Annotated in this window: 47 protein-coding genes and 2 tRNA genes (1 of these 49 only partly in view); 19 read left to right on the plus strand and 30 right to left on the minus strand. The window is 42.1% G+C overall.

Features of this window, described 5'->3' with window-relative positions:
• Nucleotides 1-26: 26 nt before the first annotated feature.
• Nucleotides 27-356, plus strand: a complete 330-nt coding sequence (locus FQ083_RS05865) for a hypothetical protein (RefSeq protein WP_011514160.1) — start codon at nt 27-29, stop codon at nt 354-356.
• 203 nt (nt 357-559) lie between these two features.
• Nucleotides 560-1,291 carry a hypothetical protein gene (locus FQ083_RS05870; protein WP_149409195.1) on the plus strand — a complete coding sequence of 244 codons (732 nt, stop codon included), beginning with the start codon at nt 560-562 and terminating at the stop codon, nt 1,289-1,291.
• 82 nt (nt 1,292-1,373) lie between these two features.
• On the opposite strand, the gene FQ083_RS05875 is transcribed toward FQ083_RS05870, so the two are convergent.
• From FQ083_RS05875 to FQ083_RS05885, 3 genes are all read right to left on the minus strand, one after another.
• Nucleotides 1,374-1,464 (minus strand) — tRNA-Ser (locus tag FQ083_RS05875).
• Between the two features lie 92 nt (nt 1,465-1,556).
• On the minus strand, nt 1,557-2,732 hold the full coding sequence (locus tag FQ083_RS05880) for a type I glyceraldehyde-3-phosphate dehydrogenase (RefSeq protein ID WP_149409196.1): 1,176 nt from the start codon (nt 2,730-2,732) through the stop codon (nt 1,557-1,559).
• A 299-nt stretch (nt 2,733-3,031) separates the two neighbouring features.
• Nucleotides 3,032-4,972 carry an AAA family ATPase gene (locus tag FQ083_RS05885; RefSeq protein ID WP_149409197.1) on the minus strand — a complete coding sequence of 647 codons (1,941 nt, stop codon included), beginning with the start codon at nt 4,970-4,972 and terminating at the stop codon, nt 3,032-3,034.
• A 279-nt stretch (nt 4,973-5,251) separates the two neighbouring features.
• Here FQ083_RS05885 and FQ083_RS05890 point away from each other — a divergent pair, with 279 nt between their 5' ends.
• From FQ083_RS05890 to FQ083_RS05900, 3 genes are all read left to right on the plus strand, one after another.
• Nucleotides 5,252-6,778 carry an aldehyde dehydrogenase family protein gene (locus FQ083_RS05890; protein WP_020444031.1) on the plus strand — a complete coding sequence of 509 codons (1,527 nt, stop codon included), beginning with the start codon at nt 5,252-5,254 and terminating at the stop codon, nt 6,776-6,778.
• A 109-nt stretch (nt 6,779-6,887) separates the two neighbouring features.
• Nucleotides 6,888-7,214 (plus strand): DUF779 domain-containing protein, encoded by a 327-nt coding sequence (locus tag FQ083_RS05895; RefSeq protein WP_020444032.1) that lies wholly within the window; start codon nt 6,888-6,890, stop codon nt 7,212-7,214.
• Nucleotides 7,215-7,418: 204 nt separating this feature from the next.
• Nucleotides 7,419-9,062, plus strand: a complete 1,644-nt coding sequence (locus tag FQ083_RS05900) for a GMC family oxidoreductase (protein WP_149409198.1) — start codon at nt 7,419-7,421, stop codon at nt 9,060-9,062.
• A 48-nt stretch (nt 9,063-9,110) separates the two neighbouring features.
• On the opposite strand, the gene FQ083_RS05905 is transcribed toward FQ083_RS05900, so the two are convergent.
• Entirely contained in the window at nt 9,111-10,127 is a 1,017-nt protein-coding gene (locus tag FQ083_RS05905) for an NERD domain-containing protein (RefSeq protein WP_149409199.1), read from the minus strand.
• A gap of 257 nt (nt 10,128-10,384) precedes the next feature.
• Here FQ083_RS05905 and FQ083_RS05910 point away from each other — a divergent pair, with 257 nt between their 5' ends.
• Nucleotides 10,385-10,987 (plus strand): YceI family protein, encoded by a 603-nt coding sequence (locus FQ083_RS05910; RefSeq protein WP_149409200.1) that lies wholly within the window; start codon nt 10,385-10,387, stop codon nt 10,985-10,987.
• 81 nt (nt 10,988-11,068) lie between these two features.
• On the opposite strand, the gene tkt is transcribed toward FQ083_RS05910, so the two are convergent.
• Both tkt and serS read right to left on the minus strand, forming a co-directional pair.
• Nucleotides 11,069-13,066 carry a transketolase gene (tkt, locus tag FQ083_RS05915; RefSeq protein ID WP_149409201.1) on the minus strand — a complete coding sequence of 666 codons (1,998 nt, stop codon included), beginning with the start codon at nt 13,064-13,066 and terminating at the stop codon, nt 11,069-11,071.
• Between the two features lie 311 nt (nt 13,067-13,377).
• Complete coding sequence (gene serS, locus FQ083_RS05920; RefSeq protein WP_149409202.1) at nt 13,378-14,664, minus strand: serine--tRNA ligase; 1,287 nt, start codon at nt 14,662-14,664, stop codon at nt 13,378-13,380.
• A gap of 450 nt (nt 14,665-15,114) precedes the next feature.
• Here serS and FQ083_RS05925 point away from each other — a divergent pair, with 450 nt between their 5' ends.
• Both FQ083_RS05925 and FQ083_RS05930 read left to right on the plus strand, forming a co-directional pair.
• Nucleotides 15,115-15,777, plus strand: a complete 663-nt coding sequence (locus tag FQ083_RS05925) for a YcxB family protein (RefSeq protein WP_149409203.1) — start codon at nt 15,115-15,117, stop codon at nt 15,775-15,777.
• Nucleotides 15,778-16,018: 241 nt separating this feature from the next.
• The gene (locus tag FQ083_RS05930) at nt 16,019-16,504 is read left to right on the plus strand and encodes a Dps family protein (protein WP_020444039.1); all 486 of its coding nucleotides are present in this window, start codon (nt 16,019-16,021) and stop codon (nt 16,502-16,504) included.
• Between the two features lie 93 nt (nt 16,505-16,597).
• Here the strand turns inward: FQ083_RS05930 and FQ083_RS05935 are convergent, their stop codons facing one another.
• From FQ083_RS05935 to FQ083_RS05945, 3 genes are all read right to left on the minus strand, one after another.
• A complete protein-coding gene (locus tag FQ083_RS05935) occupies nt 16,598-17,299 on the minus strand; it encodes a DUF2057 family protein (protein ID WP_020444040.1) in 702 nt (233 codons plus the stop codon).
• 55 nt (nt 17,300-17,354) lie between these two features.
• Complete coding sequence (hda, locus tag FQ083_RS05940) at nt 17,355-18,167, minus strand: DnaA regulatory inactivator Hda (protein WP_011514174.1); 813 nt, start codon at nt 18,165-18,167, stop codon at nt 17,355-17,357.
• 272 nt (nt 18,168-18,439) lie between these two features.
• Complete coding sequence (locus FQ083_RS05945; RefSeq protein WP_020444042.1) at nt 18,440-19,546, minus strand: AI-2E family transporter; 1,107 nt, start codon at nt 19,544-19,546, stop codon at nt 18,440-18,442.
• Nucleotides 19,547-19,909: 363 nt separating this feature from the next.
• Here FQ083_RS05945 and purM point away from each other — a divergent pair, with 363 nt between their 5' ends.
• Together purM and purN are read left to right on the plus strand one after the other, a co-directional pair.
• Entirely contained in the window at nt 19,910-20,959 is a 1,050-nt protein-coding gene (gene purM, locus FQ083_RS05950; protein ID WP_149409204.1) for a phosphoribosylformylglycinamidine cyclo-ligase, read from the plus strand.
• The gene (gene purN, locus FQ083_RS05955) at nt 20,959-21,651 is read left to right on the plus strand and encodes a phosphoribosylglycinamide formyltransferase (protein WP_149409205.1); all 693 of its coding nucleotides are present in this window, start codon (nt 20,959-20,961) and stop codon (nt 21,649-21,651) included. Before purM ends, purN begins: the two co-directional genes overlap by 1 nt.
• Nucleotides 21,652-21,789: 138 nt before the next feature.
• Here the strand turns inward: purN and FQ083_RS05960 are convergent, their stop codons facing one another.
• Together FQ083_RS05960 and FQ083_RS05965 are read right to left on the minus strand one after the other, a co-directional pair.
• A complete protein-coding gene (locus FQ083_RS05960; protein WP_149409206.1) occupies nt 21,790-23,169 on the minus strand; it encodes an NAD-dependent succinate-semialdehyde dehydrogenase in 1,380 nt (459 codons plus the stop codon).
• A 340-nt stretch (nt 23,170-23,509) separates the two neighbouring features.
• Complete coding sequence (locus FQ083_RS05965; RefSeq protein WP_011514179.1) at nt 23,510-24,499, minus strand: LysR family transcriptional regulator; 990 nt, start codon at nt 24,497-24,499, stop codon at nt 23,510-23,512.
• A 694-nt stretch (nt 24,500-25,193) separates the two neighbouring features.
• Here FQ083_RS05965 and FQ083_RS05970 point away from each other — a divergent pair.
• Complete coding sequence (locus FQ083_RS05970) at nt 25,194-26,780, plus strand: isocitrate lyase (protein WP_011514180.1); 1,587 nt, start codon at nt 25,194-25,196, stop codon at nt 26,778-26,780.
• Between the two features lie 269 nt (nt 26,781-27,049).
• Complete coding sequence (locus tag FQ083_RS05975) at nt 27,050-28,606, plus strand: CYTH and CHAD domain-containing protein (protein ID WP_149409207.1); 1,557 nt, start codon at nt 27,050-27,052, stop codon at nt 28,604-28,606.
• A 132-nt stretch (nt 28,607-28,738) separates the two neighbouring features.
• On the opposite strand, the gene FQ083_RS05980 is transcribed toward FQ083_RS05975, so the two are convergent.
• Entirely contained in the window at nt 28,739-29,254 is a 516-nt protein-coding gene (locus FQ083_RS05980) for a L,D-transpeptidase (protein WP_149409208.1), read from the minus strand.
• Between the two features lie 279 nt (nt 29,255-29,533).
• Between FQ083_RS05980 and FQ083_RS05985 the strand changes: the two genes are divergently transcribed.
• Nucleotides 29,534-30,793 (plus strand): hypothetical protein, encoded by a 1,260-nt coding sequence (locus FQ083_RS05985; protein WP_149409209.1) that lies wholly within the window; start codon nt 29,534-29,536, stop codon nt 30,791-30,793.
• Nucleotides 30,794-30,922: 129 nt separating this feature from the next.
• Here FQ083_RS05985 and FQ083_RS05990 read toward each other — a convergent pair whose 3' ends face one another.
• The gene (locus tag FQ083_RS05990; RefSeq protein WP_011514184.1) at nt 30,923-32,161 is read right to left on the minus strand and encodes an argininosuccinate synthase; all 1,239 of its coding nucleotides are present in this window, start codon (nt 32,159-32,161) and stop codon (nt 30,923-30,925) included.
• A 353-nt stretch (nt 32,162-32,514) separates the two neighbouring features.
• Between FQ083_RS05990 and pyrC the strand changes: the two genes are divergently transcribed.
• The 3 genes from pyrC to FQ083_RS06005 all read left to right on the plus strand — a co-directional run bounded on the left by pyrC (nt 32,515) and on the right by FQ083_RS06005 (nt 35,026).
• Nucleotides 32,515-33,585, plus strand: coding sequence for a dihydroorotase (gene pyrC / locus FQ083_RS05995; protein ID WP_149409210.1), 1,071 nt, complete (start codon nt 32,515-32,517; stop codon nt 33,583-33,585).
• A gap of 166 nt (nt 33,586-33,751) precedes the next feature.
• Nucleotides 33,752-34,492, plus strand: a complete 741-nt coding sequence (gene rnt / locus FQ083_RS06000; protein ID WP_149409211.1) for a ribonuclease T — start codon at nt 33,752-33,754, stop codon at nt 34,490-34,492.
• 458 nt (nt 34,493-34,950) lie between these two features.
• Nucleotides 34,951-35,026 (plus strand) — tRNA-Glu (locus tag FQ083_RS06005).
• Between the two features lie 247 nt (nt 35,027-35,273).
• Here FQ083_RS06005 and FQ083_RS06010 read toward each other — a convergent pair.
• The 12 genes from FQ083_RS06010 to FQ083_RS06065 form a co-directional block, all read right to left on the minus strand.
• Nucleotides 35,274-35,888, minus strand: a complete 615-nt coding sequence (locus FQ083_RS06010; protein ID WP_262880982.1) for a BLUF domain-containing protein — start codon at nt 35,886-35,888, stop codon at nt 35,274-35,276.
• Nucleotides 35,889-36,379: 491 nt separating this feature from the next.
• Nucleotides 36,380-37,222: a 2-C-methyl-D-erythritol 4-phosphate cytidylyltransferase gene (locus tag FQ083_RS06015; RefSeq protein WP_149409212.1), complete on the minus strand. Its 843-nt coding sequence runs from the start codon at nt 37,220-37,222 to the stop codon at nt 36,380-36,382.
• Nucleotides 37,223-37,335: 113 nt separating this feature from the next.
• The gene (locus FQ083_RS06020) at nt 37,336-37,644 is read right to left on the minus strand and encodes an FtsB family cell division protein (protein WP_020444053.1); all 309 of its coding nucleotides are present in this window, start codon (nt 37,642-37,644) and stop codon (nt 37,336-37,338) included.
• A gap of 91 nt (nt 37,645-37,735) precedes the next feature.
• On the minus strand, nt 37,736-39,052 hold the full coding sequence (gene eno, locus FQ083_RS06025) for a phosphopyruvate hydratase (RefSeq protein WP_011514190.1): 1,317 nt from the start codon (nt 39,050-39,052) through the stop codon (nt 37,736-37,738).
• A 319-nt stretch (nt 39,053-39,371) separates the two neighbouring features.
• Nucleotides 39,372-41,732, minus strand: coding sequence for a heavy metal translocating P-type ATPase (locus tag FQ083_RS06030; protein ID WP_149409213.1), 2,361 nt, complete (start codon nt 41,730-41,732; stop codon nt 39,372-39,374).
• Nucleotides 41,733-42,066: 334 nt separating this feature from the next.
• On the minus strand, nt 42,067-42,291 hold the full coding sequence (locus FQ083_RS06035; protein WP_020444055.1) for a heavy-metal-associated domain-containing protein: 225 nt from the start codon (nt 42,289-42,291) through the stop codon (nt 42,067-42,069).
• 135 nt (nt 42,292-42,426) lie between these two features.
• Nucleotides 42,427-42,681, minus strand: coding sequence for a hypothetical protein (locus FQ083_RS06040; protein ID WP_149409214.1), 255 nt, complete (start codon nt 42,679-42,681; stop codon nt 42,427-42,429).
• Between the two features lie 27 nt (nt 42,682-42,708).
• Nucleotides 42,709-43,584 (minus strand): 3-deoxy-8-phosphooctulonate synthase, encoded by an 876-nt coding sequence (kdsA, locus tag FQ083_RS06045; protein ID WP_149409215.1) that lies wholly within the window; start codon nt 43,582-43,584, stop codon nt 42,709-42,711.
• A gap of 188 nt (nt 43,585-43,772) precedes the next feature.
• Complete coding sequence (locus tag FQ083_RS06050) at nt 43,773-45,407, minus strand: CTP synthase (RefSeq protein WP_020444056.1); 1,635 nt, start codon at nt 45,405-45,407, stop codon at nt 43,773-43,775.
• Nucleotides 45,408-45,570: 163 nt separating this feature from the next.
• Nucleotides 45,571-46,353 (minus strand): hypothetical protein, encoded by a 783-nt coding sequence (locus FQ083_RS06055; protein ID WP_149409216.1) that lies wholly within the window; start codon nt 46,351-46,353, stop codon nt 45,571-45,573.
• 198 nt (nt 46,354-46,551) lie between these two features.
• Nucleotides 46,552-47,631, minus strand: a complete 1,080-nt coding sequence (locus tag FQ083_RS06060; RefSeq protein WP_149409217.1) for a porin — start codon at nt 47,629-47,631, stop codon at nt 46,552-46,554.
• Between the two features lie 548 nt (nt 47,632-48,179).
• On the minus strand, nt 48,180-50,384 hold the full coding sequence (locus FQ083_RS06065) for a malate synthase G (protein ID WP_149409218.1): 2,205 nt from the start codon (nt 50,382-50,384) through the stop codon (nt 48,180-48,182).
• 620 nt (nt 50,385-51,004) lie between these two features.
• Here FQ083_RS06065 and FQ083_RS06070 point away from each other — a divergent pair.
• Nucleotides 51,005-51,778, plus strand: a complete 774-nt coding sequence (locus FQ083_RS06070; RefSeq protein WP_262880872.1) for a tRNA-(ms[2]io[6]A)-hydroxylase — start codon at nt 51,005-51,007, stop codon at nt 51,776-51,778.
• A 252-nt stretch (nt 51,779-52,030) separates the two neighbouring features.
• Here the strand turns inward: FQ083_RS06070 and FQ083_RS06075 are convergent, their stop codons facing one another.
• The 5 genes from FQ083_RS06075 to mtgA form a co-directional block, all read right to left on the minus strand.
• A complete protein-coding gene (locus FQ083_RS06075) occupies nt 52,031-52,537 on the minus strand; it encodes a hypothetical protein (RefSeq protein WP_149409219.1) in 507 nt (168 codons plus the stop codon).
• Between the two features lie 98 nt (nt 52,538-52,635).
• Nucleotides 52,636-52,917 (minus strand): hypothetical protein, encoded by a 282-nt coding sequence (locus FQ083_RS06080; protein ID WP_011514201.1) that lies wholly within the window; start codon nt 52,915-52,917, stop codon nt 52,636-52,638.
• A 48-nt stretch (nt 52,918-52,965) separates the two neighbouring features.
• The gene (locus FQ083_RS12650; protein WP_188004078.1) at nt 52,966-53,136 is read right to left on the minus strand and encodes a hypothetical protein; all 171 of its coding nucleotides are present in this window, start codon (nt 53,134-53,136) and stop codon (nt 52,966-52,968) included.
• Nucleotides 53,137-53,442: 306 nt separating this feature from the next.
• Complete coding sequence (gene ppk1, locus FQ083_RS06085) at nt 53,443-55,731, minus strand: polyphosphate kinase 1 (RefSeq protein WP_262880984.1); 2,289 nt, start codon at nt 55,729-55,731, stop codon at nt 53,443-53,445.
• 129 nt (nt 55,732-55,860) lie between these two features.
• The gene (gene mtgA / locus FQ083_RS06090) at nt 55,861-56,547 is read right to left on the minus strand and encodes a monofunctional biosynthetic peptidoglycan transglycosylase (protein WP_011514203.1); all 687 of its coding nucleotides are present in this window, start codon (nt 56,545-56,547) and stop codon (nt 55,861-55,863) included.
• Between the two features lie 227 nt (nt 56,548-56,774).
• Between mtgA and FQ083_RS06095 the strand changes: the two genes are divergently transcribed.
• Together FQ083_RS06095 and FQ083_RS06100 are read left to right on the plus strand one after the other, a co-directional pair.
• Complete coding sequence (locus FQ083_RS06095; RefSeq protein ID WP_149409220.1) at nt 56,775-57,089, plus strand: glutaredoxin family protein; 315 nt, start codon at nt 56,775-56,777, stop codon at nt 57,087-57,089.
• Between the two features lie 192 nt (nt 57,090-57,281).
• A protein-coding gene (locus FQ083_RS06100) for an FAD-linked oxidase C-terminal domain-containing protein (protein WP_149409221.1) crosses the window boundary here: on the plus strand, nt 57,282-57,671 show its 5' portion. Its footprint extends 1,089 nt past the window's final position; only the first 390 of its 1,479 coding nucleotides appear in the window; its start codon is at nt 57,282-57,284; its stop codon lies off the right edge, out of view.

Raw genomic sequence — 57,671 nt, forward strand, 5'->3', positions numbered from 1 at the left:
CTACTCACTAATAGTAATGGTTTATTATGATACCTGCACGTATAAAAAATAAGTTTTCTGATCATCCGCAAAAAATCATGCGCCCTATCAGTATTCGCCTCTCTGAAGAAATGATTGAGCTTTTAACGGCGACCGCATCAGAGCTTGGATTTAAGCGTATTCAAGGCTTGATTCGCCTATATATCCGTCAAGGTCTTGATCGTGACCATCAAGACTATACGCTTGCCCATGATGAAGTTTTTATTGAGACATTACGCAAAAAAGGCGTGAGCCAGCGTATTATTGATGAGGCGATTGTGGTGACTCACAATAACAATATCACCCATTCATTGTCTGATCTGCAAGAAAATAAATAGCAGTAGCATTTGAGTATTTAACCGCTTGAGTAGCTAATATTCGAAGCCTTAATAAAGACTAAGTTAACCTAACGGTGCTTGGTCTTTTTTTGCGATTGATAATACTGTACTCACCTTTATTTAGCGATAAATAAACATACACAACTGTGAGATACAATACATTAAGATAACAACTATCACGGCTCATATGGAGGTATCAGATAATGGGTTTATACAAACGTTTAAACAAAGTTGTGTTATTGACTGTGAGCTTGGGACTGCTTCCTGCCCTGTACGGTTGCTCGCAGCCGCAAGTAGATCCTAGCCAGCAAACCATACCGACCAACTCTGATCAGTGGCAAAAGACACTGGGCGATACCTTTGAGCGTCTACCTGAAGCAGATAGAAAGCTGCTAAGTCGTTATATGCTACGTATGAAGCTTAGTAGCGCCTATGAATCAGGCGCGATGCCGCGTATTACTATTAAACAAGCTTTGATCCAGCAGCGCGAATATGAGCGCCTACATCCAAACAACCCAACGGGTAAGAAAAGTCCCATTGTAACCAGTCAAAAGCTCGAAACTGCCAATCACCTCAACTATCCTGTTGCCCTATTGCCAGTCAAAACCAGCGATAGTGATAGCTTAAACCAAGTCAAGCTACAGTTTATGCTGTCAAATCATGGCAAGATTGCCATCGAGAGCTTTAAAGGCACACTGACCATGAAGGAAAAACGTTTGACCAAAAATAAACGTTTCAATGTACCACTGACCCAGTTTGAGCCGCCTATCGCTCCAGAACAATCTGGCAAGATAATCATTGAGAGCAGTATCGAAGACATCAATGTTATGCGTGCTATTAAAAATAACACAGGAGTGAGCATTGAGATCACTGAGGGTAAAATGATATTAGCAGATGGGCAGGAAATCGAGTTTGACGAATTACTAGCCAAATAAAACAAAGGTTTTAAACTCGATAGCAATATAAAACAGCAATATAAAAAAACCCCAATCATTGCTGATTGGGGATTTTCGAATTTGGCGGAGACGGAGAGATTCGAACTCTCGAAGGGCTATTAACCCTTGTCGGTTTTCAAGACCGGTGCATTCAACCGCTCTGCCACGTCTCCATTTGTGCATCATTATAGCGATCTGAAATGAGAATGCAAGCAGTTATCTAAAAAAAGTTAAATTATTTTTTAAACGGCTTATAATCATGAGTCTAAAGCTTGTTTGAAGCAAGATGCAAGCACATATCAAGCATTCGATTGGCATAGCCCCATTCATTGTCGTACCAAGCAAAAACCTTGTATTGATTGCCGACCTGCATCAGTTGTTGCCCATCGACAATCAATGATTCAGTCTGATGGATAAAGTCACTTGAGACCAGTGGCTCCTCCGTATAGTCCATGATCGTCGCTAAATGCGCCTGACTCGCTGATTTTAAAACGTCACGTATCACTTCAATACTGACATTAGGCGTCTCAAATACAAACGTCACATCAATAGCGGCGACATCAATAGTTGGCACCCTTATTGAATGACCATTTATCTTGCCCACCATATTCGGTAGCACGCGTTCCGTAGCAGCGATACTGCTTGAAGTCGTCGGAATAATGTTATAACCAGAGGCACGTGCACGCCTTAGGTCACGGTGCGCTTGGTCAAGGACGGTTTGATCAGCCGTCACTGCATGAATCTCAGTCATCATCGCCGACTCAACACCAAATGCCTTATCAAGGGTATCAATAAGCGGTACGAGCGCCTGAGTGGTACAAGAGACGCTAGAGATAATAGGCAGATCACGCGTCAAAGCATCGCTATTGACGCCCATCACGATACAAGCATCGACATGGTCAAAGGGTGCGGCACCGATAATCACTTGTTTGGCACCCGCCTCTATGTGCAAGCTTGCCTGCTCATATGAGCGATAGTGTCCGGTGCACTCAAGCACCACATCGACCTGCAACTCTTTCCATGGCAGTGTTTCTGGGTTTTCTCTTGATAATAAACGAATGCAGTAAGTAAGATTATTTTTGGTCAAGCACAGCTGAATATCATTTTTTGCTGTCGCACAGGGCTTTTGCTGATGATCGGTGAAGCCATCTTGTACGATATCCGCTGTCACGCCAAGCTGGCTCAAACGCCCATGTGTGCTATCGAACCTAAGTAAATGTAATAAGGTTTCGGCAGGCGCTAAATCATTAATCGCGACCACATGAATAGCACGTCCTAGCACCTCAAAGCGCTCTAATAACGCACGCAATACATTACGCCCAATACGACCAAAACCATTGATAGCCACTCGCAAAGGCTGAGTCTGGTCACTGGTCGTATGAAACCCTGCTGTAGCAGGATTAGACGTCAAACGGTAGGTAGCACTAGAAAAATCAGGCATAACAAGTTATCGCTGTAATAGAAATAAAAAATGAAGGCTAAAATTGAATGCCATCGGCTGATCAAAAAAGCGCCACGCAAAATATAGTCGTTCGCGAATAAAAGAAATACAAATGTTATAAGGTACTACTGGGGTTAATTTTTCTTGCTTGCTGTGCCTACGCAGACATAGGCTGCGAATAATTAACCCCAGTAGCTCTGCACCCTTTTAAAAGTGAATTAACTATATAGGCAGTCGCGAATAAAACAGTTGCAGACAAAAGAGTCATCTTTTAAAAATTATTTATGACTTAAGAATGACTACGGAGTAATAAATATCAATGCCAAACGAATGGTATTGTAATCAGCGCTTTGTTTTAAATGCTCAAATATCGGACGCAGCTTAATACTACCATCATCATTAAAATCATTTGGGTTATTAGCAACTTTAATCGCCACATAGGCATTACCCACTGCCGTCATAACCTCATCTTCTGGACGCAAATGATCACAAGCGAGGCTAAGGTCTTGAGATTTCAGTTCAGCAATATGGCGCATAATGGTAGACTGTGACAGCTGACGTGCTTGCGATATTTCCGCGATAGATAAACTTTCTTCAAGAAGTATTCGTGTGGCAAGTAAAGTACTGTCTGACTTATCAGACACTTGATTGCCAAGTTTCTGTTTTTTTCCTATTTGCGCTTGCTGCTGTTCACGGCGCTTTGTCTGTAGGTTTGCGTAGGCGTCAATCACTGACTTGCTTAATGTACCGCCTGATTTAAGAATAAACTTCTCATGCGCCTGTGTCATGCTTTCTTCATCAAGCATTGCATAATTGGTATCCGCTTCGTTAGATAACACTAAAAAGCGCTTATCTGCACCGCGTGCCAAGGGATCAAGCTGCAAGCTCATTTCATTCATACCGAGCAACTGCAGACCTGCCAGCGACTTTAGCCGTGATAACGCCACATATCCTTGACCAAGCTCAAAGGTACGTGACAGGTCAATCTCAGCAGCTTCAAGCGTCATACCTTGCGACTTATGAATGGTAATCGCCCAAGCTAGACATAATGGCACTTGCTCATAGCTTGCGAGCACATCGCCCGTCTCGTCCTCGATAATCCATTCTTCCGGTTCAGCGATAACCTCACGCCCAGTATTTAACCTAACCACTGGCATTTTTAGTGTGGTCGGCTTTTTAATTTTTGCTTTATCTTTTTTGGCTTTTTCTTTTGCGCTTTTGGCAGCCTGCTTATCGTTACCAATATCACTGTCTTTATCGCTACCAATATCATCGTCTTCAATTAAATCGTCACTACTGTCTTTGCTATCATCAATTTTGACAGCAGCAAAGCCAATCAGCTCACCCATCGTACCGTTAGAGACGCCAAGCTCGGTATTGTTTTTGATAAACATCACCTTTGAGCCAACTTTTAATACCAAGTCATCTTGAGTACGAACCGTCTTCTTTAGCGTCTCAACCAGTTTACTATCGCCAACAGACGTGGCTTCAAAGCGCATCATCTCACCAGATAAATCAGCCAACTCTTTGTCATTGATTTTATTGACGTTGAGATTGTGCGTATAAAGACGCGTACGCTTAATATCGACATTTTGATCAAAGGTAGCTTCTAAGGCAGCAATCGCCTCAAAAGTCACTTCTTGACGACGGATTTGATTGAGAATATCGTCCAAATCAAGCCCACCATTCGCCGCTTCACTGACCTGTCGATGTTGCTCAGATAAGTAGCAGATGTGAAACTTGGCATCGAGCCAAGCTTCCGACATAAAGGCAAATTTTTCACGATTACTCTCACCCTTACTGCCAATCGGTGGTAACTGAAAAAAGTCGCCGGCAACAACGACTTGGATACCACCGAAAGCTTTGTCATTTTTGCGTACATGCTTAAGCACTTGGCTGACCAAATTAATCTGCTTGGCATGCAGCATGGATATCTCATCGATGATAAGTACCGCGGTGTCCTTTAATCTATCTGCCAAAAACTGCTTACGTGATAAATTGGTTAAATCGCGATCCGTTAGCTCATCCTTAATACCAATGCCCGACCAACTATGAATGGTCGTGCCATTCATATGAGTGGCGGCAATGCCTGTACTTGCGGTCACAGCAACCGGTACACGGCGCGCGCGTAGATAATCGATATATTGATTGAGCGTATAAGTCTTACCTGAACCTGCTGAGCCCGTTAAAAAGACGTTTTGACCTGTTTTTAAAATATCAAGAGCAGAAGATTGACGCATATATCCAAACCAACCAAGAGTATAAGAAAGAAAGCTGACAGGATTAAATTAATAACCATGACGAGCTAAAAGTATTTGACCTCAATTATAACAGCTACATCCATTTTGCGAACCACTTTAACCGTCCTACCTCGCATAACTTTAAGTTATGTGATACAAAGTATATCATTATAAAAAATCATTATCGCTTGGAGCCAAAGCTCAGTACGATAGAGTCATAGCTTGGTCAGGATGGTCAAGTAAGGCTATATAACTATATTACACAACAAGGAATCGTTTATGTTATACGCTTATCCCAATACTGAAAACAGTCCCGTCCAATTCCGCGAAAAATATGATAACTTTATCAATGGTGAGTGGGTCGCGCCAATCGATGGCGAATACTTTGACAACTCAAGTCCAATCGACGGTAAAATCTTCTGCCAGATCGCACGCTCAAAAGAAGCAGATGTCGAAGCAGCGCTAGATGCGGCTCATGCTGCCAAAGATGCTTGGGGCAAAACCAGTGTCACTGAACGCTCTAATATGTTGCTTAAACTTGCCGACGGTATCGAAGCCAATTTAGAGGCTATCGCTATCGCCGAGAGCTATGAAAACGGTAAACCGGTACGTGAAACTCTAGCCGCAGATATTCCAATCGCCATTGACCATTTGCGTTACTTCGCTGGTGTGATTCGCGCACAAGAAGGCGGCATTAGCCAAATTGATGAAGATACGGTCGCCTATCATTTTCATGAGCCACTTGGCGTCGTCGGTCAAATCATTCCTTGGAACTTCCCTATTCTAATGGCGATCTGGAAAATTGCTCCTGCTCTTGCAGCGGGTAACTGTGTCGTTCTTAAGCCTGCCGAGCAAACTCCTGCTTCTGTTTTGTATATGCTGGATTTAATAGGCGCAGCGGACATTCTTCCTAAAGGTGTTCTTAACGTCATTAACGGCTTCGGTGTTGAAGCTGGTAAACCAATTGCTTCTAATCCCCGTATCGATAAAGTGTCCTTTACCGGTGAGACCACCACTGGTCGCTTAATTATGCAATATGCCAGTGAAAATATCATTCCGGTGACTCTAGAGCTGGGTGGAAAAAGTCCGAATATCTTCTTTGCCGATATCATGGATGAAGACGATGATTTCTTAGACAAAGCCGTCGAAGGTTTGGTAATGTTTGCGCTAAACCAAGGCGAAGTTTGTACTTGCCCATCACGCGCGCTCGTACACGAAAGCATCTATGATGAATTTATGAAACGCTGTATCGCTCGCGTAAAAGCCATCAAAATGGGCAACCCGCTTGATACCGACACCATGATTGGCGCGCAAGCCAGCTCAGATCAGCTAGAAAAAATTCTCTCTTATCTCGATATCGGTAAAAAAGAAGGCGCAAAAGTCCTTGTTGGCGGTGAACTTGCCAAACATGATGGCGACATGGCAAACGGTTATTATGTACAACCAACCATCTTTGAAGGCACCAATGATATGCGCGTGTTCCAAGAAGAAATCTTTGGTCCTGTGCTAGCCGTTACCACTTTTAAAGACGATGAAGAAGCGATGGCGCTAGCCAATGACACTTTATATGGTCTTGGTGCTGGTGTCTGGACGCGTAATGGTACTCGTGCATATCGCTTCGGTCGTGGCATCAAAGCCGGTCGCGTTTGGACGAATTGCTATCACCTCTATCCTGCGCATTCAGCGTTTGGCGGCTACAAACAGTCAGGTATTGGCCGCGAAAACCATCTGATGATGCTAGATCATTATCAGCAGACCAAAAATATGCTGGTATCATACAGTCCTAAAGCGATGGGCTTCTTTTAATCTAAAACTCTGTACCTATTTTAGATAAATAAATGCAATCTATCGTAAGGTAGGTTGCATTTTTGCTTTAGCAAAGCACAAGCTATCCATGAATGATAAGGAAATTACTATGAACGTCACGGCGACAGAATCCTGTAAAGAGCTAATCGAACTATTAAAATCCAAGCATGGCGAATTGATGTTTCATCTATCAGGAGGCTGCTGCGATGGCAGCTCACCGATGTGTTATCCATTGGGCGAATTTAAGGTCGGCGGGCAAGATGTGCTGGTCGGTGAGCTCAGCGGCTGTCCGTTTTACATGGGCAAACCTCAATACAAATTGTGGCAACATACCGATCTGACTATTGATGTTGTCAATGGACGTGGTGCCAGTTTTTCACTTGAGATACCCGAAGGCAAGCGATTCATTGTGCGGTCAGAAGTCTGTGCGGTCTAACATTTAATAACAGATAATAAGATATCAGGCTGACTATGCTAGCTTTTTACCACTTAAACAATTGATATATATGAAAATTTACAACAACCTTATACTTTGTAGTCATTTTTACTTCATTATTGCAGCAAAATAATAGATACTCTAAAGCGTAACCTATTTCAATAAATACGTTTTAATGAGCATGGATGCTACAGGGAATATAAAATGGAACTTGATGGAAACTTTGATTACGTCATCGTTGGTGGCGGTTCAGCTGGTTGTGTGCTTGCCAGCCGATTAACAGAAAACCCAGACATCAGTGTCTGCTTGTTAGAATATGGTGGTGAGGGCAAAAACTTGGCAGTTCGCGTACCTGCTGGACTGATTTTGATGGTGCCGGGCAAGCCACTAAAATTAAACAATTGGTGCTTTCACACTACTCCGCAAACGCATCTTAATAACCGACGCGGCTTTCAACCACGCGGCCAATGTTTGGGCGGCTCCTCCGCTATCAATGCCATGATTTATACGCGTGGCAGTGCGCTTGATTATGAACGCTGGGTTGAGCAAGGTTGCATAGGCTGGGGTTTTGATGATGTACTACCCTACTTTATCAAATCAGAAAACAATATCCACGGCGCGGACGAGCTGCATGGTGATAGTGGACCACTGCATGTCAGTGATTTACTAAGTCCACGTGATATCTCAAAAGCCTTTGTAGAAGCTGCCATTGCCAATGGTTTAGATCAAAATGATGACTTTAACGGCAAAAAACAAGACGGTGCAGGATTATATCAAGTCACCCATTTTCATGGGGAAAAACAAGGTCAACGCTGCTCTGCGGCGGCGGCTTATTTACATCCAGTACAAAGCCGACCTAATTTAACCGTTATCACCCACGCACAAGCCAATCGCGTCATCTTTGATGGCAAGCAAGCGACTGGTGTGGCCTATGAAAAGGATGGTGTCGACCATACCGTGATGGCACGTCACGAAGTCATCTTATCAGGTGGTGCTTTTGGCTCACCCAAAGTTCTGATGCTATCAGGCATTGGTCCTGCTGAACATTTGCAGTCTCATGGCATCGATGTATTGGTAGATGCACCCGACGTTGGCGGTAACTTACAAGATCATTTAGATGTCGTCTTTGATTACGAGGTCAATACTACCGATGTCATCGGTCTTGGTATAGCAACTATTTCAACCTTGACCAAAAGTATTCGGCAATGGCGAAAAGATGGCACAGGTCTGTTATCTACCAATTATGCAGAAGCAGGCGCGTTCTTTAGCGTCGGTGACGACCCACAAGAATGGCCAAATACCCAGCTGCATTTTGTGATATCTCGCGTGATTGAACACGGACGTGATCTTAGACGGGGTTTTGCCGTTTCTTGTCATACCTGCTATTTACGCCCTGAAAGCCGTGGTACGGTCAGACTCGATTCTGCCAATCCCTCTGACGCCGTATTAATTGATCCAAACTATCTCTCGCATCCGAAAGATGTAGAGTATATGGTCGCTGGTGCAGAGCGTACGCGCGCCATTATGCAAGAGTCGCCAATGGCTGAATACATCACTGAGGACTACCCTGTGCCCTATATCGAAAAAGACGGTATGCTTGGCTATATTCGCAACAAGTCGGACACTATCTACCACCCTGTAGGCACTTGCCGTATGGGCTCAGACAGCGATTCAGTCGTTGATTTAGAATTAAAAGTACGCGGCGTAAATGGACTAAGGGTCATCGATGCTTCAGTGATGCCAACCTTAATCAGTGCCAATACCAATGCACCGACGATTATGATTGCTGAAAAAATAGCAGACCTTATCAAGGCGAATCACGTGCATGCTGAGTCAGTCCCTGCCTAACATAATTTAAGATGATTAATTGAGCCCAAAATCAAGTTTCATTTGGGCTCAATTTGTATTGACTACTCCGCGACATTTTGGAAATTGGCTACAACCAAAAAAGGTCTGCCCAAGATGTGCGCCTTTTTTTGCAACGCGTTTGACCATCTCACTATTACATCTCGGGCAAGTTGGTGCTTGGATGAAATTAGCTATATTTTCTATCGCCACAAGTGTCGCAGGGTAATGCACTTGTGGCTCAGTCTCTATAACCTCAAAGGGTGTGAGAAAAACCTTATCAGTAATATCATGCGGCGAACTTATCTGCTGAGTACTCAAACTATCAATTGGTAAATTGCTAGATTCAATCTCAGTTTGACCAGACCATCGATGCACTTCTCTGCTTTTCAGCCTGGCTCGTTTAGCCGTTTCTTTTACTATCGGTTCAGATGTAGACTTATCAATAGTTGTAGCAACTGACTTACCATTAGAGTTATTGCTAGACGACTTACTTGGATTGCTATGCTTATCCTTTAGATAGGCTTTGTGCTCTCTATTAGTGCGCCACGACTTACTAAATCTATTGCTTTCAATCTGAGCAACGATGGATGTGACCTCGTCTTCAGTAAGTATCTTATCCTGCTTTCTTTTAATATAAGACACCATCCCACTCGTCAATACGTGCTCCGGTAACTCATCGCGAGTTTTTAGCTCACATTCACCGATGAACGCAATCATCGAATGAAAGTAGCTCATATCTAATGCTAATAAATCCGCGAGCGTTTTAATATGCAAATAATTCTGACGTAATGGGTTTTGGAATTTATACTTGCGACCCATAATGACTTGCGTCCACTGTCTTTGCGCCTCATTACCAAATATCCAGCCTTTATAGTTTTTGGTTTCGATGACAAAGATGCCGTATTTAGAGACAATGACATGGTCGATTTGGGTACTACCACCATTGGCTAATGGCAAAGTGATATTATTTAAACGATGATAAAGGTCTTTTTCTAGCTTTAACCACATGGCAACATTAATGACTGTTTCGCCTAAGACACCTTTGAAGCTGGACATGAGGGACATAATCGTCTTCCAATAAAAAAGATAAAAACACTTATAATTAAAATAGTATGCTGTCTGTCTTAAACCATTTATCTAACACGCCTCAAGAGCTTATAACTTTAATAGTACATTGAAATCGCTTAATTGTAGTAGGATATCGCCTTACTATAGTCGATTGATTTTAAAAAGAATAGAGCACTGATTAATTACTATAGAACTACTTGAATTAAATTATTTTAACTACTGATATACCTCCTATCTCTCTTTGGATCAGACATATGACCACACCTGTCACCTCTTTGCTGAAAATCACACTCAGCAGCTGCCTACTATTATCATTACCAGTCATGGGATTGGCGGCGACCGTTCCGCAAAAATGGAAACTGGACGTCCCAAAGACCAATGTCGAGTTCGAGGTCAATTATTTGGGTAAAGCCACGACTGACGGCAGGTTCAATAAGGTCAATGGCGCCATCAATTATGATGTCAATAAACCTGCAAGCACGACCATTAATTTTACTGTTTTTACCAATAGTATCGATACTGATCGCAGTTTGAGAGATTCATTTTTGCGCCGAAAAGAATTGCTGAATACGAAACAATATCCGACGATGACTTTTGTTTCTAAAAAAGTCAGCATGATAAATGCTAAGGAAGCTAATGTGACCGGTGATTTTACGGTATTAGGTCAAACCAAACCTTTGACGGTGAGAGTAACGTTATCAGATGTAGAGAATGATCCTGTCACCTCTAGACCTACCTTAAAATTTCGCGCGACGGGCTTGGTAGATCGTTACAACTACGGGGTTACTGCTTTTCCAAAAGTGATTAGCAATATCATCCCACTTGAGATATCAGGGAAACTGATTGCTGCTAATTAAGCTCTGAAAGACTTAAAAGAACATAAAAAAAAGAGTTGCTAGAAATCATAGCAACTCTTTTTTTTGGGCAGTCTTAAATACTTACACCAAACTATTCACCGCCTCAACTACCGCGTCAGTCGTGATACCAAACTCTTTATATAGCTCATCAGCAGGTGCTGATTCACCATAAGTCGTCATACCGATGACTTTGCCATCTAGACCAACGAACTTATACCAGTAATCGACATGTGCCGCTTCGACTGCAACGCGTGCACGGATATTGGCTGGCAATACCGCTTCACGGTAGCTAGTATCTTGCTCAACGAAGATTTCTGCACACGGCATAGAGACCACACGTACACCGACGCCATTTTCGCTCAACGTCGCGTAAGCTTGCATAGCAAGACCGACTTCTGAGCCAGTTGCGATGATAATTGCTTGTAGCTCGCCTTGCTCTTTTGCAAGTACATAACCACCTTTGGTGATGTTTGCTACTTGCTCGCTGTCACGCGCTTGGTGTGGCAAGCTTTGACGGCTGAAAATCAAGGCAGATGGATTATTTTCTGATTTAATTGCCTCAACCCAAGCGCTTGCTGATTCGGTCGCATCACAAGGACGCCATGTACGTAGATTTGGCGTGGTACGCAAGCTGGTCAATTGCTCAACTGGCTGATGCGTTGGACCATCTTCACCCAGACCGATTGAGTCATGGGTATAGACATGAATCACACGCTGCTTCATGAGCGCGCCCATACGTACCGCATTACGTGCGTATTCCATAAACATAAGGAAGGTCGCAACATAAGGAACAAAGCCGCCATGCAGTGCGATGCCGTTAGCAATCGCCGTCATACCGAATTCGCGCACGCCATAATAGATATAGTTGCCAGCGTCATCGTCTTGGATGCCTTTGGCGTCTTTAAATAGCGTGAGGTTTGAGCCTGCTAAATCCGCCGAGCCACCAAGTAATTCTGGTAGTAATGGCTGTAAGGTATTGATCGCATTTTGGCTGGCTTTACGACTGGCAACATCACCGCCCTGCTCTTGAGTTTGCTGGATATACTCTTGCGCTTTTTGCTCAAAATCAGCTGGTAAGTCACCCTCTAAACGACGAAGTAACTCAGTTGCTAACTCTGGGTAAGCCTTCTTATAAGCGTCAAAGTTCGCGTTCCAGTTTTTCTGTAAGACGTCGCCTTTCGCTTTACCATCCCACGCTTGATAGATTTCATCATCTAGCTCAAACGGCGCATGCGTCCAAGATAATGCATCACGGGTTAAAACGATTTCATCATCGCCAAGTGGCGCGCCATGACTGGCTGCTAAGCCTTGTTTATTTGGGCTACCAGCGCCAATAGTCGTTTTGCAAATGATTAAGCTTGGCTTAGTCGTTTCTTTAATCGCTTGCTCAGTTGCTTGCGTAATCTCATCAGTATCATGACCATCGACCTTGATAACTTGCCAGCCATAAGACTCAAAGCGCGCTTGCGTATCATCAGTGAACCAACCTTCGACATTACCATCGATAGAGATGCCATTGTCATCATAGAAAAATACCAATTTGCCAAGCTCTAACGTGCCAGCCAATGAGCAGACTTCATGGCTAATACCTTCCATCAAGCAGCCATCGCCTAAAAACGCATAAGTATGATGATCGACAATATTATGACCATCACGATTAAATTGCGCTGCCAACGTTTTTTCTGCAATTGCAAAACCAACCGCATTGGCAATACCCTGCCCTAATGGACCAGTGGTGGTTTCAACACCTGGCGTATAGCCAAGCTCTGGATGACCTGGCGTTTTCGAATGTAATTGACGGAAACCTTTTAGGTCATCAACGCTCACGTCATAGCCTGATAAATGTAGCAATGAGTAGATCAGCATCGAGCCATGACCGTTTGATAAGACAAAACGGTCACGGTTGTGCCAGCTTGGGTCAGCAGGATTATGCTTCAAAAACTTGCGCCACAAAACTTCGGCAATATCAGCCATGCCCATTGGTGCACCCGGGTGTCCAGAATTGGCTTTTTGAACCGCGTCAAACGACAGTACGCGGATGGCATTGGCTAATTTACGTTCGCTAATTGGAGCTGGCATAGAGTGTCCTAATATTCGGGTAGAAGTATGGAGGATAAGAGGAGAGTTTACTCAGAGGGTCATAAAATAAGGACGCAATAGGCGCCCTTAACGAATAATCTGTAAATACAGGGGTAATATTAACATATTTGCACTCTATCTAGCCAAAAATGCGCTGACAGAACCGTTCGTATTTAATAATAATTTGTATCAGTTTTATCAATTTGACCGATACTTACTGTAATAAAACACAATCGGCGAGCCTGAATACCAACTCACTAATTGCATCACTCATCAAATAACTATATGTCAAAAACCCACATATCAAAAAACTATAATAAAATGGTGTCAGCACCGCCCATAAACGGACGCAATACTTCTGGAATCGTAATACTACCATCAGCATTTTGATAATTTTCCATCACTGCCAATAATGTACGACCTACTGCTAAACCCGAACCGTTTAAGGTATGTGCAAGACTGGTTTGTTTACCATCTTTAACACGTGTACCCATACGGCGTGCTTGGAAATCGCCGCAGTTTGAGCAGCTTGAGATTTCACGATAGGTATCTTGGCTTGGCAACCAGACTTCGATATCATAAGTTTTTTGGGCGGCAAAACCCATATCACCTGTGCACAGTTTAACGGTGCGGTATGGCAAATTAAGCTGCTGTAAGATAAATTCTGCTTGTTCAGTCATCGCTTCAAGCAGCTCATCTGATTGTTCAGCTGTGGCAATATTAACCATCTCAACTTTTTCAAACTGATGCTGACGAATCAGACCACGGGTATCACGACCATGCGAGCCAGCTTCACTACGGAAACACGGCGTATGCGCGGTAAACTTTAATGGCAGCTCTTTGATGTCCAAGCGCTCACCACGTACCAAGTTGGTCATCGGTACTTCTGCAGTTGGAATCAGATAAAAATCCATGTCATCATTATTCGTATGATTGCTTAGCTTAAACAAATCATCTTCAAACTTTGGCAGCTGACCTGTACCTTTTAAACTTTCAGAATTAACAATATACGGTACATAGGTTTCAGTATAGCCATACTTCATCGTATGGGTATTGAGCATAAACTGAATCAAGGCGCGATGCATCTGCGCCAATTGTCCTTTTAAGACATTAAAGCGACTTCCTGTAAGCTTGGTTGCTGCTTCAAAATCGAGCATACCAAGTGTCTCACCAATATGCGTATGATCTTTAATCTCAAAATCAAACTCACGCGGTATGCCCCATTTGCGTACTTCGACGTTATCGTCTTCTGATGTACCAACTGGCACATCTGCTGCTGGGATATTTGGAATTTGCATTGCCGCTTGGCTAATGCGCTCTTGTAAGGTACGTAGCTCGTCTTCGGCTGTCTTAATCTCACCACTGACACTTTGCATCTCAGCAAGCAACTCACTAGCATCTTCGCCAGATTTTTTAAGCACGCCAACTTGTTTTGCGCCTGTATTACGGCGCGACTGCAACTCTTCGGTCTTTACTTGTAGCGATTTACGTTCGTTCTCAATATTTTGCCAGAACGCTATATCAAGCGTATAACCACGGGTGGCCAATTGCTGCTGTAAATCTGTCAAATCGCCGCGTAAGAGTTTTGGGTCTATCATAATAGGTGCCTGTCGCGCTAAAAGTGGATAAAAGGTGTGAAAATAATGAAAATCTGAGCTCTATAGCCTGATTTTGCTTAAAATTAGGTGGTAGACGCTATAATACCAAGCTGCGGCTGTTTTGGCCATGTTTTGGCAGTTTTTTACCCATCTCTTGACTGAGTTTTGAGTTTCTATTCTCTTAATTTTTAAATAGGAAATAGTTATTCATATTAACGTGCTAATAATATAACTTAAGGTCGCAAGCTCTCTATAAATGTGACTTACCTTTACTAATGGCTTAAATATGGTGTCTATTAGCGAACAGAGTGGCTTATATGTTTCATTTAAGGGCGATTTTCGGTAAGATAAGCGCATATCTTTATTCTATTTCCAGCCAAATATTACCTTGTTGTCGACGTTTGGCGCTTTTAATTTAACGTTTTCACTATAAGTCTTTGAGAAACCTTTATGGCTCTGTACCCCTACACGCTGCAACCTGTTGCCTTAAACCTAACCGAGGCAGAATTCCACCAAGCACAGTATGAGCTATTTTCTAGTGCCAGCCCGTCATTTGGTCTGTCGAGTATCAAGCTTAAAGAATGGATTATCATGGCATTCGCTGTGGTTTTAGCCGTTGCTGGGCTGGTTTTTTTGACCGGTTATTCGACCATTATTTTCTGGCTGATGCTAGCAGCCGTTGTTATTTACCTACTGGTTCGTACGCTTGGTTTTAAATGGTATGTGAAAAGAGAGTTTGAGAAGCAAGTCGCTGAGCAAGAGATGCCTGATGAGATGCGCCAAATGAAACTGGGTGTACAGAAGCATGGTCTGGTAATGGCAGTGCCTGTTAATCAGTCAGATATGTTTAGTAGCAATCAGATGCGCGGTATGCAGATGCGTGCAGGTAGCACCCAACAAGCGGTGATTCCTTGGAGCACTGTGAAGAGCTGGGATGAGACCGACGACTATATCTTTATGATGTTTGAGATGAAAGGTCAGCAAGGCAGTCAGATTATTCCTAAACGCTTGCAAGCTCAAAAATTCCCTATCGATACGGTACGCCAGCATTTATTAGAAGTAGTCGCAGTAAAAGGTCTGAACTCTGAAAGCTTACAGATACCTGCTAAATAGGCTTAGCGCTTTCTGTTAGACCAAGGATTTAGTTGTTTTATAAAATATATTACAAATTTTAATTTGATTAATTTAACTTATTTTTGCATGCTTGCTACAATAGTAATCATCAAAGGTTGAGTAACGCGTAGTAAGCGGTTATTTAGGCTTTAGTTTAATAATCGCTCGCTATAAATTGCTTAAGTTTAAAGGTTTAATAACTTGATGTTTGAACCCTACACTCAATGAAAAGGATAATATAATGAGTAACAATAATAACGACACTAACCAGATCGGTCTAGAAAAAGCAGATATGAGCGAAGTCATCAGCAAGTTAAATGGTCTGCTATCTAGCTATCATATGTTTTATATCAATGTTCGTGGTTATCATTGGAACGTCAAAGGTGAGCATTTCTTCACTTTACATCCAAAGTTTGAAGAGCTATATACCGCGCTGCAAATCCAAATCGATGAAATCGCTGAACGTATTTTGACCCTAGGCGGCACACCGTTACATGCTTATAGCGATTTTGCTGAGCATACCAGCATTCAAGAAGATAAGAACGTTAAAGACGGCACTACTTGTGTTAAAGGCGTTGTGACAGGTTTACAAGAGCTAATTGAAGAACAACGTCAAGTATCGACTCTAGCAGCAGAAGCAGAAGATCAGGGTTCAGCGGATCTTGTTGATGCTTATGTACAAGAGCAAGAAAAATTAATATGGATGTATAATGCTTTTTTGGGCTAAAAGCTGAATAGTCACAAAATCTAAGATATAAAAAAAGCACCTAATATAGGTGCTTTTTTTATGTGCAATCTTTTTACTTTTTTATCTCAAAGCTTACTTTTGCATCCATTGACGCATTTTTTCACGCTCAGCAGGTGTGGCTTGTAGCCAAATTTGCATAAACTGATCAAGTGAACTGGTAGATGCGTTGACACTTGTCGTTTGCGTCACAGTAGCACCTGTAGTTGCTGACTTGTTAGTACTTACGGATGGCTGATCGAGTGCAGCTATCGCACGCTGGTTTTGTAGCTCAGCATCACCGCTACCACCGAATACGCCACCTAATGCTTTACCAAGACCTGAGAATAAGCTATTGCTATTACCACCGACACTTTCTTGACTGGCAATGATGGTGTTATTACTTTGTATCGCAAGCGTTGGACGCTCAGCATACTTCTTGGCAGCTGCATAGTCTTCTGGCTGATTTGGCATGGTTAAGCGATAGGTCTGATTGTCTGCCAATTCAGCGGCAACACTGACGTTACCTGAACGCAAATAATCATGCTCATCACGGCGCAGATCATAAAGACGATCATATTTAGCGGTAATCACATGCTTACCTGGCTGCAAGGTAAATGACTTGGTCAATGGCTGAAGAAGACTCTGTGTCAGCTCTTGACCATTAATTGCCGTCACTTTAATATGATCATCGACCACTAAAGTAACTGCTGCTTGAGACAGCATAGACACAGAAGCTGCCCCAACAAACACAGCGCTGATAGACAGTTTTTTTAGCAAAGACGCATTTGATTTCATAATTTTTCCAATAGTAGTAAAAAGCATTTCGGATAGAAAGTTTGTGTTCTGACTGCTAAAAATCAAGTGGCATCGTATGCTGAGTATGATGGTCTTGATCAGCGGCATCATTGTCTACTTGCGATTCCTGTGCGATATCAGCAAGTTCAGCAGCAAGCGTCTGCTCATCAATCGTACGCAGCGCGTCAGCAATGACCGCTTTTGATATATTACTACGACCCAAGTTGGAGAACATGGGTTGAATGTAATTGAGCACCTCCATCATTGCACCAATACGATGCGGTCCTTCAGTGAGCAGATAATTGGTAATACGTTCATCAAACTGCCAACCACGTCTGCGCAATATCGACTGTAATAATGCTTCGCGGTCTGCAAAATCATGTCCTGTCGGTACTTTGAATGAGGGCGCTTGTGCCAAACGGGTGAGCAAATCTCTCAATTGAAACGGCAGCTCGGATGCAGGCTTATTAGCGGCAAATAAAAGTTGGCGCTGCCCTTCGCGGCTACGATTGATCAGATGAAATAAAGCTTCTTGCCATTGACTGTTTTGTTCAATGACTTCCAAATCATCGATCGCAATCAAAGAGAAATTTTCTAGCGATGATAATACATTGACATCGGTATGAATCAGCTCGTTTAACGACAGACAAATCGCTGACTTGTCCATCTCAATAAAAGACTCACAAATAGCGGATAATAAGTGCGATTTGCCAGTAGCAGGACTGCCAAATAGGTACAGCTGACCTATCAGGCCGACATGGAGCTGCCGTACTGCATCGATAATAGACATCCAACCCGGACCAGCGAAGTCGCTGAGACTTGCATCATGCTTTATGTCCAGATTGAGACTTAGCTGTGCTTCTGCCATGAATCATCAACTCGGTTTGCGTAGCACAATCAATAAAAAGGCTAAACGACTAATATACTTATAAACTGACTTTGGTAAAATTCATTTTAGCCAAAGCCAACCTAGTAAAGGTCAATACCGTTACTACTGCGCCTATATATAACATATTTGCAAAATGACTGACAAGTCTTTTACCCATAACACCCAATCAATCCTGTTTTATCACGCAGGCAAACGACTATGATATGCCCTGTCACATCGAGGACTTTCTGGCAGTTATACATACAACAACATTATTTTTTTTCAAACAATGCCAACTGCTTACGACCTTTATAAAAGTCAGTCGTTTGATAATGAGTATAAAAGTGACGGAATAACACGTTCAAGACAGCAGACACTGGCAGCGCAATCAGCATACCAACGAAACCGAGCAAACTTGCACCTGCCAGTACCGAAAATATTACCCATAATGGCGATAGACCAATTTTGTCGCCCAATAGTAACGGTTGCAAGATATAGCCTTCGGCAGCTTGTCCAATCAAGAATGCGCCAGCAATCAAGGATAAATACGTCCAATCTAGGCCAAACTGAAACAGACAGGCAATAATCGCGGCAACGAAGCCAATCCCAAAGCCCAAATACGGTACAAAGCTAGCAATACCTGCAACCATACCAATAATCAGCCCAAGCTCAAGCCCGATAAGCTGCAATTGCACGGCATAAATAGCACCTAGTAATACCATCACCAATAGCTGACCTTTAATAAAAGCCATCAACGCACGGTCACACTCTTGCGCAATTTGAATCACTTTTTTACAGTATGGCGCAGGTATCGCCATTTTCCATGTATGTAAGCGTTGATCCCAATTAAATAAGAAATAAAAGGTCAAAATCGGCACCAGTACAATCAGCCCAGCATTATTGATAAAGTTCATGCTAGACGCCAGTATTTGGCTCATCATGGTACCGGCATCTTCAAACTTATAATTGGTTTGCATGTATTCAACCAAGGTCTCAGAGAAGCCCTTAGACTCAAGCTCTGGTAGACGAATACGGCTATTACTAGCAAACCATTCACGGACGACTTCATTATACCAAGTTAAAAGCTGTGGCAGATAATCCCATGCTGCTTGCAGCTGATGCCACAATGTCGGTATCAACCACCAGAGTAGTAGCACCATACTCAGCGTAATCGTCGAATACACAATAATAATGGCAATCCAACGTTTGATATATTTTGATAAGCGTTTAACCAATGGATTAAACAAATAAGCCAATACAAAAGCAAAGACAAACGGCACAATGACCGGCATCATTAAATACAATAAAACCATAGCCACAACAATAGCAACGACGATAAATAGGCGTCGAAAAAAGGGGTCTATTGATTGGTTTGTCATGAAGGCTAGTCCTACGAATGGGCTTATTTAAAAGAGTGATTTGATTTAAAGTTGATGATAGATCTTATTGAACGACAACATTCCAATAGCAAACAGTTATTGACCATAATTTTAGCCTTCTATTATCGCAGAGTCCTATAAAAAAGCCGTCATTTTTTGTTTCTTAATTTTCATGTCATCTTTATTGCCGTCTTTCTGAAATATTAGATAGATATCAAGCAAATTTAGGTCAAATAAAAGCAAGTTGTTTTGCGAGTAAGGGTGATTTTTGGGTATAATGCGCGCACAATCTGCAAAATTCATATGACCGACACGCGTTTTTACTGACTGACCTTCATTCCCTATAAAATTTGTGAGATGACCATGAGTAACAAGCCTTCTTTAAGCTACAAAGATGCTGGCGTTGATATTGATGCTGGCGATGCGTTGGTGCAACGTATTAAATCCGTGGCAAAAGCCACCTCACGTCCTGAAGTGGTGGGCGGACTTGGCGGCTTTGGGGCGCTTTGTCGCATTCCGACTGGTTACACCTCACCGTTATTAGTTTCGGGTACTGACGGTGTCGGCACCAAGCTTAAACTGGCATTACAACTAAACCGCCATGACACCATCGGTATCGACTTAGTCGCTATGTGTGTCAACGACTTATTGGTTTGCGGTGCTGAGCCTTTGTTTTTCTTAGACTACTATGCAACTGGTAAGCTTGACGTCGATGTTGCAGCTACTGTTGTTACGGGTATTGGTGAAGGTTGTAAATTATCAAATTGCGCGCTTATCGGCGGCGAAACGGCTGAGATGCCAGGCATGTATCAGGACGACGATTATGACCTAGCGGGATTCTGCGTCGGTGTGGTTGAAGAAGCGGAAGTTATCACTGGCGAAAACGTGGCAGAAGGTGATGTACTGATTGCCCTTGCCTCAAGTGGCGCGCATTCTAATGGCTACTCATTGGTACGTAAAGTCATTGAAGTCAGCGGTGTGGATGTGACTAGTAGCAATGAGCAGCTAGATGGTCAGTCTATCCAAGATGCCTTGATGGCACCGACACGTATTTATGTTAAAGCGATTAAAGCGCTACAAGATACCCTTGGTAGCTCAGCCCTACATGCGATGTCACATATTACTGGCGGCGGCTTAACCGATAACCTGCCACGTGTATTACCTGAAACGCTAGCCGCTAGCATCGATACCAATAGCTGGCAGTTCTCAGAGCTATTCACTTGGTTACAAACCCAAGGTAATATCGAGCAAAGCGAGATGTATCGTACCTTTAACTGCGGCGTTGGGTTTGTTATCGTCGTACCAAAAGATAAAGCAGAAGCTGCTATCCAAACCTTGAATGATGCTGGCGAAAAAGCATGGGAATTAGGTGAAATGGTTAGTCGCGAAGCGGATGCTGTGGTGTACCGTTAATGCTAGCCAATAACACCAGTCATGCCAACAAGCCATTACGCATTGCTGTTTTGGTATCTGGTAGCGGTAGCAACTTACAAGTATTGATTGATACTATGCAAGCTGGTGCGCTACCGGTTGAGATTGTCGGCGTTATTAGTAACCGTGAAGATGCTTATGCCATCACACGCGCTAAAGATGCTGACATTCCTGTGGCGGTCTTATCTCACGTTGCTAGCGGCAAACGCATGGGAATCAAAACTTTTGAGAGTCATGCCAGCGCCCAACTAACCACATGGCAACCTGACCTGATTGTGTTAGCTGGTTTTATGCGTGTTTTAAGTGCTGGTTTTATTGATAACACGCCAGCACCAATGATTAATCTGCATCCTGCACTCTTGCCTGCTTATAAAGGTTTGGATACTCATCAGCGTGTCATTCAAGCAGGTGAGCGTCAGCACGGCTGTAGCATTCATTTCGTTACCGCTGAGCTCGACGCGGGCGCTGTTTTGACCCAAGCCTGGCTAGAAGTGCATCAAAAAGATACTGCTGACAGTTTGCAAACCCGCGTGCAAAAGCTTGAACATCAGCTGTTACCTTGGACAATTTTGCTACTAGCCAAAGGTGTATTATCGTTGAACAACGAGCAATTATTAAATCAGCAACGCACCTGTATGCCGACGCTACCTTTGAAGCTATATTTAAACAGTTAAAGCAATAGCAACAAGCACAGAAAGATAGCACTCATTTCAAAATATTGACCAAAAAGCCCAGTCACTCAATTTATGAATGACTGGGCTTTTCGCTACTTAATACTTAAAGCGTTTTAGCTTTAAAAGCTGTATACAGTCTTAGCTGTTATGAACGTGTACACCTTTGATGTTTACGAACTCTTTGATACCGAAACCACCATGCTCGCGACCATGACCCGAGTTTTTCACGCCGCCAAAGGGTAATGCTGGATTTGCAAGGCCATAACCATTGATATAGACCATACCCGTATCAAATTGCTCATTGGCTAGACGGATAGCTTTATCTTCGTCTTTAGAGAAAATAGCGCCACCTAAGCCATAACGGCTGTCGTTAGCAATACGTAACGCATCGTCTTGATCTTCAGCACGTATTAGTGATGCTACTGGACCAAACAGCTCATCATCGTAAGCTGGCTGACCTTTTTCAACATTTTCCAAGATAGTCGCTGGATAAAAGCTCCCTTTACCTTCTGGCAATTTACCACCAACAGAGATAGTAGCGCCTTTACTGACACTCTCCTCTACTTGCGCATGCAATTTTTCTTGCAGATCTTTACGCGCTAATGGACCAAGATCAGAGCTGTCATCCATAGGATCGCCGGCTTTTTTACTTGCAAACTCTTCAACGATGCGCTTACGGAACTCGTCATACAAGCTATCAACAACGATAAAGCGCTTTGCAGCAACACAAGTTTCGCCATTATTTATAAGACGCGCTAAAGTACAAGTTTGTACGGCAAGCTCCAAATCGGCATCTTCTAGAACGATAAATGCATCATTTGAGCCCAACTCTAGGACTGCTTTTTTGATTGCTTTTGCTGCTTGCTGACCGACAATGCTACCTGCACCATCACTACCAGTAAGCGTCACGCCGCGTACTTTATCATTACCAATTAACTTTTCTGACTGATCATGATCAATGAGAATCGTACGGAACAAATCGTTCGGTAAGTCAGACTCATGGAATATTTTTTCAATTAATAAGCCAGAACCAGTCACGTTTGCTGCGTGCTTAAGCAAAATACTGTTACCTGCCATCAAATTGGCGATGGTATAACGGAACACTTGATAAGCTGGAAAGTTCCAAGGCTGCATACCGTAGATAACGCCAATAGGTTGATAAGTGACAATACCCTTTTTGAGACCTTCGATATCACGTTCATCATCAGCAAGTGCTGCCACACCTTTCTCTGCCGTATAATCACAAATCGCTTTACACAGATCAATTTCTTGTAAACTCTGACTATATAGTTTACCGCGCTCCTCAGTCATAAGACGGGACAGCTCCTCTTTGTACTTCATCAAGGTCTCGCCAATAGAGTTAATGACCTTCGCACGCTCTTCATGGCTAGTTTTACGCCATTCTAGAAACGCTTGGTGCGAGGCTTCAACAATGTTGTTGACCTCATCATTACTCATATAATTATATTCTTTAATGTCTTCGCCTGTTGCTGGGTTTACAGTAGTAATATCTGCCATGATTATTATCCTTATTTATTAGAATGTCTTGAGTCTATAAAACAACCTATTCCTAACAGCTCAACTTTATAGAACAACTTAACAATAGATATTTTATTCATCATTTTTCTTAATGTTCGACTATCATAACAAAGTGCTTGGTGAGTAGGTTTACAAGTTATAAAGAATTGTGCGTAAGATGTTAAGAATGTGACGGTGTTATTAAGCAAACCTAAATCTTGTATAGAGCCTCTCATGCAGAGAGTTTTGACAACTTTAGACAAATAAAAAACCAGCACGATGGCTGGTTTGATACATAATGGAGCTTTAGAAGACCATATACATTTGTACAATAAACAACCTAAAACAAGTGATTGATTACAGGAATTTCTTGTGGTGGATTTTCTTCATCATTAACGATTTGACGTGCCACATGCATAATAAGCTGACGTAACCAGCGATGCGCCGGATGATGCTGCAATAACGGCGACCACGCCATCGTTAGTTCAAATTCTGGTATAAAAAACGGTGGCTCTTCCATAATAATACTGTCGTTATTGGCCTGCATTTTTGCGACACGGGTCGGTAAAGTCGCAATCAAATCTTTGTTTGCTGCCAGCATAGCAGGCATCTGATAGTGACGGGTAAAGACGCTGATTTGACGTTTTTGACCTAAACGCTGCAAAGCTTGATCGATAGAACCTAAGCCACCAGATTTTTCCGGATTGACACCAAAGCCCACGCCCATACCAGTTTTTGATACCCAAACGTGCTGCGCTTTAAGATAATTTTTAAGATTAAAGCGATGAGCATAAGGACTTTCAGACGATAACAGGCAGCTAAAGGTATCACGCCATACCAATACTTGATGGAAGCTTTGCGGGATCTCGTTAAAACGGTTGATTGCCAAATCTACACGTCCCTGCTCCATATCACGATAAGACACATCCGATGGCGTTAAGAAATCTAAAATGACATTGGGTGCCTCTGAGCGTAGCGCTTTCACCAACTTTGGTACCAAGGTCGCCTCAGCATAATCTGATGTCATAATACGAAAAACACGTGAGGTACTATAAGGACGAAACTCAGTACGTGGCTCTAACACTTGTGTCAAATCGGCAAGTATCTCACGGATACGAGGCTGTAATTCAAGGGCGCGCTCGGTCGGTGTCATCCCTTCTGATGAACGCACCAATAAAGGGTCGTTAAATAACTTACGCAAGCGGCGCAAAATATTACTCATCGCCGGCTGAGTAATGCCTAGCTGCTCAGCGGCGCGCGTTACGTTTTTTTCTCGCAACAACACATCCAAATGTACCAATAAATTTAAATCAACCCGCTGCAAATTCATATATGTGTCTCTTTATCTTAGAATAAATACCATCATAAACGTGATATTTTCTATCCTATAATTTATTACAATTCATCCCTAACAGCATGATATAAGGATATTTTTATGTTAATTATTTTGGAATATGCTTATTATAACTGAATATACCCATCACAAGCCATTGTTTTGTATATACTATAATTAAACGAAATACCCAAGATAATAATCATAAACTAGATAAATCAAGGTAACCTAGCTATAGTGGCTAGCAAGCGCTCATTAGAGACTATTCAACATTAGACCGTTACTACATATTTCAATGAATGAGTTACTAAGTGCATTTTATCGTATTTTCATGCTGAAATACGGACATAAAATTTATAACAGCATCTTATAGAAATTTAGTTTTTTTGTGCTTATTTTTCAGGCTTGGACAAATATCTTATATGCTTTAGGGTAATAGTTACTTCAGTAGTAAAACATACTTATAAAACAACCAATTAACTCTGAAATAATTGTTCAAAAAAGAGACTTAAAAATAAAAGCTGACCAAATAGACAGGTTTTAATTGCTTTTATCACCATTTTCTTATAGTTTAGTAGAGACTGCTCACGGAAGAAGCTTATATTTCAAATTTTTACTTCTGCCAGCATCTTTATATATAGACCAAAATTATTTTAATTTACTTATTTATTCACCACCAAGGAGACTATAGATGTCAACTGCATATAAATCAGCGATCGATTTAGTACGTGAACTAAAACAAAAACACGGTAACTGGCAGAACATCAGCGAAACTGATGCGGCACGTATGATGGCACAAAACCGCTTCAAAACAGGTTTAGATATTGCTAAGTACACCGCAAAAATTATGCGTCAAGACATGGAAGAGTATGACAATGACACGTCTCAATACACCCAGTCTCTAGGTGCATGGCATGGTTTTGTTGCACAGCAAACCATGTATGCGAAGAAAAAATATTTTGGCACAACATCTAAAACTTACATCTACCTATCTGGTTGGATGGTAGCAGCTCTACGTTCTGAGTTTGGTCCTTTGCCTGACCAATCTATGCACGAAAAAACGTCTGTACCTAAGCTGATTGCAGAGATCTACACTTTCTTGCGTCAAGCGGATGCAAAAGTATTGAACGATTATTTCCGTGAGCTAAACGCTGCTGAAGAAGCGGGTCAAGATACCTCAGCTATCTTAGAAAAAATCGAAAACTTTGATTCACATGTTGTGCCAATCATTGCAGATATCGATGCAGGTTTCGGTAACGAAGAAGCAACGTATTTATTGACCAAACAAATGATTGAAGCGGGTGCTTGTGCCATTCAGGTTGAAAACCAAGTATCTGATGCTAAGCAATGTGGTCATCAAGCGGGTAAAGTTACCGTACCGCATGAAGACTTCATCTCTAAAATAAACGCGATTCGTTATGCATTCTTAGAGCTTGGTGTTGAAGACGGTGTTATCGTTGCTCGTACTGACTCTGAAGGCGCGTCATTAACGCAAAAAATCCCAGTATCAAATGAGCCAGGCGATCTTGCTTCTCAGTACATCGATTTTATCGAGATGGAAGAAGTCACGCTAGAAAACGCCAAAGAGAACGACAGCTTACTCAAGCATAACGGCAAATTAGTACGTCCAGTTCGTTTGCCTAACGGTTTATATCAGTTCCGTGAAGACACCAATATCGACCGCGTGGTCCTTGACTGTGTAACTGCTCTAGAAAACGGCGCTGATCTACTATGGATTGAAACACCGACTCCAGACGTAGCACACATCAAAATGATGGTTGACCGTATTAAAGAGCAACAGCCAAAAGCCAAGCTTGTATACAACAACAGCCCATCATTCAACTGGACGCTGAACTTCCGTAAGCAAATCATCGCTCAGTGGGAAGAAGAAGGTAAAGACCTATCTGCCTATAATAAAGCTGACTTGATGAGTGCTGATTACGATGGTACTGAGCTTGATACAGCAGCTGACGAAGCGGCTAGAAACTTCCAACGCGATGCAGCACGTGAAGCGGGTGTATTCCATCACTTAATCACGCTACCTACTTATCACACCACAGCTCTTAGCGTACATGAACTTGCTAAAGGCTACTTCGGTGAAGATGGTATGCTTGCTTATGCAGCTGGCGTACAACGTAAAGAAATCCGTGAAGGCATCGCTTGTGTTAAACACCAAGCAATGGCGGGTTCTGACCTTGGTGATGATCATAAAGAGATCTTCTCTGGTGAAAACGCCCTTAAAGCTGGCGGCGGCAAGAACACGATGAACCAGTTCTAATGTCTAACCACTTATAAGTACATTTTATAAGTAAAAGTTTTGAGAAAAGCCGTCCTACATGGTAGGGCGGCTTTTTTGTGCGCTATAAATAACGATATCTACCCAGATAACAGAGCTATTCAGTCACTGTTTTAATTAACTGATGTTCATTTACTCAATAATTATTTGGCTCGATTTAGCCAACCAAAACGAAAGTTTTACTTGTTATTCACTGATAGCTTTCATACGATGGTAATAATATAAATTTATTAAAACAATCAGGAGCCATCATGCAAGAAATAGAGCTGAAATTCTTGGTGCCAGAGTCGCGATTAAAAGGGCTTATGCGCCAAGCGAAAGTCAAATCATCACAAGTAACACAACTGGCTGCGCATTATTATGACACCCCTGACCAGCAGCTTGCACAGGCTGGTATTGGCCTGCGTATTCGTCAGGAGGGTGATGCTTGGGTGCAGACTATCAAAGCGGGCGGCGATGGTATCGCAGCGCGCCTAGAGCACAATGCCACCTTAGATAATGAGCAGGTACAAGCCATGCTCGATAATAACGCGCTGATGCCTGATTTAACGATTTATAAAGATAGCCTTATTGCCCCAGCATTGACAGATTTTAAGCTCAAAAAATTGGCTAAAAAACTGACCCGTTTATATGTGACTGATGTAGAGCGTACTACCCGCTTATTGATAGAAGATACGAGCGATGAAGTCGTTAACAGTATTGAGATGGCTTACGACTATGGAGAAATTATCCATGGCACCGATGACACTCAAAGAGACGCCATTCAAGAAGTTGAATTTGAGCTCACATCCGGTGAGTTAGATTTTTTATTTACGACGGCTAAAACGTGGTGTCAACGTCATAAACTGTGCCTTTCTACCGTGACCAAAGCAGAGCGTGGCGGCTTGCTTATTAAGGGACAAAATTATAGCTCAGCCACTGCTGCTGACTTGAGCATCCTTAGTATCAATAAAAAAATCACTATGCCTGCTTTTTTACGCGCTGTCGTGCATAACTGCTTATTGCAAATACTCCCAAATAGCAGCGCCATCGTGGCAGGCAGTAAAGACGATAGTCACCTTTTACAGCTATCTATCGGTATAGAGCGCTTGCACACTGTACTACAAGCATTTGATAGCTTCTCAGATGAGATCAATCCGGATTGGTCAGCCATACTGCAACAAACTGCTACTTTACTCGCTGATTATCGTAAGCTTGCTCATCTTAGTATTCATATTGAACCAATGTTACAACAGCACGGTGCACCTATCGTTGATTGGACAGCGGATATTGATGCTATCAAAATTACACCAATGACTGCAATCAGTGCTAACGACTTCCAGATCGTGTTGCTTGAGCTCATCGCCTTTACTATGAGCGACCCTAGCCTTGAGCCTCAAACAGATAAGCTGGCTATCAATAAGCTTGAAAAAGTACTTATTAAATACTATGACAAATTACTTGAAGCTGAGCAATATTTAGAGGACAGCCATGATGATTCAGATAGTGAGTTAGAGGAAGAATCCATCATAAAAGCATTGCATAACCTACATGCTCATCTGAAAAATCTATGTTCTATCAGCGAATTAGTAGCACCTTTGTATAGCAAAAAGAAAACCAAGCGCTGGCTAAAACGTGCCGTAAAAGCACAGAAAGCACTGGGTCAACAGCTCGATATGATTGACTATCAGAAGTACTATCAAAGTAAAGCCAGCTCTGACTCTGCTGCTTTATATGCGGCAGGCTGGTTAAATGCTGCTTCGATACCAATCGAAAAAGCCACAGAAAAACATTTGGATAGATTTCATGAGTGCTCTGTATTTTGGTAATTGAGTATATTGTCATTTGATGTTTATCAATATTAGAGAAAAAGATAGCCCACTGAATAAGGGTTGTCTTTTTTATATCGTCGACTCAATTTATAATCCATACATTACTACTACAGCTACTTAATACTACTTTTATTGGGCGATAATATTCACTGCTGTCCCTTCCTCAACCTGCTCAAACAATTCGATAATATCTTGATTGCGCATACGTACGCAGCCATGTGAGAGTGGCACGCTCATCGGCTCACTGTCAGGCGTTCCATGAATATAGATATAACGCTGATAAGTATCGCAGCTACCTTGACTATTACTGCCTTTATTCAAGCTTTCCTCAAAACCGCTTAGCCAAAGAATGCGGCTTAGTATCCAATCACGTTTAGGGTTCAATGCCCCAAGCTCAGCATTATATATTTCTCCCGTCGCTATACGTCCAATAAATACCATATGACTTGGCGCATTGCCGCCTATTTTTTCTGCAATGATATGCTGACCAAGTGGTGTACAACCACTGTCTTGTTGACTGCCTATTCCATTTTTGGCTGTTGATATAGGATATTCAGCAATAACTTTTTGCCGCCTATAAACGGTCAAAGTTTGCTGAGCAATGCTAATCACTATCTGGGTCGTAATATTTTCGTTATCTGTCATAGCAATTTTCCGGCAGTTATTTCGATTATGGCTGTTATAGTCGATTCAATTTAAAAAGAATACAGTACTGTTTGAATAAATTTTGCGAAGCCTCTGGAGTGCGAAGCGCACAGCAAGCGAGAGAAATTTATCTCAGCATAATGCTATTCTGAACGTAACTTTTTTATATTGAACTCACCATAGCAGCATAAAAATGAGTGACTCTTTCTATTATCAAGGGATTGTATCAAGACATTTGACACCGTAATATAGGGGCACACTTTTTGATGCTAGCAGATTATGACGACTATTTCACCGACACGGGTGTCGATGTATGATTTTCTATATCAAGATACCAAGCCATTGGTGTCATTATTAGCAGATGCAGCAGCGCTGTCATTGCCGCAAGCGCGTTTGGCAATGGATGCCAGCTTGCAAGCGATTATCAGCGCCCTTCTCGCGTATCAGCAGCGCCATCAAGGACAAGCTCTAAGCAAAAAGCTATTTGGTCGCAGTGCCGTCAAAGAAATGCGCCAGTACAATTCTATGAATTTTGCCACTCTAAATACAACGTTGTATCATCGCCATGATGCCGCCGATGCGATATTCCATGATAATGCACGGGTGAGCAAAGCCAGTGAGTATATTGCAGCACAGATTGACGCGAAGGCGCCACAAGTACAAATCTTGCTTACTACCCTATGCGTCATTGTGCTACGTGAGCTTGCTATTTTGGTTGAGTATAGCCAACTTGATCATGATGAGGTGAATAAATGGTTCGCCTTACAGCCACAATTTTTGTCCAAAGCGCGTTTTGCTATCCCTGTCTCAAATTTAGCTGTTAACGAATCAGCTGATGATAGCGATGAGGCACAAACCACATTGTCAGCAATAGAAGCGGTAAAAATACAGTCAGTAGCTAGCGACGAGCGTTACTTAATAATCACTGAGCAATTGACAGAGAACCCGCCAGCTTTTGATCCTTACTGGTATGAGCTGACAGCATTCATACCCGAACAATTTGAGCCAGTAAAAGACATGCAGTTAGCGACTGGTAACTACTTAAAAGCCATTGGACGCTCAGCTGAAAACATTCAACAAGGTAAACACAATGACTTATTGATGTTTGCACCGATGACGGCTATTGGCTTGCCACATCAACGCTGGCTAGTACAACTGGCTAAAATATCAGAGATATATTTGCAGCGTAATCGATTACGCATTACTTCTGAACCTATCAACCCACCAAAGCCGCCGTTGGTTAGCTCAGGATTGCTGAGCAGTAATAGCAACAATGATAATACACCAAGCACCCTTAGCGAAAAGCCGATTGAATACGAGGCATCAGTCCCCCTATGGAAAAATCCCGTCATTCTGCTGATTATTCTCGTGATTGGTGGGCTTGGAATATTGGCAACCATCAAATATCAAACGCAAAAATCTAACGGTGTCATACTTGCTACAGAGGAAGTGTTAGAAGAGCGACAGCAGCAAGATGTGGCTATCGTTATGGTGAACGAAGATACCACTGCTGATGATAAAAAATCAAAAGCTGAATAAAACATAGCTATCTTTAAAATAGTATCGTAGAAATCGATCAGCAAAAAAAAGAGGCGCTATTTATATAGCACCTCTTTTTTGATCGGTCATTTAACAAAATGATTTAAGAAATCCTTTAGTCAAAAATACTTATTTTGACAAATCACGACCACGGCTGGCTTCAATTGCCAAACGTAGACCATTCAGACGAATAAAACCTTCTGCATCTTTTTGATCATAGGCGCCCGCATCATCTTCAAAAGTCGCAATTTTTTCATCAAATAACGAATCATCTGACTTACGACCAACCACGCTTACAGCACCTTTGTATAATTTGACACGTACCGTACCATTAACATATTCTTGTGACTTATCAATCAGCGCCTGTAGCATCATACGCTCAGGGCTGAACCAATAGCCGTTGTAGATAGTCTTAGCATAACGTGGCATTAGCTCATCTTTTAGATGCGCCGCTTCACGGTCAAGTGTCAATGACTCAATACCGCGATGCGCTTTTAACATAATGGTGCCCGCTGGCGTCTCGTAGCAGCCGCGCGACTTCATACCGACGTAACGGTTTTCAACGATATCCAAACGTCCGATACCATGCTTACCACCAATCTCATTAAGCTTAATCATTACTTCATATGGCTTAAGCGCTTCACCATCGATGGCAACGATGTCGCCTTTTTCATACTCTAATTCCAGATATTGGGCTTCATCTGGTGCTTCTTCTGGGCTTACTGACCAGCGCCACATATCATCTTCTGCTTCAGCATACGGATCTTCTAAGATACCGCCTTCATAAGAGATATGTAATAAGTTAGCGTCCATTGAGTATGGGGATTTTTTCTTATTGCCCGCATAGTCGATGGCAATATTATGCTCTTTAGCATATTCCATCAAGCTTTCACGGCTCGATAAATCCCACTCACGCCAAGGCGCGATAGTCACGACGTCTGGAGATAAAGCAACAGCACCAAGCTCAAAGCGTACTTGGTCATTACCTTTACCGGTTGCACCATGGCTGATCGCATCAGCATTATGTTCTTTAGCGATTTCAACCAAACGCTTAGCGATGAGTGGACGCGCGATAGAAGTACCAAGCAGATACTCACCTTCGTAGATGGCATTGGCACGGAACATTGGGAACACGTAATCACGAGCAAATTCTTCGCGCAAGTCTTCAATATGGATATGTTTGATACCCATGGCTTCAGCTTTGGCACGCGCAGGCTCAACTTCTTCACCTTGACCAATATCCGCAGTGAAAGTGATCACTTCTGCATCATAGGTTTCTTGTAGCCATCGAGCGATGATTGAGGTGTCAAGACCCCCCGAATATGCCAACACGATTTTATTAATAGTTTTTGGATCAAGCTGAGCCATGAAACACTCCTAGTATGAGGAATTTAATGATAGGTAAATCGACTATATCACGAGGAAGATAGATTGCTCGCTCAGTGTACATCATATTTACCATTGGCAAAAGTGGCACTGCCGTTAGGCATGAGGTTTTTACCCAAGTTTAGTTGCCACTAAATCAATAATTTTCTCACCAATAATAGAGTGAACATGGCATCTTACTTCTACAGATGAATAAATTACCTACCATTTCTGTAGAGATATTATGTATAGATATTCAGCCACATATTTAGTCAGGTAAGCAAATCTGTTATGATAGCCGCACAGCAAGACTCCCTTTTACTCCCAGATATGACGATATAGAGCGCGACGATACTATGACTGATTCAATTAGAGAATTGACCATCCTACAACCCGATGATTGGCACATTCATTTGCGTGACGATAAGGCGCTAGCAACCACAGTCCCTCATGCGGCAGAGAGCTTTAATCGCGTCATCTGTATGCCAAACCTTGTACCACCAGTCAAAAACGTCGACGACGCGCAAGCATATCGCGCGCGTATCATGCAACATCTAGAAATCAGCAATCTGAGCGCTGAGCGTAAAGCATCATTTGACCCGCGCATGACCTTGTATCTCACTGACAAAACCACTGCCCAAGATATCGAGATGGCAGCAAAGTCTGGCATCGTACAAGCGGTCAAGCTCTATCCTGCTGGTGCTACCACCAACTCTGCTGATGGCGTTACCAATATCAATGCCTGTGTCGATGTATTTGAGGCGCTTGAAAAATATAATCTACCCCTACTGCTACATGGAGAAGTCACTCACGACCACGTCGATATTTTTGATCGTGAAAAGCGCTTTTTAGATGAAGTGATGGTACAAATCATCGCAAAGTTTCCAACCATGAAAATTGTGATGGAGCATATCACCACTAGTGATGCGGCTGATTTTGTCTTGTCACAAGGCAATCAAATTGCTGCCACTATTACGCCGCAGCATTTGATGTTTAACCGCAATCACTTATTGCTTGGTGGTATTAAGCCGCACTTCTATTGCTTGCCTATCTTAAAGCGGGAAAGCCATCAAAAAGTATTACTTGATGTCGCTACCAGCGGCAACCCAAAATTCTTTTTAGGTACTGATTCTGCACCCCATGCGACCGATAAAAAAGAAGCGGCTTGTGGCTGTGCTGGCTGCTATAGCGCGGCGACTGCACTACCTTTATATGCCACAGCGTTTGATAGTGTTGGTAAAATTGACAGATTAGAAGGGTTTACCAGTCGTTTTGGTGCACAATTTTACGGTTTGCCCGTTAACGAGAGCACTATTACGATTATCAATACGCCGATGCAAATACCAGCAAATTATCCTTACTTTGATGGTAGCTCATTAACTCCACTGATGGCAGGCGAGACATTACCTTGGTCGATCAAAGGATAATTTTGATACTTTTTAATTAAAACCCTTTTTTATAAAGTAAAATTATCTGTATTTTATCCTATGATAGCAATGCTATCTGTCTATTGAAAAATAGTATGAGTGTCATAGGAAGTTTATTTTTTTATTAAACACAATAGCCCGACTGATAAAAGCGATTTAACCTGATATGACCATTAAAAAAGATACCGCTTTACCCAAAATAGATGTAGCCGTTCCTATAGATTCGACGACAGAAACGCTAGCACCCATGAAACTAAAAGAGCGTTTTCGGAAATTCCTACCAGTAGTAGTGGATGTTGAAACAGCAGGATTTAACGCGCAAACTGATGCCTTGCTAGAGATTGCCTGTATTCCTGTACTACTGAATGAGCAGGGTGTTTTTTATCCGGGTGAGGCATTTAATGCTCATATCGAACCTTTTGAAGGGGCAAATCTTGAGCCAAGTGCCCTCGCCTTTACCGGCATTGACCCTAACAATCCGCTGCGTAAAGCCATTGCTGAAGACGAAAAAACGGCGCTACGTCGTATTTTTAAAGGTTTAAAAGAAGTACGCCGTATTGAAGACTGCCGTCAATGTGTGTTAATCGGACATAATGCACATTTTGATTTGGCATTTTTAAATGCCGCGGTATTACGTACCAATAATAAGAGCCACAATCCTTTCCATAACTTCTCAGTCTTTGATACGGTGACTTTATCAGCACTTGCCTTTGGTCAAACGGTGCTAGCACGCGCCTGTAAAGCCGCAGGACTTGATTTTGATGGTAATGACGCTCATTCTGCACTCTACGACACGCAAAAAACCGCTGAGCTATTTTGTTATATCTTAAATAATTATCCTATGCTCGCTAATGCCATGCACAGCGAGCCTGAAATCACAGAAACTGCGACTGATAATAGCAAATAAATCAGTTATTACAGAGTACGTGTTGCTCGCTACCCATAATAGTGCTATTTGTAAGGTCTGCTAACTTCAACCTTACAATTTAAAAGGACAATTTAATCATTTGCGTATATCTTGCTCAAGCGATGATTAGATCTATAGATGGTTTAAGTTACCTATTGTGCTTTTAGCGTCTGTTATAGACGATTAAAGCTTATTATGAGGGACTTTATGATGGAACCACAGTTTAAATTATGGGCGACGATCATCGGTTATATGCTGCTTGCATTAACGATTAGTACTTGTACTTCGTTGTGGATTCGATATCATTTGAAGCGTAATGACCTGCATCCACGTCGCGCGCTTAAAAAAAGATATCTAATTTTAAAAAGACGTAGAAAAAGGCTTGACAGCAAGCGCAGACCCCATTAAAATACGCACCACTTCAGCATAAAGGTGAAAGCAGCTGAAGCGTTGTACTAGTCCCCATCGTCTAGAGGCCTAGGACACCGCCCTTTCACGGCGGTAACGGGGGTTCGAATCCCCCTGGGGACGCCACTATTTGGCGTCACTTATTAGCAAATATGCTTGTTAAGCATTAGATAAGACTAATAAGCGTACCACTAAAACCCCTATCACAACATACTGTGATAGGGGTTTTTTATGTGTATTAGTTTCTGCTTTTCAGCAGAAAATATATCTATTACGCCTTGTCCGTGCAGCCTAACAACCACTTAATACCTGATTGTAAAAACAAAAAAAAGCCAGCAATTTATGCTGACTTCATGAATACATATATAGACATTTAGAAAATCTTATCGGATAAAATCAGCCACAGTAGCGCTAACACAATCAATCCACCCAATATGGTTTGGATCAAGAAAAATGCTTGGTGCTGCCCTACTACTTTGCCTAATGTTAACCCTAGCGTGCTGTATTTTATCGGCTGAGAATCAGTATCACCGGTCACTTCTTGCGCTTCATAATAGCCTTGCAGAATATCTAGAAACTGCTGCCATTCGTTTGACTTCCAGCTATCAGGTCTAAAAGGCATAAAGGCTTTTAGCTTAGGCTCATTAACCATCCAGCGCTCAAGCGTAATAGAGCGTAATGACCATCCTTCAAAGCGGCGCCCATCAATCGCTGAAAAATCCAATATTTTTAAATCTTTGTGGCGATCATCTATTAACAAGCGATTTTTAAGGTTGGTCAGTGCTTGCTCAGTACCTTCGACATATTGAAAAAAGTAACCATTGCCGTAGCAAAGAATACCCGTAATATCATCAATTTTATTCAGCTTATTTGCGACTTCTGCGATATCGTTAAGCGTACTAGAGTTAGATAGACCAGTAGACGTAATGTGGCTCAGATATACAAGCTGGCAGAGATCTGGCATTACTGGATTCGTAGAATCAATCATTGGTGACAATCAGCTTCTCCCTATAATTGGGTAAATGTAGCTAAGACAACCATACTCATTTTTAGAAAAAAACATAGAAACAAGACGTTTTTAAACACAAATCGGCTTGGTATATTATTGATTTTATAAATATTTATATTAATTGTATTAAGTTGGTTACATCATAGGCTGTTTTAGTGAGCAAAGCAATATATGTTTATAGCAAATAACAAGTTGTTAATATTAAACAATACTTAAGAAATATTCATATGAAAAATATTTGAGATTATGAAAAATATTATAGTGAGAATAAACGGCTGTTTAGTAAATATAAATAGTATCAATTTAGGAATACAACTTCATTTCTCAAATTCAATACTGGCTATAGAGTTTGCGACATAAGCCTTACAGAGATAGATATAATGAATATTCGATATTTTTATGACAGAATAAAAAAGCTATACAAAATTTATAAAGTTAAAAAATACAGAAAGCAGAGTATGATAAGAATTTTATGAGCTAGGGGCAAATTGAGCCTTGAGAATGGCTGTCAGTAAAATAATATCATCAGGATAAGTCAGTTTGATGTTTTGACGGCTGCCCGTTACCAATCGAATTGGCAGTTCTAAATACTCAAAAGCACTGGCTTCGTCGGTAATAGCAAGATTATGCTCAGCGACATAGTTCAGCACTCGTTGCAATTGTCCAAGCCTAAATACTTGCGGGGTTTGTGCCTGCCACATATGGCTGCGATCAATGGTTTTTTGAGCATAAGTATGAGGCGTGTCATAACCACTTTGATTATTAGCAATCTCCGGCTGAGTGTTCAGTTGCTGATGGGATAGTCGAGTATCATGTGCTGGCGTTAATAGTGTGTTAGGTACGATGTAAGACTGCTTTAAGGTATCAGCAACCGGTGTCGCTAAAATAGCACCATAAGGCTCGAGCATCGCCGCTTGAATGACAGCATCAATATCATGACTTGGCACTGCAGGGCGCGCGGCATCATGGATCACAACCAAATCCGACTCATCTGCGCCCGCATTAATCATTGCCTCGACTCCTGCCTGCACCGATTGCCAACGTTCAGTACCGCCGATAGCATAATATATAGGAAGCGCAAAGCTCAGTGTCTGGGCAGTGCTATCATCTTGAGCCACAACCAATAGACATTGATCAATATAATTACTCTCAGCCAGACGTGCCACACTATGCTGTAATAAGGTTTGACCTTGCAGTAAGGTATATTGTTTAGCAATAGACGCGCCAAAGCGACTACCGCGTCCAGCAGCAACGATCATGGCATGGATATTAGGAGTGGTATTCATAATGCAGTACTCATGGGTTGATTCCATGAAAATAGGATAAGAAAGATGGGAATTAAGAGGTATAAAAATGAAAAAAACTATTATTATCAATAATAGCTCATTGCAACGACTTTAGAATCAATACTGACTGTACGTCAAAATCAATAACGACTATGAGTGGTAGGCGCGGTTGATACTTGTACAAAAGTCTCATTTGGCTTAATCAAACCTAAATCCAAACGAGCATGCTCCTCTACCGCTTCGAGACCAGTCTTTAGATCATTGACATCGGTACGCAGTAAGTTATTTGCTGAGACTTGGTTGTCATTTAAGCGCTGCTGCTCATCCACTTCAGTCAGAAGCTTATTGTGCTCGACGCGACCATTTTCACCCAGCCAATACTGATATTGCAGTCCTGACAGCACGGCAACGGCTAACGCAAGTAGTATAAATTGGCTAAAGTATTTCATAATATAATAACGCCAAACCATATAAAGAGAATATAAACTTGCTGGGCGATATATTTATATATCGCCCAGCGTAAGCGACAATTTTGGCTGATTAACCACGTAGACCAATGAACTCTTCGCGACCACGATAGCTTGCACGTACTTGCTGCTCGATACGAAGCAATTGGTTATACTTTGCAACGCGATCTGAGCGGCATAATGAGCCGGTTTTGATTTGTCCAGCTGCAGTACCTACCGCTAAATCAGCAATGGTGCTGTCTTCCGTTTCGCCTGAACGATGCGAAATAACCGTCGCATAACCGTTTTTCTTCGCCAGATAAATCGCATCTAGCGTTTCTGACAAGGTGCCGATTTGGTTAAACTTAATCAAAATCGCATTGGCAATTTTCTTATCAATCCCTTCTTGCAAGATAGCAGGGTTGGTTACAAACAAATCATCACCGACCAGTTGAACCTTATCACCGATTTGCTCAGTTAGGTATTTCCAGCCATCCCAATCTGACTCATCAAGACCATCTTCGATAGAGATAATAGGATATTGACGCGCAAGACCCACTAAATAATCTGAGAACCCTTGGCTATCAAAAGATTTGTTGCCCTCGCCTGCCAAGACGTATTTGCCATCTTTATAGAACTCAGTAGCAGCACAATCTAAAGCTAAGTGAATATCTTTACCAGCTGTGTAGCCTACTTGCTCAATGGCTTGCATGATAACTGTAATAGCTTCTTCGTTGCTGCGAAGGTTTGGCGCAAAGCCACCTTCATCACCAACAGCAGTATTCAAGCCTTGCGACTTTAAAACAGACTTTAAGCTATGAAAGATTTCGGTACCAGCACGTAATGCTTCTGAGAAGCTGCTAAAACCAACCGGCTCAATCATAAACTCTTGAATATCGACGGTATTGTCCGCGTGCTCGCCACCATTAATGATATTCATCATCGGTACAGGCATCGTAAGCGACGTCTGGTTGCGCAGATCAGCGATATACTGATGTAATGGCAGACTCTGTGACTTAGCAGCCGCTTTAGCAACCGCAAGTGAAACTGCAAGTATGGCATTGGCACCGAGATTGTCTTTATTTTCTGTACCGTCTAGCGCAATCATTGCATCATCAATGGCTTGCTGAGCAGTAACATCTTTGTCCATCAAAGCACTGCGGATTTGGCTATTGACGTTAGCTACCGCCTTTTTGACGCCTTTACCCATATAGCGGCTTTGATCGCCATCACGTAGCTCAAGCGCCTCACGTGAGCCAGTCGATGCGCCGCTTGGCGCAGCTGCACGGCCAATAGTGCCATCAGCTAAAATCACATCAGCTTCAATCGTTGGGTTACCACGCGAGTCTAAAATCTCACGAGCGCGAATGTCTTTAATTGCGGTGACGTTGTTGGTTTCTTCAGCGTACATAATGTCTGTTAATTCCTTTGGTCATGCCAAGTTTATGAGATAAATAACGGCAACTAGAATACAAAAAAGATAAAGCAGAATATCGTATAGTAATGCGCAAAAAAAGCTTTAGTGATTAATACAATCGGCTCATTTTAAACGTAATCAAAGATTTATTTCATCCCTTAACCATTAGCTATAGTGCTTGGTATCATAGCATAAATTTTGCCAAACTTCCCTTATCTTAAAGCAACGGACGGTCATAAAATCGCCAATCAATAGTCAAATGAGCCACTATCAATTTATCTCAGTACCTATGATATCAAACGTCATATAACTCTTACGCTTTTGTTAAACGATCTGCTTTAGTATGGGAGTCTGATACGGTATTATTCAGTTCAACCTTGGTCTTAAAACGGGTTAAGCGTAGGGCATTCATCAGTACTGAGATAGAGCTAAGTGCCATAGCAGCAGCGGCAATCATAGGATTCAAAAAGCCAAAAGCAGCGAGCGGAATACCAAGGCAATTATAGATAAAGGCAAAAAACAGATTTTGTTTGATATTACGCAGCGTGGCATTCGCAATTTTTTGCGCTGCGTCGATATGCATCAGCGACTCACCCATCAAGCGCGCAGAGGCACTATGTTGGGCGACATCCGTGCCTTCAAACATGGCAAAGCTGGCATCGGCCGTTGCCATCGCTGGTGCATCATTGACCCCATCTCCTGCCATAGCGACTTTATGACCCGCTGTTTGCAGTAGAGCAATTTGGCTGGCCTTGTCACGTGGACTCATCTTTCCATACGCTTTTTCGATACCAAGCTGTCCGGCAACGTGATCGACGACAGATTGTTTGTCACCACTCATCAAAATAACATTAATACCCGCATCTTGTAGCGCAGTAATTGCCTGCGGCGTATCTGATTTTAAGTCATCCGCTAAAGCAAATGCGCCTAGTGCTTCATCGTTAATACTAATCGCAACAGTACTGGCAATTTGCCATACCTTTGGCATCAATTTAGGCAATACAAGATTGGCAAACTCTGCTGTGCCAACCTTTACCACACCTAAGCCTTCAATATTTGCCTGTATACCTGCGCCTTTGATAACGCTGATATCAGACACATCGAATAAGGATAAACCACGTGCTGTCGCTGCATTGACCAAAGCAGTTGCAAGCGGATGACTGGCATGTACTTCAATACTTGCGGCAATCTGTAGTACATCATCAACCGCTATTGATTTATCAACCATAACTTCATCGACGATGGTCGGTTTGCCAATGGTTAAGGTACCCGTCTTATCGAGCACTACTGTATCGATATTGCCTGCCGCTTCTAGGCTTTGCGCATCTTTAAACCAAACACCGTGACGCGCAGCCACGCCCATACCTGCCATGATTGCGGCTGGTGTCGCCAAACCAAGCGCACATGGACAAGCAATGACCAATACAGATACTGCGTGCATCAAAGCCGTATCGAGCATACCGGTTAGCCACCACGTCACACCAAAGGTAACCAGTGCAATTACTACCACAACGGGCACAAAGACCGCAGTGACTCTATCAGCAAGGCGTGCCAAATTGGCTTTTGAGCCTTGGGCATCGCTGAGGGCTTGTACCATATCACCAAGTTTAGTATCGCTACCCTTGGCATTGACGCGATATAACAAGCTACCGTTTTCGACCAAGGCACCCGCTAATAATCCATCGCCTACTTCTTTCTTAAGCGGTACTGACTCACCGGTTAAATGACTTTCGACACACCAGCCAGCACCATCGATGACCGTCCCATCGGTTGCAACGCGGCTACCTTGTTTGGCACGCAAGATATCACCTACTTGTACCTCTTTGAGAGCGATATTTTTAAACTCACCATTTGGCTGCTGTTGCTCAACTTCGTCTGGTGTCAGCGCTAATAGTAAATCAATACTATTCAGACTGTGCTTTTTAGTGCGCTCTTCAAGATATTTACCGGTGCGCACAAAAGCAATGACCATCACGCCTGCTTCAAAATATACCGCAGGACTGCCACTCGCACCATGACCACCAGTATGCCCACTTTGCAACAGACTATTTAAGCTACCATCACCATGGGTCAGCCACAGATACGTTGAATATGCCCAAATGGTTACCGTACCGATGACGACCAGTACGTCCATATTGGCAAGACCGCCTCTAATAGACGCCCAAGCACTTTTATAAAACGGCAATGCAAATCCAAACTGTACAATGGTCGCTAATATGAATTGCATCCAAATCGGCGGCATCCATGCCATACCCTGCCCAAAGAGCATGCCAGCCATACCAACTAAAAACGGCACCAAACAGACCCATAGTCCAATCAAACGCCATGGATACTGAGTGCTCGCATCGTCATCTTTTTGAGCAAACAAGCTATCAGCCGCCTGTAAATTGGCGACAAAACCCGTTTTGTTGACCCATTCCGTCACCTGCTCTGCCGTCGTCTGTGTCGGATCATAATCCACATTGGCGGTCTCGCCTGCGAAGTTCACGCTGACCTCATAGACTGATGGCTTTTTATTCAAAACCTTTTCAATCCGTGATGCACAGGCCTGACACGTCATACCCTCTATCGCCAGCTGCAAGTGCGCACGCTGCGGCGTAAGCGGGGTATTAGACTGAATATCAGTCTCAACATCGTAAGAATTATGCGTATTGGTACGGGTAGAATCATTCATAAATAAAACTCGTTATGGCGTTTATAAATTTGTATGAGCTATAAAAATCTATCAGTGGAGGAATAAAAATCCAAATCAAACAAGCAGTACATTCTAAAGATTAATATCATATTGTTTTTCAGAGCATCTAAATAGTAGTCATCTTAGTGTATCAACCTATATATTAAATGGTCATGATTAGCGCCAATTCAACTATTTCAGCCGACCAATTATTTCAGATTAAAAGGACATATTGCAGAAATAAGAGATCTGAGAACACTACTCCGATAGCCATAGTTTTTAACCATTAAAAAACCAGCCACAATAGCTGGTTTGTTTATAACAAAGCATAAAATTAAGCGTTGGTAACAGTGGCATCAAAGCCTGCGTCATCAATAGCAGCAGCAATCGTCTCTGCACTGGTTTTGCTATCATCAAAGGTGACTGTCGCTTGATTGTCTGCAAGCTCGATACTGATGTCATCTAAACCATCAATATCAGCGGTGGCGTTATGGACACTTGCCACACAGCCACCACAAGTCATGCCATCAATTTTAATAATACGGGTTTGGTTTGCCATGAGAGGCTCCTTATTGTTATCTGTGAATAAATGGTTTGTATACTTTAATGGTATAAGACTTTATTAAAATAGCCAAGACCAGCATAAGAGCTATTGGCGTTGACCACAAGTCAGTTTGGTTATACTTTTATAAATCTAATCATGATAACGTGGATTTTGCGGGGCATCGATAGGAAATGGTTGAGTGACATAATCGACCATACTAATCGCAGCAGTAAAGGCATGGATACTGGTTTTGGTATCATCATAACGCACCAACGCCATACGACTGTTAGCATCTAACTCAATAGCCGTGACGCCCGTTATATTCTTCAAAGCGGTCATGACGCTATCTAAACCTTCTGAATCACTGATGTTTTCAATGCTTACTTGTGCCACTTTAATCGCCACTGTCTTATCCTCACATTACTTATGATATTAATGAGTATCCAAGGTCTCAAAGCCTTTGACCAAGTCATCAAGCTGTTTAAGCTGGCGTAAGAACGGCTCTAATTGGCTCATACGTAGCGCACACGGACCATCACATTTTGCCACTTCTGGATTTGGATGCGCCTCTAAAAACAATCCTGCAATCCCTGTTGCCATGCCAGCACGTGCCAGCGTGGTGATCTGCTCACGGCGACCACCTGCACTATCACTACGGCCGCCTGGCTGCTGCAAACTATGCGTCACATCAAAGAACACTGGTATCTCCATCTGCTTCATGGTATCAAAACCCAGCATATCAACCACTAGGTTATTATAACCAAAGGCACTACCGCGCTCACACAGTATCAGCTTGTCATTGCCGCCCTCAAGACATTTATTGACGATATGACGCATCTCATGCGGCGCTAAAAACTGGGCTTTTTTGATATTAATAATCGCATCCGTCTTCGCCATCGCATGCACCAAATCTGTTTGACGCGATAAAAACGCAGGCAACTGGATAATATCAGCTACTTCAGCGACTGGTGCCGCTTGATAAGGTTCGTGGACATCCGTAATAATCGGTACTTGGAATTTTTCTTTGATTTGCCCAAGCCAATCGATACCTTTCTCTAGCCCCGGACCACGATACGAGGTCAGACTTGAGCGATTGGCCTTATCAAAACTGGCTTTAAACACATAGCCGATACCCAAACGTTGGCAGATTTCGACATACTGTTCAGCGATCTCAAATGCCATCTCTTTAGACTCTAAAACATTCATGCCACCGAATAAGACAAATGGCTGATCATTACCGATACTGATGTTTTTATTATCAGGTGTATTAAGCTGAATATGCGACTGCGCGGTTAGTAGGTTTTCCATCGAGTAGGTATCCTCTTTATTGTTATCTCTTATTGTAACCGATAGGTCAATTAAAAAAAGGCTATAAGCGTAATTAGCCGTAAACCATTAGAAAAATCAGCATGCAAACCACTGCCAAAAAATCAGCCAAAAAAAAGACCAATCCGAAGATCAGTCTTTTCATATCAAAAGCACTTATAGCTTAACGATTATTTCGCTTCACTATAATTCTTCGCCGCTTTTACAAAGCTATTGAACAATGGATGACCACCGCGTGGCGAGCTGGTAAATTCTGGATGGAACTGTACCGCAACAAACCATGGATGATCAGCAAGTTCAACTGACTCAACTAGGTGCTGCTTAGCAGAATAACCTGATACCGTCATTCCTGCTTGCTCTAATGGCTCGATATAGCGGTTATTCATCTCATAGCGATGGCGATGACGCTCAGTTATATTGGTAGCACCGTAGATTTGTGCAAGCTTACTACCAGCGACCAGCTCAGCTTGCTGCGCGCCTAAACGCATCGTACCACCAAGGTCTGAATCATCACTACGAATCTGCAATTCGCCGCGCTCATCTAACCACTCTGTAATCAAGCCAATAATAGGCTCAGCTGTTTTACGATCAAATTCAGAAGAGTTGGCATCGATATGTAGCACGTTACGCGCATATTCAATCACTGCAAGCTGCATACCTAAACAGATACCTAAATAAGGTACGTTGTTTTCGCGAGCATAGGTAATGGCTTTGATCTTACCCATCGTACCGCGCTCACCAAAGCCGCCTGGCACCAAGATGGCATCAGCATTATGCAGTTGCGCTAGTAAGCTGTCATCGTCTTCTAAACGTTCAGCATCGATATAATCAATCTTGACGTCGGCTTTGTGAGTAATACCGGCATGTAACAATGCTTCATTGATTGATTTATAGGCATCTGGTAATTCAACATATTTACCAACCATGGCTACTGTTACCGTCGACTCAGGATTCAGCTGCGCTTCGACAACCTTATCCCAATCGCTCAAATCTGCTTCTGGTAAATCAAGACCAAAACGCTCACAGATTAAATCATCGAGATCTTGTTCATGTAAAGTACGTGGAATCTGATAAATACTTTGCGCATCTTCACACATAATGACCGCACGCTCTTCAACGTTGGTAAATAGTGCAATCTTGCGACGATTGTCTTGTGAGATATGATGATCAGAGCGGCAAATCAAGATGTCAGGCTGCAAACCGATAGAACGCAGCTCTTTGACTGAATGCTGAGTTGGTTTAGTCTTAGTTTCACCTGCACTGGCGATATAAGGCACCAGTGTAAGATGCATCAGCATGGCACGATTGCGACCAAGCTCGACTTGCATTTGACGTACTGCTTCCATAAAAGGTAACGACTCGATGTCACCTACGGTACCGCCAATCTCGATGATAGCGACATCATAGCCTTCGCCACTGGCAAGAATTTTACTCTTAATCTCATCCGTAATATGCGGAATCACCTGCACCGTACCGCCTAAATATTCTCCACGGCGCTCTTTATTTAAGACATTTTGATAGATGCGACCACTGGTGAAGTTGTTACTTTTGCTCATCTTTGAATGGCGTAAAAAACGCTCATAATAGCCCAAGTCCAAATCTGTCTCGGCGCCATCTTCAGTCACGAATACCTCACCATGCTGAAACGGGCTCATCGTGCCTGGATCAACGTTGATATACGGATCCATTTTCGTCATGGTCACGTTTACGCCACGTGCTTCTAAGACGGCAGCAAGGGAAGCTGCGGTAATACCTTTTCCTAGTGAGGACACTACCCCACCGGTCACAAATATAAACTTGGTCATAGTACTCTGTCGGTAATTGGTAAAGAAGGATTTTACTAAAAATACGTCAAAAAATATAGGGCAAAAGCACAAACTCTATTAAATTATTAAATTTCAGCAATATTATAATCTTGTAAAATTTTGCTCTATTTAGCTGAATGATGCAAAATTATTGAAACAATCTTTAATGGGACTTAGCACTGGCTCTATGTTTAAACACTACCAGACAAAAAATAATAAAGACGAGCAATGCTGCTGACGCTCCAAAACGGCTTAATGCTAGACCGCCATGATCAATAGGTTTGTCCAAAAAATCTCCTAACACTGCTCCTAATGGTCTAGTAAGAATAAAAGCTGACCAAAACAGTAGTGTTCTAGATATATTTGTCCAAAAATATGCTCCTGCAATTATCGCCAATAAGCTTCCAAATATGATCGCGCTCGTAGTATAGCCCATGCCTTTGCTATCTGCTACCCAATCTCCAAGTGCGGTACCTAATGTTTGAGAGAACATAATTGTTGTCCAATAAAACATCTCAGCCTTAGATGACACAATACTATCAACACTGATACTGCCCATAGTTTTTCGCCAAACTACTAAGCATACAATTAACATTGCAAATAATAGTGATGTTCCACCAGCATAGCCAATCCCTAAAGAGCGATCAACAAAATCTGCAATAGTAGTCCCAAGGGTCGTTGTCGCAACGATAGTACCCCAATAAAGCCATTTATTGAACTGTTTTGCTTTGATTTGTGTGGCGACTGCAACAGCAAATATGACGGCAAATATTGCTGTACTTACAATGTACCCTAAGTTCAACGACATAGATAATGCATCGCCTGCTGTTTCTCCTAAGGTAGTGGCGGCTACTTTAATTATCCAAAATAATAAGGTGACCTCAGGTACTTTCACTAATGCTTGTTTTACAGTAGCCATGTGATTATCTAATATGAGTTTGTCCATTTTTATACCCCTTTAAGTCATTACTTCAGTTTAACCAACCTAATTAATAAGTTTACTTTACAAACAACACTGATATTAGAAGAGCTAATCCATAAAACAATAACACTAAGGCCGTTAAGAAAGCATTAAGATGCACAAAAAAAGGCCTATCAATTTTGATAGGCCTTTTTTTTATGTTCTTACTTTATAATGATAGATTTAGAATTTGTATTCTAGACCAGTACCAACTACGAATACTTCAGCATCGCCTCTTACATTATTGTAGATCAAATCACCGTAACTATTTTTAACGCCAGTATTATATGCATGGTTAACATTATCTGCTTTGTTCATACCAGCATAAGCATGAGCAATGATGTTATCTTTATACATATATTTGCCACCAACAACGATCTGATTGGTATCAGCGTCATTAAAACCTTCTAGGTTGTCAGTTTTGTTGTACTGAGCATAGACAGAGGCTGGACGAGCAAAGTTAGTTAAACCCATTTCGCCACTGATTACTAAGCCTTTCTCTTTAGAAGAGCCGCCATCGTAATCAGCGACTTGATATAGTGCACCCAAAGTTACTGGAGCTGCCATGTACTTGCCTAGATCTACAGTCGCAGTACCACGGATGATATCACCGACGATGTTCTGATCTTTATCATAAGCTAGACCAGCAGTGAAGCCAGTACCTTGATCAAATAGCGCTGCAACACCAAAGCCAGCATTGTCATTACCATTTACGTCATCAGAGCTATACATTGCAGATAACTGTAATGGTAGACCGTTATATTTAGGTGCAGTCCAGATGATTGAACTTGGGATACGGTTACTATCAGCCATGTTCAGAGCTTGAACAAGATCATCATCATTGTTAGTCTTACCTAAGTTATCAAAGTAACCTTGGTTAACAACAACGTTATCAATACGAGCAAGCGTTGATTGGTTTTTACCAACACGGAACTCACCGAATTGTTTGTTGTTTACACCAAGGAATGTATCACGGTTAGTGAAACCATTCTTGTCACCATCAACCTTTGTGCCATACTCTAACTGATAGATAACATCAGTGTTAGCAGTCATAGCTTCAGAACCTTTAAAGCCTAAACGTGAAGCATGAGAGTTGATTTCAACTGTATCTTCGTTGTACTGCTTTGTACTAGGAGCATATGCATCAAAATCAGCATTAACATAGTCCATAGCAACGAAAGCTTTACCATAAACAGTTGGTGCTGCATTGGCTGCAGATACAGATAGGGCAGCGATTGCTGTAGCTAAAAGTAGTTTTTTCATGGGGTATCTCCACTTTACAATTTTAGTAATGAGCGAGCTATTATTAGCCGTTGCCCAAATGGTATCGTCACAAATCCTCAAAGATATAATGTGTAACTGGCTACCGAGATTAGTCAGAAACAAGTGTGGCGAAGTTCTATTACCGTAAGATGAAAAAAACCATGACTTACATAACTGGGATTAAAAAAGTAACTGCCATGTAAACTTTGGTCTTTATCGCTCTGTTGCGTAACATCCGTTACCAAACTCATACTTCAGCTACAAGCATAACAACTTTGACATAATTTGCAACATTTTTTTGATGCTTTATCTAGGAAAATCCTTGAAACCCACCCTCTGTATAAGGTTTTACCTTAAAGAAAATTTTGACAAAAAATACCCCTACTCGTTTAAAACGAATAAGGGTGAGAATTACAAAGGAAATCAGAAACGCTAAAAATCTTGGCGATTAACAGTGCGAAAACTTGACAGGTACTTACCTCTTTTATTGGCAGTCACTGACCTCGCTTAAAAGGTGCTTATTGCTAAATTCAGTCTTGTTTTAAATTTTAGCAGCCAACACTGGCTTTTAGATCTAGACGTGCTTGATGCAATAATGGCTCAGTATAACCACTTGGCTGTTCGCGACCTTTAAACACCAAATCACAAGCGGCTTTGAAAGCATAAGAGTTGTCCAAGTCAGTCGCCATTGGTTGATAATCAGCATCACCAGCGTTTTGCTCATCGACGATTTTAGCCATACGTTTCATAGCGTCCATCACTTGCTGCTCGCTGACCACATCATGGTGTAACCAATTAGCAATATGCTGACTTGAGATACGCAATGTCGCACGATCTTCCATCAAGCCGACATCATTGATGTCAGGTACTTTAGAGCAACCAACGCCTTGGTTTACCCAGCGTACGACATAGCCTAGGATGCCTTGAGCATTATTATCAATCTCTTGCTGTTTTTCTTCTTCAGTCCAATTGGTGTCTTTTGCCAATGGAATGGTTAAGATATCATCTACGCTAGCGCGCGCACGTGATTTTAGGCTGTCTTGAACCTCAGCAACATTGACTTGATGATAGTGCATGCTGTGCAAGGTAGCGCCCGTTGGAGATGGCACCCATGCCGTATTGGCACCTGCCTGTGGATGGGCAATTTTGGTGTCCATCATCTCCTGCATTTCATCAGGTTTTGCCCACATGCCTTTACCAATCTGCGCGTGACCTTGTAAGCCTACTTCAAGACCGATATCGACGTTCCATTGCTCATAAGCAGGCAGCCACGTTTGCGACTTCATATCGCCTTTGCGAACAAATGGACCTGCATTCATACTGGTATGCATCTCATCACCTGTGCGATCTAAGAAACCAGTATTGATGAAAATAACACGCTCTTTTGCTTGGCGAATGGCTTCTTTTAAGTTGACCGTCATACGGCGTTCTTCATCCATAATGCCGATCTTTATCGTATAACGCTCTAAGCCCAGTAGGTCTTCTGAGGCGTTAAATAAGTCATTCGCCATCTTCACCTCATCAGGACCATGCATTTTTGGTTTAACAATATACATTGAACCTTTACGTGAGTTTGATAGCTCGGTTTTACCTTTTAAATCATTCAATGATAATAAAGGCGTAATCAAACCATCCATTAAACCTTCGAAAACCTCTTCTTGACCATTGCCTAAATCTACCAAAATCGATGGATTTTGCATGAGATGTCCGACGTTACGTAGCAATAAAAGTGAGCGACCTGGCAAGGTCAGCGTATCACCCTCTGGCGTAGTATATTCGCGATCAGGATTCTGTTTACGCGTACGGGTCTTGCCGCCTTTCTCAAAGGTTTCTTGCAAATCGCCATTCATCAAGCCAAACCAATTGCGATACGCTTCAACCTTCTCTTCTGCATCAACAGCAGCGATGGAGTCTTCACAATCTTGAATCGCGGTCAGTGCCGACTCTAATAACACGTCTTTGATATGTGCAGGATCATCTTTGCCAATGGGATGATTGCCATCAATTTGAATCTCAGCATGCAAGTTATTGTTCTTTAATAACACAGCGCTAGGACTATCAGCGTCGCCTACAAAACCTGCAAACTGTCCGGCATCTTTTAGTTGCGTGCTGCTATCGCCTTGCGCAATTTCAAGCTTACCATCAACGACTCTAAAACCTGTTACATCGCTATAGGAGCCTGATGCTAAGGCAAAGTTTTCATCTAGGAATTTTTTGGCATAAGCGACGACGGCTGCGCCACGTGTTGGATTGTAGCCACCTTTTGCTTTTTGACCATTTTCATCACTGATAACATTGGTGCCATATAAAGCATCATATAAGCTGCCCCAACGCGCATTATTAGCGTTCAACGCATAGCGGGCATTACGTACTGGTACTACCAGCTGCGGTCCTGCAATGCGGGCAATCTCATCATCGACGTTTTCTGTGCTGACACTGAACGCTTCGCCTTCTGGTAATAGGTAGCCAATTTCTTGTAAAAATGCTTTGTACGCTGGATAATCAATATTGCCATTTTTGGTAGGATGTTGCAGGTGCCATTGGTCAATCTGTCCTTGAATCTTGGCACGCGTTGCAAGCAGTGCTTTATTACGTGGCGTAAACTCTTTGATGACCTTTTCAAAACCTGACCAGTAACCGTCTGAATCAATACCGACTTTCGGCAGCACTTCATTTTCGATAAAATCGAACAGCTGCTGATCAATGGCAAGAATGCCTTTTTGAACACGATTGGCATTAGAAGACTGGCTCATACTGTTATCCTTATCTGTTTGTTAGATTTGTTGATACTGGGCTGCTAAAACATACCTCGTCCATGTACACAGCCATGCAAAAGGGCGCATAAAGCAGGGTTGCAAAGTAATAAATAAGCTACAAGCCAAGTAAATTTACTGCTGCGTTACCTCGGCTGTCATTATTTGAGCGGTGTTTAACGTTGTATTATCTAGATAGGTTCTAAATAAAGATAGGCTATAAACCTTAGATTTTGAGACGCAATTGATAGTTGATATACTATTGGCTACCTGCTATCAGCTGACAAGCAATAGTAAGACAAAATACGTTAAAAGCAAAATATTATCCTACTACCAAATAAGGCAATAAACAAGGAAACCCCATTTAGTAACTAAATGCTTGTGCTGTAGATAAATGATAGTGTATATACCATATGCGCCAGCAACGATTATCTTACTATCCTATCCTCCTGAGTTACTCACAAGTATAAACTGTAAGTAATCATTACGATATTAATTTATGCGTAACGGTTATCTATCATATCAAAGTATTTTAGAGAATTTAAATACATATCGCGCGTATATATCTACTTTTTTTTATTATTTTATTCATCCACTCATCGATAAAGTCTAAGCCAACCATGACCATAAACCAAGAAAATACATCCATACCTAAAACTACTTCTAATTTGCAATCTGAGCCTTCAACTACAGTAGGGAGCCAATCTGCAATAGATTCTGAAGATAACAGTAGTAATGATAGCGTTGATATCATTTCTATCACCCAACTCAGCACGCCACTAAAGGTAGATTTATCGCCTATTTTTGATTTCTTGGGCGCACGAACCTCACAAGCTTGGGTCAACGCCGCTGTTAATAACTTACCGCTGATTATTCAAGACCATGCCAATTGTGAAAAAAAGGCCGCCGGTACCGCGATGAATCTCATCTTTCGCTATGAGTTCTCTTATGATTTACAGCGTAAATTGGCACAATTGATACGTGAGGAAATGCTGCACTATGAGCAAGTGCTCGGCATTATGAATGAGCGCGGGCAAGCATGGAACTATCTAAGTGCTGGACGCTATGCCAAAGGGATGCTAAAACACAAGCGCACTTATGAACCCGCTGCAATGGTAGATGTGCTGATTATTGGTGCATTTATCGAGGCACGTTCTTGTGAGCGTTTTGCGGCACTTTCTGAGGTTATCAATGATGAGCGTTTGGCAAAATACTATCGTTATTTATTAAAATCAGAAAGCCGTCATTTTGAGGATTATTTGGCACTGGCGCAGTCATTGTCTGAAGACAATATCGATGAGCGTGTGGCATTCTTTAAAGAAGTGGAAGCAGAGCTGATATCAACTCCAGATACTGAGCTGCGTTTTCATAGCGGTGACCCTATTGCTCTCTAATTTATTAAATCTATAGTGAGTTCAATATAAAAGAGTTACGTTTAGAATAGCATTATGCTGGGATAAATTTCTCTCACTTGCTGTGCACTTCGCACTCCAGAGGCTTCGAAAAATTTATCCCAGCAGTACGGTGTTCTTTTTAAATTGACTCGACTATGTTATCAATAAAACAAAAAAAGGTGCTGCAAGCGACGTATCGTACGTCATTACTTGCAACACATTTTTCAATGTTATCTGAATTGTCTAAATGTTTTAAAAATCTTTTTCATCTGGATTTAACACACGGGTTTGAGCATTATCAATATTTGCATAGCGATTTAAATCGTTTATGCCTTCGCTTTTAGCCCCTTGATCAATAGTGGTATGTTCATTGATACCATCATCAAAAGCATTGCCCTCTTGATCGCGGCGGTCTGGCTGACGGGCAGCATTATCGCCATCATTGACATGTTCTGAGCCTACCACACTCTCTTGGAACGTATCTGTTCCTTTATTGATAGTGGTATGATTTTCAATACTATCATCGGTAGACATCACGTTATGACTATTATGATGAATGTCTTCATGTGTATGGTCACCATGCTGGATATCATCGCTCGCATATCTAGTGCCAATAACTGTTTCTTGAAATGTCTCGGTGCTTTTTTCCGTATTATCATGAGCTGCGCTGGTGTCGACCGTGCGCGCAGGCGTATTTTCGATATGACCATCATTACTGTTGAGAAGCGTTTTGGTTAATGCCGGATCTTTCGTTTCCATCGTAATATCCTTATTTTTAATTTATCTTTCTTGTTATTTCTTTATCATCTGACAATAATCATTTGTATGTGAGTTTAGATAGTCATGACGATGAAAAACTATTCATTGCCTTTTTGCGATAAATCATAGGCGTTTAGATCGCCAACATTTTTTCCACCTGGAGGCAGATTTTCTTCTTTGCGTGGGTCAGCGTATATCTCATCCGTCTCCTGCGACTCCTGCTGAGGTCCATCAATTTCGGGTTCGTGCTTACGACCTTCATAACTGTCCGATGGATTATCTGGATGCAGCTTCGCTGGATCGTTGACGGATACGGGCTTTTCATTATTTGGGTGCATGTTGTTAGTTTGAATATTGTCTGACTGACTATCATGTGACATGGCATTTCCCTCGCTTTATTAGTATGGGGTTCAATAATTTTTTGCTAACTATTTGTCAGTACGCAAATCATCGTTGATAAAAGAGGTTTGCTCTTCTTCTGTTAATAATTCTGGTGCATCAACTGGCTTGCCATTTTCTAAATTTTTCTCAATCTGCTGGCTATCTGATTGCTCAGCGGCTTTTTTGATATCTGAGCTATTATTATTGGTGTGACTCATGGTGAAATCCTGTTTTCTTATTGAGATAATTTATATAAGAGTGAATTTTTATATCTATCTAATTATTTATATCTACCTAATTATAGGAATAAATTTGATACGCTCTCCAGTGTACTGCCGTATAAATATGTGAATAAGTGTGAGCTTACCAGACAGTTTGTAACCAGAAAGTAGAATTGGTAGGCAAAAAAACCAAGCACAGAGTAATTCCCTATGCTTGGCTGATATATTTGTTGAAAAAAGTGGATAACATTAAAAATAATAAATGAGATTAATCGATTTAATAACCGCTAATAAAAAAGACAGTTATACCGGCTCGCCAACACGATTAATCACTTTTAATAAATGCTCTTGAGCAATGTGAGGCGCTTCATCCGCCGCTGGCTTGGTTCGTTGCCAGTTACCGTCACCGCTGAGTATCCACGCTTGCTTATTGTCTTGGAGGTAACTCAACAGTCCATCCTGATAAATTTGTTTAGACAATTTTTTATCTTCAATCGGAAACGCTACCTCTACACGGTGGAACAAATTACGATCCATCCAATCGGCGCTGCCACAGTACAAGCGCTCATTACCATCATTATAGAAGTAATAGATGCGAGTATGCTCCAAAAAACGACCGATAACAGAACGTACGGTGATATTCTCAGACAGACCCTTCACTTGCGGACGCAGACAGCATATGGAGCGCAAAATCAGTTCAATTTTGACCCCTGCTTGTGACGCATCATATAGTTTATCAATCAAACGACGTTCGGTTAAGGCGTTTACTTTAACAATAATATGAGCGCGCTTGCCCGCCTTGGCATGAGTAATCTCATTATCGATAAAGCTCATCAATTTATCATGCAAGGTAAATGGTGCATGCAATAGCTTTTTGAGATTAGCAGGTTTACCCATGCCGGTCAGCTCTTGGAATATCTTGTGGACGTCTTCTGAAATATCAGGATCCGCGCTGAATAATCCATAATCAGTATAGACTTTAGCATTTGCTGCGTGATAATTACCCGTGCCTAAATGCACATAACGGCGCATTTTCCCCTCTTCGCGGCGCACGATGAGCATAAGTTTAGCGTGGGTTTTGTAGCCAACAATACCGTAGACCACTACTGCCCCTGCCTCTTGTAAATAGTTGGCAACAGCAATATTAGACGCTTCATCAAAACGCGCGCGTAACTCAATGACTGCTGTCACTTCTTTACCATTACGTGCTGCTGCGGCTAGCGCTTTGACAATTTCTGAATTGGTACCTGAACGATAAAGCGTTTGCTTAATCGCTAATACTTTTGGATCACTGGCAGCTTGCCAAAGTAAATTAATAATCGGCGAAAACGCATGGAACGGATGATGCGCCAATACATCGCCTTTACGCATGGCAGCAAACATACTGGTTGCTTTATCAAGCTTATCGACTTCGCGGCGAAATGGTTTTGGTATCACATGCGTAAAGGGCTGATAACGCAAGGATGGGATATTGAAGTCGAAAAGCAGCCGCGTTAAGTTGACAGGTCCATTGACGCGGTATAATTGGTTGTCATGTAACTCAAACTCATTAAGCAAATAATCACTAATTGGCGTTGGGCATTCAGTAGTGACTTCAAGCCGCACTTTATCACCAAAGCGTCGGTTTTCAAGCTCACCTTCTAAGGCTTTAGCAATGTCATCGACATCATCTGCCAAGTCCAAATCCGCATTACGCGTCAGCCTAAATTGATGACAGCCGGTGACATTCATACCAGGGAATAGCTCACCGATATGCTCATGGATAATCGCTGATAACATCACATGGTGCTCTTTGCCACCAGTCAATTCATCAGGCAGACGAATCACGCGCGGCAAGCTACGCGGCGCGGGTACGACTGCCAAATTGATATCGCGACCAAAGGCGTCTTTGCCCTCTAAAGTCGCAATAAAGTTCAAGCTTTTATTCACCAAGCGCGGGAATGGATGCGCAGGATCAATGCTAATAGGTGTCAATACCGGCGATACTTGCTCAGTAAAATAGCGCTTCATCCATGCAGATTGCTCGCTATTCAACTCATCGCGCTTTAAATAACGAATATCCTCAAGCGCCAGTGCTGGCAAGATATCTTCATTTAAAATACGGTATTGCTCAGCGATGGCATCATGAGTCACCGCTGATATTTCATTAAGAATTTCACTAGGACGCATACCATGTACACTGGTCGACACATCTCCCAGATTGAGCTTTTGCATGATACCAGCAACGCGAATCTCAAAAAACTCATCGATATTGGATGAAAAAATCATTAAAAAGAATAAACGCTCAAGCAAAGGATGGTGGGGATCTGCCGCTTGTGCTAAGACCCGCAGATGAAACTGCAATAAAGACAAGTCACGATTGATATAGCTGCTGGGTGAATAATTGCCATCTTCCGAGCGTTGCCAATCAATCTCGGTTAAAGCTTGGTTGCCATACGGATTAATAAGGCTTTCATCGGTAGGAGGATTGCTGGTATTAATGGCACCGTCTACTTTATCTGTGTCACTCTCTCTATTGACATCATTATTCGCATCAATATATGTCTCAATAACATCAGTGGTCTTATCACTATTACTGTGCTTATTATCCATCTCTACCACGCTCCACTCCTATGACTGTTATCAAACTGCTATCATTTTTATATCAATCTTATCCTATCAGCATTTTTATACTATACTTTTTAATTATTATTCTATTGTTACCGTTAATTCTAGCTACATTTAAGCAGACTGTGGCAATACAGCATTTTTCATACGTTTTTTGATGATACGTTGTTTATTACGCAGGCGTTTATCGCTTTGATGACTTTCATAGTATTTTGGATTGGTTAGCATGGCAATCAATAAGGCTGACTGATCACGATTGAGATTAGCAGCTGATTTATCAAAATAATACTGCGCTGCCGCTTCAACACCATAAATACCATTGCCAAACTCTGCTACATTCAAATACGCAGTCAAAATCCGCTGCTTATCCCACAATGTCTCAATCATTATGGTAAGAACAGCCTCTTCAGCTTTACGCGTATAAGAGCGATGCGAAGTCAAAAACAGATTTTTAGCCAATTGCTGAGTGATGGTTGAGCCGCCTGCCGACATCTTGCCAGTCGCTTCATTCTTTTTCTGTGCCGCCTTAATGCCTTTCATATCAAAGCCGTTATGTTGGCTAAACGTCGAATCCTCACTGACAATCGCCGCTTGCTTCGCAGATTTGGCAATCGCGTCATATTCAACCCAAGTTTGGCTAACATCACCGCCCATAATGCGATGGGTGAGCATAAACATGCTGTTATTAATCGGCTGCGTTTTCCAAATTAATAACAGCCCTGCAACCAACACATGGAATGCGACGACCAACACCATCAATGCCAATAAGAGTCGTTTGATAAATTTGCCAAAACTTGTCATGCGTGTTGTCCAAGTGATTGAAAAGATAGTTAGAGGAAGTAAGGAGCGCTTAGCCTAGCAATATAGGTCAGCAATTATAAATAGCAGCTCATCTTACCTAATCTCACAATCGCTGTCATTATTTACCCCACTTCTTTATCATGTCACATGAGTACACGTAAAAAATCAGCAAAAATGAACGTTGAATTTGTAAGCTTTGCCTTTAGGATTAATATAAGAGAGTAGCTATGTACGAGAATAATAATATAAGCACATTGCGTGCTCATATGATTGAAGAAAAACCTGAGCTTGGTTCTCCTGAAAATATAACCAAATGGTGGCTACTCGGCACCTCAGGTTGTCATTTATGTGATATTGCTGAACAGCTGATAACACAGCTACAAGTGGTGCAACGCGTTACTTACGAGTCTGTCGATATTGCCGATTTCTCTGAACCGCTTATGATGGCCTTTGCGACGACTATTCCCGTCATCTTGACACCGACAAAACGCTTAGATTATCCATTTTCAGTACTGGATTTGCAGCGTTTATTGGGACCCTGACAGCCCCTGCTCGCTTATTCAATACAGCCGCAAACAAGCTTAATTCTTACTAATTCAAAACATTACATATCATTTTATTCAGTTTTAACCAATATATTGATAGCTAATCTTTCCCTTTTTATTATAAGCTTAAGGTCATCTGTATAATAATGCAGTGAGTGTCGACAATTTAGTGAGCAAAGGAATGCCACCATGAATCAGAGCCAAAGACCTGATAAAGCTGCTTTAGTAGAGCTATTTCGCGATTTTATTGAGCCTCAGTACGTGATCAATGATGAGGAGACTCAAAAGCCTTTTGAGTGTGATGGCTTATCGGTATATTGCGATATGCCCCTCATTACGGTGCTCCCAAAAACCGTTGAGCAAGTTTGTGAGGTAATGCGAATCTGTTATCGCTATCAAATCCCTGTGGTCGCACGCGGTGCCGGTACGGGTTTGTGTGCAGGTGCAATGCCCAACCCTGATGGCATCTTATTGGTGTTGTCACGATTTAAACATATCCTTGATATTGATCCACTTGCCCGTAGCGCACGTTTGCAGCCAGGTGTCCGTAACCTTGCTATTAGTGAGGCGGCAAGTCAA

It is taken from the genome of Psychrobacter sp. ANT_H59 (genome assembly GCF_008369225.1).
Taxonomy (GTDB): Bacteria; Pseudomonadota; Gammaproteobacteria; order Pseudomonadales; family Moraxellaceae; genus Psychrobacter; species Psychrobacter cryohalolentis.

Excerpts from the sequence above, each read along its gene's own strand:
- rnt (WP_149409211.1), top strand. The coding sequence starts at position 33,752 with ATGACCATTAAAAAAGATACCGCTTTACCCAAAATAGATGTAGCCGTT.
- FQ083_RS06035 (WP_020444055.1), bottom strand. The coding sequence starts at position 42,291 with ATGGCAAACCAAACCCGTATTATTAAAATTGATGGCATGACTTGTGGT.
- FQ083_RS05905 (WP_149409199.1), bottom strand. The coding sequence starts at position 10,127 with ATGTCCCTCATGTCCAGCTTCAAAGGTGTCTTAGGCGAAACAGTCATT.
- FQ083_RS06010 (WP_262880982.1), bottom strand. The coding sequence starts at position 35,888 with ATGATTGATTCTACGAATCCAGTAATGCCAGATCTCTGCCAGCTTGTA.
- FQ083_RS06055 (WP_149409216.1), bottom strand. The coding sequence starts at position 46,353 with ATGGACAAACTCATATTAGATAATCACATGGCTACTGTAAAACAAGCA.
- FQ083_RS05870 (WP_149409195.1), top strand. The coding sequence starts at position 560 with ATGGGTTTATACAAACGTTTAAACAAAGTTGTGTTATTGACTGTGAGC.
- purN (WP_149409205.1), top strand. The coding sequence starts at position 20,959 with ATGCTAGCCAATAACACCAGTCATGCCAACAAGCCATTACGCATTGCT.
- FQ083_RS12650 (WP_188004078.1), bottom strand. The coding sequence starts at position 53,136 with ATGAGTCACACCAATAATAATAGCTCAGATATCAAAAAAGCCGCTGAG.
- FQ083_RS05945 (WP_020444042.1), bottom strand. The coding sequence starts at position 19,546 with ATGACAAACCAATCAATAGACCCCTTTTTTCGACGCCTATTTATCGTC.
- FQ083_RS05935 (WP_020444040.1), bottom strand. The coding sequence starts at position 17,299 with ATGAAATCAAATGCGTCTTTGCTAAAAAAACTGTCTATCAGCGCTGTG.
- FQ083_RS06050 (WP_020444056.1), bottom strand. The coding sequence starts at position 45,407 with ATGACCAAGTTTATATTTGTGACCGGTGGGGTAGTGTCCTCACTAGGA.
- pyrC (WP_149409210.1), top strand. The coding sequence starts at position 32,515 with ATGACTGATTCAATTAGAGAATTGACCATCCTACAACCCGATGATTGG.
- FQ083_RS06080 (WP_011514201.1), bottom strand. The coding sequence starts at position 52,917 with ATGTCACATGATAGTCAGTCAGACAATATTCAAACTAACAACATGCAC.
- hda (WP_011514174.1), bottom strand. The coding sequence starts at position 18,167 with ATGGCAGAAGCACAGCTAAGTCTCAATCTGGACATAAAGCATGATGCA.
- FQ083_RS05960 (WP_149409206.1), bottom strand. The coding sequence starts at position 23,169 with ATGGCAGATATTACTACTGTAAACCCAGCAACAGGCGAAGACATTAAA.
- FQ083_RS05890 (WP_020444031.1), top strand. The coding sequence starts at position 5,252 with ATGTTATACGCTTATCCCAATACTGAAAACAGTCCCGTCCAATTCCGC.
- FQ083_RS05895 (WP_020444032.1), top strand. The coding sequence starts at position 6,888 with ATGAACGTCACGGCGACAGAATCCTGTAAAGAGCTAATCGAACTATTA.
- FQ083_RS06030 (WP_149409213.1), bottom strand. The coding sequence starts at position 41,732 with ATGAATGATTCTACCCGTACCAATACGCATAATTCTTACGATGTTGAG.
- tkt (WP_149409201.1), bottom strand. The coding sequence starts at position 13,066 with ATGCCAGCTCCAATTAGCGAACGTAAATTAGCCAATGCCATCCGCGTA.
- FQ083_RS05885 (WP_149409197.1), bottom strand. The coding sequence starts at position 4,972 with ATGCGTCAATCTTCTGCTCTTGATATTTTAAAAACAGGTCAAAACGTC.
- mtgA (WP_011514203.1), bottom strand. The coding sequence starts at position 56,547 with ATGACAAGTTTTGGCAAATTTATCAAACGACTCTTATTGGCATTGATG.
- FQ083_RS05930 (WP_020444039.1), top strand. The coding sequence starts at position 16,019 with ATGAGTAACAATAATAACGACACTAACCAGATCGGTCTAGAAAAAGCA.
- FQ083_RS05985 (WP_149409209.1), top strand. The coding sequence starts at position 29,534 with ATGACGACTATTTCACCGACACGGGTGTCGATGTATGATTTTCTATAT.
- FQ083_RS05965 (WP_011514179.1), bottom strand. The coding sequence starts at position 24,499 with ATGAATTTGCAGCGGGTTGATTTAAATTTATTGGTACATTTGGATGTG.
- serS (WP_149409202.1), bottom strand. The coding sequence starts at position 14,664 with ATGATAGACCCAAAACTCTTACGCGGCGATTTGACAGATTTACAGCAG.
- FQ083_RS05980 (WP_149409208.1), bottom strand. The coding sequence starts at position 29,254 with ATGACAGATAACGAAAATATTACGACCCAGATAGTGATTAGCATTGCT.
- FQ083_RS05990 (WP_011514184.1), bottom strand. The coding sequence starts at position 32,161 with ATGGCTCAGCTTGATCCAAAAACTATTAATAAAATCGTGTTGGCATAT.
- kdsA (WP_149409215.1), bottom strand. The coding sequence starts at position 43,584 with ATGGAAAACCTACTAACCGCGCAGTCGCATATTCAGCTTAATACACCT.
- FQ083_RS06015 (WP_149409212.1), bottom strand. The coding sequence starts at position 37,222 with ATGGAATCAACCCATGAGTACTGCATTATGAATACCACTCCTAATATC.
- FQ083_RS06095 (WP_149409220.1), top strand. The coding sequence starts at position 56,775 with ATGTACGAGAATAATAATATAAGCACATTGCGTGCTCATATGATTGAA.
- eno (WP_011514190.1), bottom strand. The coding sequence starts at position 39,052 with ATGTACGCTGAAGAAACCAACAACGTCACCGCAATTAAAGACATTCGC.
- FQ083_RS05880 (WP_149409196.1), bottom strand. The coding sequence starts at position 2,732 with ATGCCTGATTTTTCTAGTGCTACCTACCGTTTGACGTCTAATCCTGCT.
- FQ083_RS05910 (WP_149409200.1), top strand. The coding sequence starts at position 10,385 with ATGACCACACCTGTCACCTCTTTGCTGAAAATCACACTCAGCAGCTGC.
- FQ083_RS05970 (WP_011514180.1), top strand. The coding sequence starts at position 25,194 with ATGTCAACTGCATATAAATCAGCGATCGATTTAGTACGTGAACTAAAA.
- ppk1 (WP_262880984.1), bottom strand. The coding sequence starts at position 55,731 with ATGGATAATAAGCACAGTAATAGTGATAAGACCACTGATGTTATTGAG.
- FQ083_RS06065 (WP_149409218.1), bottom strand. The coding sequence starts at position 50,384 with ATGAGCCAGTCTTCTAATGCCAATCGTGTTCAAAAAGGCATTCTTGCC.
- FQ083_RS05925 (WP_149409203.1), top strand. The coding sequence starts at position 15,115 with ATGGCTCTGTACCCCTACACGCTGCAACCTGTTGCCTTAAACCTAACC.
- FQ083_RS05975 (WP_149409207.1), top strand. The coding sequence starts at position 27,050 with ATGCAAGAAATAGAGCTGAAATTCTTGGTGCCAGAGTCGCGATTAAAA.
- purM (WP_149409204.1), top strand. The coding sequence starts at position 19,910 with ATGAGTAACAAGCCTTCTTTAAGCTACAAAGATGCTGGCGTTGATATT.
- FQ083_RS05900 (WP_149409198.1), top strand. The coding sequence starts at position 7,419 with ATGGAACTTGATGGAAACTTTGATTACGTCATCGTTGGTGGCGGTTCA.
- FQ083_RS06020 (WP_020444053.1), bottom strand. The coding sequence starts at position 37,644 with ATGAAATACTTTAGCCAATTTATACTACTTGCGTTAGCCGTTGCCGTG.
- FQ083_RS06070 (WP_262880872.1), top strand. The coding sequence starts at position 51,005 with ATGACCATAAACCAAGAAAATACATCCATACCTAAAACTACTTCTAAT.
- FQ083_RS05865 (WP_011514160.1), top strand. The coding sequence starts at position 27 with ATGATACCTGCACGTATAAAAAATAAGTTTTCTGATCATCCGCAAAAA.
- FQ083_RS06060 (WP_149409217.1), bottom strand. The coding sequence starts at position 47,631 with ATGAAAAAACTACTTTTAGCTACAGCAATCGCTGCCCTATCTGTATCT.
- FQ083_RS06075 (WP_149409219.1), bottom strand. The coding sequence starts at position 52,537 with ATGGAAACGAAAGATCCGGCATTAACCAAAACGCTTCTCAACAGTAAT.